This window comes from Neobacillus notoginsengisoli (genome assembly GCF_003515685.1).
Classification (GTDB): Bacteria; Bacillota; Bacilli; order Bacillales; family Cytobacillaceae; genus Bacillus_D; species Bacillus_D notoginsengisoli.
In genome coordinates, this window is sequence record NZ_QWEG01000009.1 from 1 (window position 1) to 57,671 (window position 57,671).

Annotated in this window: 50 protein-coding genes and 1 tRNA gene (1 of these 51 running past the window's edge); 34 read left to right on the forward strand and 17 right to left on the reverse strand. The window is 41.7% G+C overall.

All coding sequences use genetic code 11. The features are described 5' to 3' along the window. Nucleotides 1-270: 270 nt before the first annotated feature. The 6 genes from D1B31_RS14280 (at nucleotide 271) to D1B31_RS14305 (ending at nucleotide 5,993) form a co-directional block, all read left to right on the forward strand. Nucleotides 271-504: a glutaredoxin family protein gene (locus D1B31_RS14280; protein WP_118921531.1), complete on the forward strand. Its 234-nt coding sequence runs from the start codon at nucleotides 271-273 to the stop codon at nucleotides 502-504. Between the two features lie 141 nt (nucleotides 505-645). Then, nucleotides 646-1,905: a GTPase HflX gene (hflX, locus tag D1B31_RS14285; protein ID WP_118921533.1), complete on the forward strand. Its 1,260-nt coding sequence runs from the start codon at nucleotides 646-648 to the stop codon at nucleotides 1,903-1,905. Nucleotides 1,906-1,919: 14 nt separating this feature from the next. Beyond that, complete coding sequence (locus tag D1B31_RS14290; RefSeq protein ID WP_118921535.1) at nucleotides 1,920-3,185, forward strand: methionine gamma-lyase family protein; 1,266 nt, start codon at nucleotides 1,920-1,922, stop codon at nucleotides 3,183-3,185. 189 nt (nucleotides 3,186-3,374) lie between these two features. After that, a complete protein-coding gene (locus D1B31_RS14295; protein WP_118921537.1) occupies nucleotides 3,375-3,776 on the forward strand; it encodes a MerR family transcriptional regulator in 402 nt (133 codons plus the stop codon). A 30-nt stretch (nucleotides 3,777-3,806) separates the two neighbouring features. Then, nucleotides 3,807-5,141, forward strand: a complete 1,335-nt coding sequence (gene glnA, locus D1B31_RS14300) for a type I glutamate--ammonia ligase (RefSeq protein ID WP_118921539.1) — start codon at nucleotides 3,807-3,809, stop codon at nucleotides 5,139-5,141. Nucleotides 5,142-5,774: 633 nt separating this feature from the next. Next, entirely contained in the window at nucleotides 5,775-5,993 is a 219-nt protein-coding gene (locus tag D1B31_RS14305) for a hypothetical protein (RefSeq protein ID WP_240035287.1), read from the forward strand. Between the two features lie 59 nt (nucleotides 5,994-6,052). On the opposite strand, the gene lexA is transcribed toward D1B31_RS14305, so the two are convergent. Continuing rightward, nucleotides 6,053-6,673, reverse strand: coding sequence for a transcriptional repressor LexA (gene lexA, locus D1B31_RS14310; protein ID WP_118921544.1), 621 nt, complete (start codon nucleotides 6,671-6,673; stop codon nucleotides 6,053-6,055). Nucleotides 6,674-6,829: 156 nt separating this feature from the next. On the opposite strand from lexA, the gene yneA reads away from it, so the two are divergent. From yneA to tkt, 4 genes are all read left to right on the forward strand, one after another. Continuing rightward, nucleotides 6,830-7,159 (forward strand): cell division suppressor protein YneA, encoded by a 330-nt coding sequence (yneA, locus tag D1B31_RS14315; protein ID WP_118921546.1) that lies wholly within the window; start codon nucleotides 6,830-6,832, stop codon nucleotides 7,157-7,159. Between the two features lies 1 nt (nucleotide 7,160). Continuing rightward, nucleotides 7,161-7,823, forward strand: a complete 663-nt coding sequence (locus tag D1B31_RS14320) for a YneB family resolvase-like protein (RefSeq protein WP_118921548.1) — start codon at nucleotides 7,161-7,163, stop codon at nucleotides 7,821-7,823. A 70-nt stretch (nucleotides 7,824-7,893) separates the two neighbouring features. After that, nucleotides 7,894-8,124 carry a DUF896 domain-containing protein gene (locus D1B31_RS14325; protein ID WP_118921550.1) on the forward strand — a complete coding sequence of 77 codons (231 nt, stop codon included), beginning with the start codon at nucleotides 7,894-7,896 and terminating at the stop codon, nucleotides 8,122-8,124. Between the two features lie 173 nt (nucleotides 8,125-8,297). Further along, entirely contained in the window at nucleotides 8,298-10,304 is a 2,007-nt protein-coding gene (gene tkt / locus D1B31_RS14330) for a transketolase (RefSeq protein WP_118921552.1), read from the forward strand. A gap of 50 nt (nucleotides 10,305-10,354) precedes the next feature. Here the strand turns inward: tkt and D1B31_RS14335 are convergent, their stop codons facing one another. Both D1B31_RS14335 and D1B31_RS14340 read right to left on the reverse strand, forming a co-directional pair. After that, nucleotides 10,355-10,747 (reverse strand): spore coat protein, encoded by a 393-nt coding sequence (locus D1B31_RS14335; protein ID WP_240035288.1) that lies wholly within the window; start codon nucleotides 10,745-10,747, stop codon nucleotides 10,355-10,357. 150 nt (nucleotides 10,748-10,897) lie between these two features. Next, nucleotides 10,898-11,194, reverse strand: a complete 297-nt coding sequence (locus tag D1B31_RS14340; RefSeq protein WP_118921554.1) for a hypothetical protein — start codon at nucleotides 11,192-11,194, stop codon at nucleotides 10,898-10,900. A gap of 304 nt (nucleotides 11,195-11,498) precedes the next feature. On the opposite strand from D1B31_RS14340, the gene sirA reads away from it, so the two are divergent. The 4 genes from sirA to D1B31_RS14360 all read left to right on the forward strand — a co-directional run bounded on the left by sirA (nucleotide 11,499) and on the right by D1B31_RS14360 (nucleotide 15,993). Further along, a complete protein-coding gene (gene sirA, locus D1B31_RS14345; RefSeq protein WP_118921556.1) occupies nucleotides 11,499-11,939 on the forward strand; it encodes a sporulation inhibitor of replication protein SirA in 441 nt (146 codons plus the stop codon). A gap of 76 nt (nucleotides 11,940-12,015) precedes the next feature. Beyond that, entirely contained in the window at nucleotides 12,016-12,234 is a 219-nt protein-coding gene (locus tag D1B31_RS14350; RefSeq protein ID WP_476738901.1) for a YneF family protein, read from the forward strand. A 211-nt stretch (nucleotides 12,235-12,445) separates the two neighbouring features. Further along, nucleotides 12,446-14,197, forward strand: coding sequence for an ABC transporter transmembrane domain-containing protein (locus D1B31_RS14355; protein WP_118921560.1), 1,752 nt, complete (start codon nucleotides 12,446-12,448; stop codon nucleotides 14,195-14,197). Next, on the forward strand, nucleotides 14,197-15,993 hold the full coding sequence (locus tag D1B31_RS14360) for an ABC transporter ATP-binding protein (protein ID WP_118921562.1): 1,797 nt from the start codon (nucleotides 14,197-14,199) through the stop codon (nucleotides 15,991-15,993). Before D1B31_RS14355 ends, D1B31_RS14360 begins: the two co-directional genes overlap by 1 nt. A 59-nt stretch (nucleotides 15,994-16,052) precedes the next feature. Here D1B31_RS14360 and D1B31_RS14365 read toward each other — a convergent pair whose 3' ends face one another. Further along, nucleotides 16,053-16,223 carry an aspartyl-phosphate phosphatase Spo0E family protein gene (locus D1B31_RS14365; RefSeq protein WP_118921564.1) on the reverse strand — a complete coding sequence of 57 codons (171 nt, stop codon included), beginning with the start codon at nucleotides 16,221-16,223 and terminating at the stop codon, nucleotides 16,053-16,055. Nucleotides 16,224-16,483: 260 nt separating this feature from the next. On the opposite strand from D1B31_RS14365, the gene D1B31_RS14370 reads away from it, so the two are divergent. Then, a complete protein-coding gene (locus D1B31_RS14370) occupies nucleotides 16,484-17,194 on the forward strand; it encodes a cytochrome c biogenesis CcdA family protein (protein WP_118921566.1) in 711 nt (236 codons plus the stop codon). Nucleotides 17,195-17,296: 102 nt separating this feature from the next. After that, nucleotides 17,297-17,779, forward strand: coding sequence for a CcdC family protein (locus tag D1B31_RS14375; protein ID WP_118921568.1), 483 nt, complete (start codon nucleotides 17,297-17,299; stop codon nucleotides 17,777-17,779). Between the two features lie 315 nt (nucleotides 17,780-18,094). Here D1B31_RS14375 and D1B31_RS14380 read toward each other — a convergent pair whose 3' ends face one another. Beyond that, nucleotides 18,095-18,520, reverse strand: a complete 426-nt coding sequence (locus D1B31_RS14380) for a DUF2621 domain-containing protein (protein ID WP_118921570.1) — start codon at nucleotides 18,518-18,520, stop codon at nucleotides 18,095-18,097. A gap of 135 nt (nucleotides 18,521-18,655) precedes the next feature. Between D1B31_RS14380 and D1B31_RS24305 the strand changes: the two genes are divergently transcribed. The 5 genes from D1B31_RS24305 to D1B31_RS14400 all read left to right on the forward strand — a co-directional run bounded on the left by D1B31_RS24305 (nucleotide 18,656) and on the right by D1B31_RS14400 (nucleotide 26,906). Next, nucleotides 18,656-18,752 (forward strand) — tRNA-Sec (locus D1B31_RS24305). 268 nt (nucleotides 18,753-19,020) lie between these two features. Next, entirely contained in the window at nucleotides 19,021-22,821 is a 3,801-nt protein-coding gene (locus tag D1B31_RS14385) for an ATP-binding protein (protein WP_118921572.1), read from the forward strand. Between the two features lie 236 nt (nucleotides 22,822-23,057). Further along, nucleotides 23,058-24,497, forward strand: a complete 1,440-nt coding sequence (locus tag D1B31_RS14390; RefSeq protein WP_118921574.1) for an SEC-C domain-containing protein — start codon at nucleotides 23,058-23,060, stop codon at nucleotides 24,495-24,497. Between the two features lie 1,023 nt (nucleotides 24,498-25,520). Beyond that, nucleotides 25,521-26,543, forward strand: coding sequence for a phospholipase D-like domain-containing protein (locus D1B31_RS14395; protein WP_118921576.1), 1,023 nt, complete (start codon nucleotides 25,521-25,523; stop codon nucleotides 26,541-26,543). A 21-nt stretch (nucleotides 26,544-26,564) separates the two neighbouring features. Continuing rightward, nucleotides 26,565-26,906, forward strand: coding sequence for a phospholipase D-like domain-containing protein (locus D1B31_RS14400; RefSeq protein WP_118921578.1), 342 nt, complete (start codon nucleotides 26,565-26,567; stop codon nucleotides 26,904-26,906). A gap of 116 nt (nucleotides 26,907-27,022) precedes the next feature. Here the strand turns inward: D1B31_RS14400 and D1B31_RS14405 are convergent, their stop codons facing one another. Next, entirely contained in the window at nucleotides 27,023-27,847 is an 825-nt protein-coding gene (locus D1B31_RS14405) for a hypothetical protein (protein WP_118921580.1), read from the reverse strand. 289 nt (nucleotides 27,848-28,136) lie between these two features. Between D1B31_RS14405 and D1B31_RS14410 the strand changes: the two genes are divergently transcribed. The 6 genes from D1B31_RS14410 (at nucleotide 28,137) to D1B31_RS14435 (ending at nucleotide 36,904) form a co-directional block, all read left to right on the forward strand. After that, nucleotides 28,137-28,967 (forward strand): alpha/beta hydrolase, encoded by an 831-nt coding sequence (locus tag D1B31_RS14410; protein ID WP_118921582.1) that lies wholly within the window; start codon nucleotides 28,137-28,139, stop codon nucleotides 28,965-28,967. Between the two features lie 149 nt (nucleotides 28,968-29,116). After that, nucleotides 29,117-30,286 carry an ATP-grasp domain-containing protein gene (locus D1B31_RS14415; RefSeq protein ID WP_118921584.1) on the forward strand — a complete coding sequence of 390 codons (1,170 nt, stop codon included), beginning with the start codon at nucleotides 29,117-29,119 and terminating at the stop codon, nucleotides 30,284-30,286. A gap of 18 nt (nucleotides 30,287-30,304) precedes the next feature. Next, a complete protein-coding gene (locus D1B31_RS14420) occupies nucleotides 30,305-31,042 on the forward strand; it encodes an esterase family protein (protein WP_118921586.1) in 738 nt (245 codons plus the stop codon). Nucleotides 31,043-31,587: 545 nt separating this feature from the next. Beyond that, nucleotides 31,588-34,410, forward strand: a complete 2,823-nt coding sequence (locus tag D1B31_RS14425) for a M14 family metallopeptidase (protein ID WP_118921978.1) — start codon at nucleotides 31,588-31,590, stop codon at nucleotides 34,408-34,410. Nucleotides 34,411-34,780: 370 nt separating this feature from the next. Next, nucleotides 34,781-36,040: a cell division protein FtsZ gene (ftsZ, locus tag D1B31_RS14430; protein ID WP_118921588.1), complete on the forward strand. Its 1,260-nt coding sequence runs from the start codon at nucleotides 34,781-34,783 to the stop codon at nucleotides 36,038-36,040. Between the two features lie 171 nt (nucleotides 36,041-36,211). After that, complete coding sequence (locus D1B31_RS14435; RefSeq protein ID WP_118921590.1) at nucleotides 36,212-36,904, forward strand: aspartate/glutamate racemase family protein; 693 nt, start codon at nucleotides 36,212-36,214, stop codon at nucleotides 36,902-36,904. A gap of 147 nt (nucleotides 36,905-37,051) precedes the next feature. On the opposite strand, the gene D1B31_RS14440 is transcribed toward D1B31_RS14435, so the two are convergent. Continuing rightward, on the reverse strand, nucleotides 37,052-37,888 hold the full coding sequence (locus D1B31_RS14440; protein WP_192894784.1) for a polysaccharide deacetylase family protein: 837 nt from the start codon (nucleotides 37,886-37,888) through the stop codon (nucleotides 37,052-37,054). Between the two features lie 153 nt (nucleotides 37,889-38,041). Here D1B31_RS14440 and D1B31_RS14445 point away from each other — a divergent pair, with 153 nt between their 5' ends. The 3 genes from D1B31_RS14445 to D1B31_RS14455 all read left to right on the forward strand — a co-directional run bounded on the left by D1B31_RS14445 (nucleotide 38,042) and on the right by D1B31_RS14455 (nucleotide 42,376). Then, the gene (locus D1B31_RS14445) at nucleotides 38,042-39,241 is read left to right on the forward strand and encodes a putative glycoside hydrolase (protein WP_118921592.1); all 1,200 of its coding nucleotides are present in this window, start codon (nucleotides 38,042-38,044) and stop codon (nucleotides 39,239-39,241) included. A gap of 188 nt (nucleotides 39,242-39,429) precedes the next feature. Further along, the gene (locus D1B31_RS14450) at nucleotides 39,430-39,630 is read left to right on the forward strand and encodes a YetF domain-containing protein (RefSeq protein WP_118921594.1); all 201 of its coding nucleotides are present in this window, start codon (nucleotides 39,430-39,432) and stop codon (nucleotides 39,628-39,630) included. Between the two features lie 355 nt (nucleotides 39,631-39,985). Next, on the forward strand, nucleotides 39,986-42,376 hold the full coding sequence (locus D1B31_RS14455; RefSeq protein WP_204563025.1) for a M14 family metallopeptidase: 2,391 nt from the start codon (nucleotides 39,986-39,988) through the stop codon (nucleotides 42,374-42,376). Nucleotides 42,377-42,561: 185 nt separating this feature from the next. On the opposite strand, the gene D1B31_RS14460 is transcribed toward D1B31_RS14455, so the two are convergent. From D1B31_RS14460 to pxpB, 5 genes are read right to left on the reverse strand one after another with little or no spacing between them, the layout of a single operon-like run. Continuing rightward, entirely contained in the window at nucleotides 42,562-43,338 is a 777-nt protein-coding gene (locus D1B31_RS14460) for a putative hydro-lyase (protein ID WP_118921984.1), read from the reverse strand. A gap of 38 nt (nucleotides 43,339-43,376) precedes the next feature. Then, entirely contained in the window at nucleotides 43,377-44,567 is a 1,191-nt protein-coding gene (locus D1B31_RS14465) for an NRAMP family divalent metal transporter (RefSeq protein WP_118921596.1), read from the reverse strand. Between the two features lie 44 nt (nucleotides 44,568-44,611). Next, nucleotides 44,612-45,382, reverse strand: a complete 771-nt coding sequence (locus tag D1B31_RS14470) for a LamB/YcsF family protein (RefSeq protein ID WP_118921598.1) — start codon at nucleotides 45,380-45,382, stop codon at nucleotides 44,612-44,614. Nucleotides 45,383-45,395: 13 nt separating this feature from the next. Beyond that, nucleotides 45,396-46,397 (reverse strand): 5-oxoprolinase subunit C family protein, encoded by a 1,002-nt coding sequence (locus D1B31_RS14475; RefSeq protein WP_118921600.1) that lies wholly within the window; start codon nucleotides 46,395-46,397, stop codon nucleotides 45,396-45,398. 2 nt (nucleotides 46,398-46,399) lie between these two features. Next, nucleotides 46,400-47,110 (reverse strand): 5-oxoprolinase subunit PxpB, encoded by a 711-nt coding sequence (gene pxpB, locus D1B31_RS14480; protein ID WP_420846114.1) that lies wholly within the window; start codon nucleotides 47,108-47,110, stop codon nucleotides 46,400-46,402. Between the two features lie 414 nt (nucleotides 47,111-47,524). Here pxpB and D1B31_RS14485 point away from each other — a divergent pair, with 414 nt between their 5' ends. Next, entirely contained in the window at nucleotides 47,525-48,694 is a 1,170-nt protein-coding gene (locus D1B31_RS14485; RefSeq protein ID WP_118921604.1) for a saccharopine dehydrogenase family protein, read from the forward strand. Between the two features lie 174 nt (nucleotides 48,695-48,868). Here D1B31_RS14485 and D1B31_RS14490 read toward each other — a convergent pair whose 3' ends face one another. After that, nucleotides 48,869-49,789 (reverse strand): LCP family protein, encoded by a 921-nt coding sequence (locus D1B31_RS14490; RefSeq protein WP_118921986.1) that lies wholly within the window; start codon nucleotides 49,787-49,789, stop codon nucleotides 48,869-48,871. Between the two features lie 418 nt (nucleotides 49,790-50,207). Here D1B31_RS14490 and D1B31_RS14495 point away from each other — a divergent pair, with 418 nt between their 5' ends. Together D1B31_RS14495 and D1B31_RS14500 are read left to right on the forward strand one after the other, a co-directional pair. Continuing rightward, on the forward strand, nucleotides 50,208-50,984 hold the full coding sequence (locus D1B31_RS14495; RefSeq protein WP_118921606.1) for a DeoR/GlpR family DNA-binding transcription regulator: 777 nt from the start codon (nucleotides 50,208-50,210) through the stop codon (nucleotides 50,982-50,984). A gap of 1 nt (nucleotide 50,985) precedes the next feature. Then, on the forward strand, nucleotides 50,986-51,864 hold the full coding sequence (locus D1B31_RS14500; protein WP_118921608.1) for a Cof-type HAD-IIB family hydrolase: 879 nt from the start codon (nucleotides 50,986-50,988) through the stop codon (nucleotides 51,862-51,864). A gap of 180 nt (nucleotides 51,865-52,044) precedes the next feature. Here the strand turns inward: D1B31_RS14500 and D1B31_RS14505 are convergent, their stop codons facing one another. Beyond that, entirely contained in the window at nucleotides 52,045-53,382 is a 1,338-nt protein-coding gene (locus D1B31_RS14505; protein WP_158587553.1) for a S8 family serine peptidase, read from the reverse strand. Nucleotides 53,383-53,743: 361 nt separating this feature from the next. Between D1B31_RS14505 and D1B31_RS14510 the strand changes: the two genes are divergently transcribed. Beyond that, entirely contained in the window at nucleotides 53,744-54,241 is a 498-nt protein-coding gene (locus D1B31_RS14510; protein ID WP_118921612.1) for a hypothetical protein, read from the forward strand. A gap of 113 nt (nucleotides 54,242-54,354) precedes the next feature. On the opposite strand, the gene D1B31_RS14515 is transcribed toward D1B31_RS14510, so the two are convergent. The 3 genes from D1B31_RS14515 to mnhG all read right to left on the reverse strand — a co-directional run. Continuing rightward, nucleotides 54,355-56,757 (reverse strand): M14 family metallopeptidase, encoded by a 2,403-nt coding sequence (locus D1B31_RS14515; RefSeq protein WP_118921614.1) that lies wholly within the window; start codon nucleotides 56,755-56,757, stop codon nucleotides 54,355-54,357. 250 nt (nucleotides 56,758-57,007) lie between these two features. Further along, a complete protein-coding gene (locus D1B31_RS14520) occupies nucleotides 57,008-57,310 on the reverse strand; it encodes a hypothetical protein (protein WP_118921616.1) in 303 nt (100 codons plus the stop codon). Nucleotides 57,311-57,406: 96 nt separating this feature from the next. Continuing rightward, a protein-coding gene (gene mnhG, locus D1B31_RS14525; RefSeq protein ID WP_338036480.1) for a monovalent cation/H(+) antiporter subunit G crosses the window boundary here: on the reverse strand, nucleotides 57,407-57,671 show its 3' portion. Its footprint extends 83 nt past the window's final position; the window shows 265 of its 348 coding nt (coding positions 84-348); the start codon falls outside the window, past its right edge; the stop codon is at nucleotides 57,407-57,409.

The following is a 57,671-nucleotide window of genomic DNA, read 5'->3' on the forward strand; positions in this document are numbered from 1 at the left end:
ACCTCACGTACGGTTTGATGAGGGGGAACAGGAAAAGGACTTGCCCACTTGTCTGGCTTAGTAAGGTGGAACACCCTGAAACCCGAGGACAAGAAGGGCAAAGTCTAATTCCTGTTTTCTACTCTACAGGAATCTGTCTCTAAGGCCATTGATTAAATCTTTTCAAAAAGGGAAAGACAAGAGTAGACCCATTTTTCAAGACAGTTCTTTGGAAAAGTGATAAAGAATGGGGTATAACAGAGGTAGGAAATCTTTAAGGAGGCATTTCAAATGAATGACATTACCGTATTTACGACAAACACCTGACCATATTGCACAATGATGACAAACTTCCTTGAGGCTCAAGGATTAAACTATAAGACAGTAAACGTGCAAAATGATCCGGAGGCGGCCCGACAGCTCGTTGAAGAAACAGGCCAGATGGGCGTTCCACAAACAAAAGTCAATGGACATTGGGTGCTCGGATTTGATCCAGAAACGCTTATGCAGTATGTAAAACAATAATGATACTTTTTAAAAAAGAGGCTTTGGCCTCTTTTTTATATTTTTTTGTACTGCTTCGAAATACAAAGCACCGGTGTTGTTAGAGAATTGGCCCGAGTTTTGATATGATTGGTAAAAGATGATTTGAAGGAAGTGTTTCTCATGGAAGCAAAGACTTTGAAAGAAAAAGCGATCCTAGTCGGTTGCCAGACAACTGAACACGATGACCTTCGCTTTCAATATTCCATGGAGGAGCTTGTTTCGTTAACTGAAACGGCTCAGGGAGAAGTACTAATTTCCGCTGTTCAGAAGCGGGAGAAAATTCACCCGGCAACATACATAGGAAAAGGAAAAGTGGAAGAGCTTAAAGCGCTAGTTGACGAACTAGAAGCAGATATAGTGATTTTTAATGACGAATTAACCCCAAGCCAGAAAAGGAATCTTGCTTCAGAATTTGACGCGCGGATAATTGACAGAACCCAATTGATTCTCGATATTTTTGCGCAAAGGGCCCGGTCAAGGGAAGGGAAGCTGCAGGTTGAACTTGCTCAGCTGCAATATATCCTTCCACGGCTTGCCGGCCAAGGCGTAGAGTTATCAAGGCTTGGAGGCGGAATCGGGACGAGAGGGCCAGGAGAAACGAAACTGGAGTCGGACCGTCGGCATATTAGAAGAAGAATTGATGAAATTAAGCAGCAACTCGCAGTCATTGTCCAGCACAGGGACCGTTACAGGGAACGCCGCAAAAGAAACAAAACGTTCCAAATTGCGATTGCAGGCTACACGAACGCGGGAAAGTCAACGTTGTTTAACAGGCTTTCCGAAGCAGATTCCTATGAAGAGGATCAGCTGTTTGCGACCCTTGACCCGATGACGAGAAAGGTTATTTTGCCAAGCGGGTTTGTCGCGTTGATTACGGATACTGTCGGCTTCATCCAGGATTTGCCAACCTCGCTAATCGCAGCATTTCGATCAACGCTTGAAGAAGTAAGAGAAGCGGATTTAATTATGCATGTTGTCGATATGGCCAATCCGGATTATTTCCACCATGAAAAAACGGTCCAGCGCCTTCTAGAGGAATTGGATGTAAAGAATATTCCGCAGCTCACTGTTTATAACAAAAGGGACATTAAGCATCCAGATTTCGTGCCGACAGCGGATACCCCAACTGTATTCATTTCGGCTTTTGACAAGGACGATAGGGATGCACTAAAGAAAAAAATTGAAGAACTCGCGATTGGAATGATGGAGCCTTACAAGGTCCTAATCCCGGCAACTGAAGGAAAGCTGCTGTCGCAGTTGAAAAATGAAACGATTCTAAGAGAACTATCCTTCAAGGAACAGGATCAAGTTTACGGCTGTAAAGGGTATGCCTTAAAAGACCATCAAGTGGCGGGGCAATTGCAAAAATTCACAGTATAGATTGGAGCAGCAAGATGTTTGAGCACTTAAAGTATGGAACAAAGATTAAAGAAGTATCGATGGAGGTGGAAGAACAAGTCGCCAAAATACACAGGGCGATTGATCAGACGGTTGAATCCAATCAATTCAGGGTGCTGCAGAGCTTTCAGAAGCACAGAGTCAGTGATTCACACTTTCATCCTTCTACGGGATATGGCTATGATGATGTTGGAAGGGATGTCCTTGCCAGCATTTATGCAGAGGTATTTGGAGCTGAAGCAGGGTTGGTGCGACCGCAAATCATCTCAGGCACACATGCGATATCAATCGCACTTTTCGGGATATTGAGGCCGGGGGACGAATTACTGTACATTACCGGAAAACCGTATGATACCCTCGAGGAAATCGTAGGGATCCGGGGTTCGGGAAACGGTTCTCTTAAAGAATTCGGCATTTCCTACAACACTGTCGAATTAAGGGATGACGGCGGAATCGATTGGGAGAGCGTCAGGAAAGCGATAAAGCCGAATACAAAAATGATTGGTATTCAGCGTTCGAAAGGATATGCGACCCGGCCTTCTTTTACTGTTGCCGAAATTGGGGAAATGGTCAAGTTTGTAAAGGAAATCAAGCCGGATGCTGTTGTCTTTACTGATAATTGCTATGGTGAATTTGTAGAAGAGCTGGAGCCATGCCATGTAGGCGTTGATTTGATGGCTGGTTCTTTAATAAAGAATCCGGGCGGTGGGATTGTAAAAACCGGTGGCTATATTGTTGGAAAACAGGAATATGTGGATGCCTGCTCGTACAGGATGACCTCACCCGGGATTGGGGCGGAAGCGGGATCATCCCTTTACAGTCTTCTTGAAATGTATCAGGGGTTTTTCTTGGCCCCGCATGTTGTCGGCCAGGCTTTAAAGGGTGCGGTCTATACTTCAGCGATGCTGGAAAGATTCGGAATGAAGCCATCCCCAAAATGGGATGATGAAAGAACCGACTTAATTCAATCGGTTGAATTTAATGACAAGGATAAAATGGTTTCATTTTGCCAGGCAATCCAGTATGCATCCCCCGTGGATTCGTATGTTACTCCAACTCCAGCCTACATGCCGGGGTATGAAGATGATGTCATCATGGCCGCTGGTACATTTATTCAGGGGGCAAGTATTGAGCTGACGGCGGACGGCCCATTAAGGGATCCGTATGTTGCCTATGTTCAGGGTGGACTCACCTATTCTCATGTCAAAATCGCCATCTGCCTGGCGTTGGATCGACTGATAGAAAATAAGCTTATGGATTAGAACGAAAGCAGCGGGCATCCGCTGCTTTTTGTTATGAGATGATTCACAGCATGAAAAATGGGTAAAAGGAGTTTGGAAGCATATTAAGAGGGAAAGAAGAATGATGTAAGAAAACCTCACATCGTGTTGACAGGTTAACTAACATTGAAATATAATTCAGTATGTTAGTTCGAAAAAGGGGGAGGAATCATGGAGGGAAGTAAAATCCGCCGCTCCATGCCTTTGTTTCCAATTGGGATTGTCATGCAGCTAACAGATCTCACTGCAAGGCAAATTCGATATTATGAAGAGCATCAATTGATTTCCCCAGCACGATCTGAAGGAAACAGGCGGATGTTTAGTTTGAATGACATCGATAGGCTTCTTGAGATCAAGGAATTATTGGATAAGGGTGTCAATATGGCTGGCATTAAACAGCTGTTTCTTGTTACGCAGCAAGATGAACAGCCTGAAAATGAAAAGGCCAGGATGCCTAGAAAGGATTTAACGGATAGTGAATTGCGGAATTTGCTGCGCAGTGAATTGCTGCACGCCGGCCGGTTAAAACAATCGACGTTCAGGCATGGCGACATGTCCCGCTTTTTCAATTAATCCGTGTTTTAATTAAAAGGAGGAAACAACTTGGCAAGGTTTACAAGAGATGACATCATGAAAATGGCAAAACAGGAAAATGTAAAATTCATTCGTTTACAATTTACAGACATTCTTGGAACGATTAAGAATGTTGAAATTCCAATTTCGCAGCTTGAGAAGGCACTTGACAATAAGATGATGTTTGACGGTTCCTCCATTCAAGGATTTGTACGTATAGAAGAGTCGGACATGTACCTTTATCCTGACTATGATACTTGGGTCGTTTTTCCTTGGACATCGGAAAAAGGGAAAGTTGCCCGCCTGATTTGTGATATTTATAATGCTGATGGGACTCCATTTGGCGGAGATCCGCGAAATAACTTAAAGCGGATTTTGAAAGAAATGGAAGAGATGGGCTTTACTACATTCAACATTGGACCAGAACCAGAATTTTTTCTGTTCAAACTGGACCAGAACGGTGAACCAACATTAGAGCTTAATGACAAAGGCGGCTATTTTGACTTGGCACCAACTGACCTTGGGGAAAACTGCCGCAGAGATATCGTACTGGAATTGGAGGAAATGGGTTTTGAGATTGAAGCCTCTCACCATGAAGTGGCACCAGGCCAGCACGAAATTGATTTCAAATACGCAGATGCAATCAGAGCCTGCGACTACATTCAAACGTTCAAGCTTGTTGTCAAAACAATTGCAAGGAAGCACGGTCTTCATGCAACGTTTATGCCAAAGCCGCTGTTTGGCGTTAGCGGCTCTGGGATGCACTGCAACCTTTCGCTATTTAAGGGAAGCGAGAACGCATTTTATGATAAGAACGGGGAACTTCAGCTCAGCGAAAATGCGTACCATTTCATTGCAGGAGTTTTAAAGCATGCGACGAGCTTTACTGCTGTCACAAACCCAACAGTCAATTCCTATAAGCGGCTCGTTCCTGGATACGAAGCTCCTTGTTATGTTGCCTGGTCAGCCCAGAACAGGTCGCCACTCGTCCGGATTCCGGCTTCCAGAGGGCTTAGCACAAGGATTGAGGTACGCAGTGTAGACCCTTCGGCAAATCCTTATCTCGCAATGGCTGTTTTGCTGAAAGCGGGCCTGGAGGGCATAAAAAACAAGATGACTCCACCGCATGCGATAGATCGTAACATCTATGTGATGAGCAAGGAAGAAAGACTTGAGGAAGGAATTGTCGATTTGCCGTCAACTCTTGCACAAGCTCTTGAGTTATTACAATCTGATGAGGTCATTGTTTCAGCGCTTGGGGAACACATTATTGAACACTTCGTTGAAGCGAAAGAAATTGAGTGGGATATGTTCCGCACCCAGGTTCACCCATGGGAGCGGGAGCAGTATATGAGCATGTATTAAGCTATAAAAAGAAACTTCCAAAAACAAATTTATTGGAGGTTTCTTTTTTTAAAGTGATTTTTACGATGAAAATAGTATGTAATGACTAGGTAAAATAGTAAGTCTTAGTTATAACTTTATGGGGCAGAATGGTATATAATAAATGGAAGCGCAAACACAAACACACAGCCGCCAAGGGGGGGAGGCGGCCGTGTTCATCTATATCCAGCATTTTTCAATGCAGGTTTGCGGGTTCAGCTGGCGTGGATTGCTTTAGCTGCCAGCTGAGGATGGTGCAATTCATTGCTGTTCTGTCACTTAGTTGACTGATCTAGCTGTGCCTTGGTGCAGTGAAGTTAATGAGTATTCTTGCTGTACGAAATATTTAGTTTCTGGTTGAATGCGTCATGATGTTTCTCGCTGCATTATTTCAGTCATGCTGTCATCCATCCAGGTTGCAAAGGATGGATAAAGGTGTCAATCTCAGCAATTCTCATGATGTGTAGTTTTGTGTAATTGCTAGTGATGTCTTTCTGTACTTCTAAAATAACAGATTGCATATTAAAAATGTTGCTATGTTGTTTATGTTCACAATACTGTAATAACATATTGACAAACTTTTGACGAACAGAGGGGGAATTTGGATTGATTAGAATGGCGGTAGCAGGCGCAGTGGGTTTTGTCCTGGTTTTCCTTGAATCTTATCTCGTAATGATCCTCAAGGGTTATAAAACAATAGAGTTTGGCGGAATCAGCCCGTTTGTGGGGGTTTGGGCAATGAACTTTTTCCTTGCCTTTGCGATATTAACCCACATGAAATTATGGTTTGACGAAAGGGCTCAAGCCAGGGAGGACGCACCTGCAGAGCCTTAAGGATGTAGACCGCTAGATAGTTGTAGAAGAAAAACAGGCTGTCAGCGACAGCCTGTTTTTTAATGGATGCTTCTATATACACCAATAACTTTTCCAAGAATGGAAACTTCCCTTAAAATAATCGGCTGCATAGTGGGGTTTTCTGGCTGCAGCCTGAAATAGTCCTTTTCTTTATAGAACCTTTTACAAGTTGCTTCGTCTTCTTCCGTCATGGCGACAACAATGTCCCCGTTATTGGCCGTCTTTTGCTGTTTGACAATGACGTAATCTCCGTCAAGGATACCGGCCTCAATCATACTCTCACCCATGATTTCTAGCATGAAAACCTGCTCATCGGAAGGAACCATTGTTTCTGGAAGCGGGAAATACTCCTCAACATTTTCCACGGCCGTAATAGGCTGTCCGGCAGTAACACGCCCTACGATGGGAACATTGACGACCTTTACTCTCGGAGTGTATGTTTCCTCCATTTCCAAAATTTCAATTGCCCGCGGCTTTGTAGGGTCACGCCTGATCATGCCTTTTGATTCGAGGCGCTCCAAATGACCATGTACAGTGGAACTCGATGCAAGCCCTACCGCTTCCCCAATTTCTCTAACGGATGGGGGATATCCCTTCCTCTTGACCTCATCTTTGATAAATTCCAGAATCTCCTGCTGCCGTTTTGATATTTTAGCCATAAATGGATACACCTCTTCTGGTAATGTTGCCTTATTATAGCATAACCTGACCTTTTATACAAACATAAGTTCGAGTTTCTTGGTTGACAACAAACGTTTGTTCTGGTTATAATAAACTCAATTAACCGAACATACATTCTCGAGGGGGCTTTTTTCATGAAAATACTGTGGAAAAATCATTCATATGCCATTATTCTATTGTTGGTAAGTTGTCTTACTGCCGGCGCTGTTCATTTTTTCGATCAGCCGGTCGATTCCGATACATATATGACTGTAAAAATTAAAGAGGGAGACAGCCTTTGGAAGGTGGCTGGGGAACTTGCTGATGGCCACGACATGGACAGGTCTGAAATTATTTATTGGGTGAGAAAAAAAAATAGCCTGAAGGGTGATACCGTTTATCCTGGTGACGAACTGGTCGTTCCTGTTAAAAAATTCGGATACGGAAGTGAGCAACAGCTCGCCGGTGTTGAAAGGGGCGAGTAAGGTGGATTTCGGCCGTCTAAGGGCAGCTGTTTATTGTAGAGTGAGTACAGACAAAGAAGCCCAAGAAACATCTCTTGCCAGACAGGAGGAAGAATTGACTGCCTTGGCAAGTAGGCACGGAATTGAAACTGCCGCCATTATCCGTGAACAGGCAAGCGGATATGAACTTGAACGGGATGGACTTTTGGAGGTCCTCACACTTATTAAAGAAGGTGAAATAAACACCTTGTTAATACAGGATGAAACTAGGTTGGGCAGGGGAAATGCGAAGATTGCCGTGCTCCACCTTTTGCATAAAAATGGGATCAAGCTGTTTAGTGTGGCCCATGACGGAGAGCTCCAACTGTCTGAATCAGACTCGATGATTTTAACAATTGTCGGGATGGTGGAGGAGTATCAGCGTAAACTGCACAACATAAAGATTAAAAGAGGAATGAGACGGGCTGTGGAGAACGGATATAAACCGCAGCAAAATCTGAAAAACATCCAATCCGCACCGGGCAGGGAAAAGATAGACATTCCGATAAAAGAAATAATCAGGCTCAAAAACAACGGGCTTACCTTCGCTGAAATTGCAGCGACATTAAGAGGTTTTGGGTATGAGGTTTCGAAGGCGACGGTCCATCGGAGATACAGAGAGGCAATGGCAGAGGAAGCGGAATAAGCCAGTATCCTTGTAAAACAGCCTGTTTTTTAGTATGATGCATGATAGTTTAGTCAAGAGAGGGATTGCCATGCTTCCAAAAGAAAAAATTGATCGCATAAACCAACTGGCCCGTAAGGCGAAATCAGGAGGGTTAACCGTAGACGAGGCAAAGGAACAATCTTCATTAAGACAAGAATATTTGAAGGCTTTTCGTTCCTCCATGCTCGATACATTAACGAATACAACCATTATCGATCCTGAAGGCAATGATGTCACACCTGAAAAAATTAAGGCCAGGAAGAAAAAAAGGCTTCATTAAATAGGATTTAGCAAAAAACCTGTTTTCCTCTTTGGGGAATCAGGTTTTTTTATGACTTTTTTGGGGATTTTAAGAAAGATAAGGCCACATTTGAGTGGGGATTTGTTGAATTAAAGATTTTTGAGATATAATATATAGGATGTAGTAAACTGATTAACGAAAGGATGTAATATATGTTTGAAAAAATTGATGCTCTATCCGTAACATCAATCAGGACATTATCAATTGATGCAATCCAAAAGGCGAACTCCGGCCATCCAGGAATGCCAATGGGGGCTGCTCCAATGGCATATACTCTTTGGACCCGGTTTATGAACCATAACCCCAAAAATCCGAACTGGTACAACCGTGACAGGTTTGTCCTATCCGCAGGACATGGTTCGATGCTTTTATATAGCCTTCTTCACCTATCAGGCTATAATGTTACAATGGATGACATTAAACAGTTCCGTCAGTGGGGATCAAATACCCCGGGCCATCCTGAATACGGATATACCGAAGGCGTGGAAGCAACAACAGGTCCACTTGGCCAGGGAATTGCCATGGCGGTTGGGATGGCAATGGCAGAGCGCCATGTTGCGGCAGTTTACAACAAGGACAATTTTGAGCTGATCAATCATTTTACATATAGTATTTGTGGTGACGGCGATTTAATGGAAGGCGTTTCAGCTGAGGCTGCTTCACTTGCGGGGCATCTTAAGCTTGGCCGTCTGATTGTTCTTTATGATTCAAACGATATTTCTCTTGACGGAGATTTGGACCAATCGTTTTCTGAAAGTGTGAAAGACCGTTTCCTTTCATACGGGTGGCAATATATCCGTGTCGAAGACGGCAACGATCTGCAGGAAATCGCACGTGCCTTAGAAGAAGCACAAAGTGATCTTGACCGCCCAACGATGATTGAAGTTAAAACAGTTATCGGATACGGCTCGCCAAACCTGTCAGGAAAATCCGACGTCCATGGTGCTCCTCTGGGTGAGGAAGAGATGAAACTCACAAAAGAATACTATAAATGGACATTTGAGTCAGACTTCCATGTACCGGAAGAAGTGTATGGCCATTTCCGAAAAACAGTTGAAGAAAATGGCGAGAAAAAAGAAAAAGAATGGAACGACTTGTTCGACCAATATAAAAAGGAATATCCGGAACTAGGCGCGCAGCTTGAGCAGGCACTAAATGGCGAGCTTCCAGAAGGCTGGGACAAGGATCTTCCTGTTTATAGCGAAGGCAAGAGCCTGGCAAGCCGTGCTTCATCAGGTGAAGCATTGAATGCTATTGCAAAAAACATGCCAACATTTATTGGCGGTTCTGCTGACCTGGCGGGTTCCAATAAAACGATGATAAATAATTCAGAAGATTTCCTTCCAAATTCCTACGCAGGACGCAACATTTGGTTTGGAGTCAGGGAATTTGCGATGGGTGCAGCGTTGAATGGAATGGCGCTTCATGGCGGATTAAAGGTTTATGGAGGAACATTCTTTGTCTTCTCTGATTACCTCCGTCCGGCAATCAGGCTTGCCGCATTGATGGGCCTTCCAGTTACTTACGTCTTCACACACGACAGCATTGCGGTTGGTGAAGATGGCCCGACTCATGAGCCGGTTGAGCAGTTGGCAGCTCTTAGAGCAATGCCTAACCTTTCCATCATCCGTCCTGCTGATGGCAACGAAACAGCAGCGGCGTGGAAATTGGCTATTGAATCAAAGGACAAGCCAACCGCACTTGTTCTTACAAGGCAAAACCTGCCGACAATTAAAGAAACAGACAAAAATGCTTATGAAGGAGTTTCAAAGGGAGCGTATGTCATTTCAGCTTCCGCCAAAGAGACTCCAGATGCATTGCTGCTGGCGACTGGATCAGAAGTTGGTCTGGCCGTACAGGCGCAGGCAGAACTTGCGAAAGAAGGCATTGAAGTATCCGTTGTGAGCATGCCTTCATGGGATCGTTTCGAGCAGCAATCCAAAGAATACAAAGAGACTGTCCTTCCAAAGTCAATTAAAAAGAGGCTTGGAATTGAAATGGCTACTTCTCTTGGCTGGCACCGCTATGTCGGAGACGAGGGTGAAGTCCTTGCGATTGATACGTTCGGCGCGTCAGCACCTGGAGAAAAGGTTATCGAAGAATACGGCTTTACTGTCAGTAATGTAGTAGCCAAGGTGAAAAACCTTCTTAACAGTTAAACAAATAAGAGAGGCTGGGCCGTTCATGGCCCAGCCTCTCATTGTTTTGGTTAAAAAATATCCAGTTCAACAATCAACGCTAGAAGCAACTGAATCAATACTTGAATATTGACTGCAATTTGTGTATCCGTTGTGGTAACTTTAACGCCTCGGGAGTTTTCGACAATCGTGCGTTGTCTCGTGATTTGATTAATGCGCGCTGAGTTCAGCAATTCCTGAGTGATTTTTTCGGCTTTATCGCTATCGGCAATGGAAAGTCGGATGACAACCTGAATAGCGGCCTGGAGGGCTGCCTGCAAAGAAAGTGCTGCTTTCGTATCAGTTGAATGTACAGTTACGTCGGCCGAGTTGCGGATGACGATGATTTCATCGGAAACCTGGGAAGTCTCACTGCGCTGGCGGGCCTCCTGGTCCTGTTTGCCTTTGCCGGTTCCAAGAGCCAGGGGATGGTCCTCATCGCTTAGCGCTGACCATGTCGTGCTTCTATCATATATTCTTCTACTCAACGTAATTCCTCCTATCTTTCATTATTCCCTATTAAATTATTCATTAATGGATGATCGCGAAATGGACAAATTATCGAGGGTAAAAGACTATTTATTGTGATATCTGCGCCTGAATTGAATTGGTGAACTGCTATTCTTTTTAATCGGCTTCTCAATTCCTTCCTCGTCTCCGGAAACGAAATCGCTTTCCGTATGTGCTTTAGAGGTATTTTCAAGGAAACTCTCGGTATCTTCCTGCAGCTTGGAAACCAATTGGCGCAACCTTTGTTTCTCGTTGGCTGATACCGATTTTTTTTTCACGCCATATTTTTGGAGTGTTTTTGAGACTAGCAGCCTAATTAGGTCTGATTGTACATTGCTGCTTTCAAATTTCTCGAATTCCAATCTTATCCCTCCTAATCGTCAAAGAATAATACATCTTATGGGTAAAGGAGTGTACGTGCCCTGAGCAAAGGGTGGATTTATTAAAAAATCCGCCTTCGACCCTATTAACCCGTGACAGGAAAAGGCTGGAATAGTATAATCAAGTCAAGAGAAAATTTTCGAATAGTTAGAATTAATTACTTGACATTACATATTGCTAATACATATATGATTTCAGGCAAAATGAACGTCGTTCCTTTTGCCTAACGTTATTCATTCTTCTATACAGCCAAAGGAGCAGAATTAGAGGCAGGGAGAGAGTCCAATGAGAAAATACCAGCTCTATTTAATTGAAGATGAATTTGCATCCCATTACTTCGGAAGAGAGCGCATATTTTTTCATTTGTTTAAAGAGAATAGGAAGGCTGCCGGGGAACTAAAAAAGATTACCGACTTGCAGATCAGTTATATTACGAAGCCCATGCCAGTGCTGCGCGTCCATCAGCTTTTGCATAAACAGCTAGAGAAAACGAGCTGTTTTGTTGCGAAAAATGGCTGTTATGTAGTTGAAGCCGCCAATAAAACGAGCCGGGCCTCACTGTCTGTACGGGAAACATATATATTGATTGAATCAGAGGGCGGTTATGAAGCCGAAACGACTTTTTTTGAGGTGTTGAGGAAATCCGAAGCCTATTTCCTGGCGATCGATTTAGACAATAATAAAGTCGGGTGGTTAAGACCAATTAAAGAAAGAAAATTTGTCTAATCAGCACGAACTATTGTATAATTACGATTGGTCATTTACACTGTAAAAAGGACAACATGAAGGAGGAAATACTATGGTGAGTACTGGCTGGGTAATTCTAATTGCTGTTCTGGCTCTTGTGATCGGAGTAGCAGTTGGATTTTTTATAACGCGCAAGTACATGATGGATTATTTGAAAAAAAATCCGCCAATCAACGAACAAATGCTTAAAGTCATGATGATGCAAATGGGCATGAAACCGTCCCAGAAGAAAATCAACCAAATGATGGCTGCAATGAACAAGCAAACAAAATAAAAAGGACAAGCACCTATGCATGTAGGTGCTTTTTTCTATATTCAGGAACTTCTTTTTTGGGCGTTTTCACTACAATGGAAGATAATTAAAAATCTTCCTTATTTTTTAAAAATTTGTTAAAATAATAATTCGTTAGTGATTGTGAAAGAGAAACAAAACCGCATACCGAATTTAAACTAAAGAAAAAGTGCGGCTGGAAATGGGGGCAGAAATGAAAATATTTGCGGAACTGAAATGGTTTTTTTTGCAGGAAAGAAAAGCGTACATAAGCGGAGTCCTAATGCTGCTGCTTGTTGCATTCCTACAACTAATCCCGCCAAAAGTAATCGGTCTCGTGGCAGATCAGATTAAGGAAGGCACCATTACATCCTCCGAGATGCTGAAATGGGTGCTTTTATTGTTTGCGGCCGGTCTGGCGATGTATGTTCTCCGGTATTTTTGGAGAATCATGATTTTCGGCTCAGCGGTCAAATTGACGAGAAATTTAAGAAATGACTTATACAGCCATTTTACGAATATGTCTCCATCCTTTTACCAGAGGAGAAGAATCGGGGATTTGATGGCGCATGCGACAAATGACCTGCAGGCCATTCAGCAGACGGCCGGCGCAGGCGTTTTGACACTTGTGGATTCATTGGCAACCGGCGGCTTCGTCATCTTGGCGATGGCCTTTACGATAAGCTGGAAACTGACGCTGATTGCACTTATCCCGATGCCCTTTATGGCGATGCTGACAAGCTGGTTCGGGACCATGCTGCACCGGACGTTCCACAAGGCACAAGAGGCTTTTTCATCCTTGAACGACAAGACACAGGAAAGCATATCAGGCATTAAAGTCATTAAAACATTTGGCCAGGAACAGGAAGATGTCGAGGATTTCCGGAAACAATCCGAAGATGTTGTAAAGAAAAACCTTGTTGTTGCCAAAATCGATGCCTTATATGACCCAACGATTTCCATCATCGTAGGAATATCCTTTTTCCTGTCGATTGGCTTTGGTGCAAGGGACGTCCTAAATGGCGACCTGACCATTGGACAGTTAATTTCTTTCACGACTTACTTAGGTCTGCTCATTTGGCCGATGCTCGCATTTGGCTGGCTCTTCAACATTGTTGAACGAGGCCGGGCATCCTACGACCGTGTTTCTTTGTTGTTGAAGCAAAAAGTGGATATCCAGGACAGGCCGGATGCGATTGATTCCGTGCCAGCGGGGAATATCGTGTATGCCATTGATGAATATGCTTTTTCAGAAGAAAGCGAACCGCTTTTGAAAGATATCTATTTTTCAGTCGGAAAAGGGGAAACGCTTGGAGTAGTCGGAAAAACAGGTGCCGGGAAAACGACCCTGCTTAAGCTGTTAATCCGTGAAGATGACGTAAAAAACGGCGATATCCGGATTGGCGGGAAAAGTATTGAGGAGTACCGGCTTGACAGACTGAGGGAAGCAATTGGATACGTACCGCAGGACCATTTCCTTTTCTCAGCCACTGTAAAGGAAAATATCGCTTTTGCAAAAATAGACGCAACAGATAAAGAAATAATGGAAGCCGCAAAGCTGGCCAATATTCATGACGATATCCTTGGCTTTACTGATGGCTATGAAACCGTGGTCGGCGAACGGGGCGTCTCGCTTTCAGGTGGACAGAAGCAGCGGATTTCCATTGCCCGCGCCCTGTTACTGAACCCAGAAATCCTGATTCTGGATGACTCTCTGTCAGCTGTCGATGCGAAAACAGAGGAAGCAATCCTTTCTGCACTCAGAAAGGAACGGGAAGGGAAAACAACAGTTATTACATCGCACCGTCTGAGCGCCATCCAACATGCTGGTCTCATCCTCGTCATTGAGGAAGGCATGATCAAGGAACGGGGTTCACATGAAGAGCTCATGGCCAATGGCGGCTGGTACAGGGAAATGTATTTGCGCCAGCAGCTGGAAGAGCTTGTTGAGCATGGGGGGCATTAATGGTGGAAACAAACCTGACAGACAAGGAGCAGCGGAAAATTCTGTTCCGGCTCCTGACTTATTCGAAACCGCATAAAAAGGCAATCACAGTGGCATTTACACTTCTCCTCCTGACAACACTCGGGGATATTGCCGGACCTTATCTTGTCAAAATATTCATTGATGACTATTTGACACCTGGGAGAATAGAATTTGAACCGCTGATGACACTTGGGCTCGTCTATATGGGCATCCAGGTCATGAAAGTTTTCTTATTATATTTCCAGCTGGTGAAGTTCCAAGAAATTGCGCTGAAAATCATCCAGCAATTAAGAATTGATGTTTTTTCGAAGGTTCAGGCTTTAGGGATGAGGTATTTTGATAAAACCCCTGCCGGAAGCATAGTTTCAAGGGTAACAAATGATACTGAGGCAATTAAGGATATGTTTGTAACAGTGCTCGCGACGTTTATCCAGAGCGGTGTTTTCCTGTTTGGCATCTTTGTCGCGATGTTCTTCCTTGATGTAAAGCTGGCCTTGTTTTGTACATTGCTCGTACCGGTTATTTTGGCTGTGATCCGGATGTACAGAAAATTCAGTTCCCGCTTTTACCTCGATATGCGCGAAAGGCTTAGCCAACTGAATGCAAAGCTGAGTGAATCGCTTCAGGGGATGCCGATTATCCAGGTTTTCAGACAGGAAAAAAGGCTAAGGCAGGAATTTGCCGATATTAACGAACGCCATTATCAGGCGGGAATGAAAAATATTAAGCTGGATGGGTTGTTGCTCAGGCCAGCGATTGACATGATTTACATTTTTGCACTAATTCTCGTGTTGAGTTATTTCGGCATCACATCCATGAAGCTCGCTGTAGAAATCGGAGTTTTGTATGCGTTCATCAACTACCTCGACCGATTCTTTGAGCCGGTGAACCAGATGATGATGAGGCTTTCTTTATATCAGCAGGCAATTGTTGCGGGTTCAAGGGTCTTCAAGTTATTGGACGAGGAGGAATATGCGCCGGCACAGAACAGGGAAACGGACCTTGAAATTCGGGCGGGAAAAATTGAAATCCGGGATCTTAGCTTTTCGTATGATGGGAAGAAGGATGTATTGAAAAATATCTCTTTCACCGCCAACCCAGGCGAAACAGTCGCGCTAGTAGGGCATACGGGAAGCGGTAAAAGTTCAATCATCAACCTGCTCATGAGGTTTTATGAATTCAACCGCGGGGATATTCTCATTGATGGAGTATCTTCCCGTGATTATTCGAAAGAAGAACTTCGCAAAAAAATGGGGCTTGTCCTTCAGGATCCATTCCTGTTCTACGGGACTGTGAAAGATAATATCAAGCTTCATGACAAGGAAATGCCTGATGAAACGGTAGCTGAGGCTGCCAGGTTCGTTCAGGCGCATACATTCATTGAAAAGCTTAATGGCCATTACGACCATAAAGTCGTCGAGCGGGGGGCTGCATTCTCGAGTGGGCAGCGGCAATTGATTGCTTTTGCAAGGACGATCGCCACAGATCCTAAAATTCTCGTTCTGGATGAAGCGACGGCAAATATTGATACGGAAACTGAGGAAGCGATTCAGACCGCGCTTGAAAAGATGAGGAAAGGAAGGACGACGATAGCGATTGCGCACCGCTTGTCCACGATTCAGGATGCGGATCAGATTTTAGTTCTGCATCAGGGTGAAATCGTCGAACGCGGAACTCATCAGGAGCTGTTGTCATTGAGAGGGCTCTACCATAAGATGTACCTTTTGCAAAATGGGCTGGTTGAGAGGATGGAAGACGCCGTTAACCACGGGTGAAAGATTATATGTTAAAATGGAACGTGACAGCCTGGCTGCTTTCAGCCAGGCTGTCATGTTTAGTGGATATGTACTTTTTGCACAAAGTTCTGGTTGTATTGGTTCAGTAACTGATCCAATTCTTGGCTGTATTTAATTGCAATAGAGGAACTCAAGCCGTTATCGGAAGCGACTTGAATTAATTCCGCTCTCTTTTTTTCTATGAGGGAGAGCAAGTCCTGTTTCAACACGGCTGCAATTCCTTTCTGGAGTGTCTCCGTTTTTGTAAGTAAAATAAGACAAAATCTAACAATTGATATTCTCGACTAAGTATACCTCATTATGGTAATAAATTCAAAGAGTATTTGTCAATAAATATCCAGTATATTGGCATTGTTAATAAGTTATTAAATTGGCGGAGGTGACACAAAACGTTCATCCGGAATGGTATCCTTTACTGTCGGGAGTTTGTTAGAATAAAAGAAGCATACTAGTTTGGGAGTTGGGTTACATGGCTACAGATGTCAATTTATTTCTCGCTTTAGGCGCGGGATTCTTGAGCTTCATTTCGCCTTGCTGCTTGCCTTTATATCCTGCATTCCTTTCGTATATTACCGGGATGTCAGTCAGCGAACTAAAGGGCGAAAATGGCATGATGCAAAGGCGGAGCATCATTCACACGATCTTTTTCCTGATCGGTTTCTCATCGATCTTTATCATGCTTGGCTTTACGACCTCATTCCTCGGCCAATTCCTGTTTCAAAATCAGGAAATGATCCGTAGGATAGGAGCCATTTTCATGATTTTGTTTGGGTTGATGGTCATAGGAGTTTTCAAGCCGGAATTTCTAATGAAGGACCGCAAATTTGAGTTTAAGAACCGGCCTTCAGGGTATGCGGGAAGCATCTTGATTGGTATGGCATTCGCTGCAGGATGGACTCCATGTACAGGGCCGATTCTTGGGGCAGTATTGTCAATGGCCGCAACAAATCCTGAATCAAGCATGCTATTGATGATTGCGTACGTTCTTGGTTTTGCAATTCCGTTTTTCATTTTATCCTTCTTTATCGGCCGGATGGGCTGGATCCGCAGGAATTCAATAAAAATTATGAAGATTGGCGGCTATGTCATGATTGTAATGGGGATTATGTTATTCTTTGACTTGCTGACCAAAATCATTATCTTACTCATGCCATTATTCGGTGGATTTACAGGGTTTTAATTACTGTAATGGAACAATATTCCTAGATTGTTTGACTGTGATTTTTCATGCTGTTTATAGTATTATTATTATGTTAACCTTATCAAGATTGGGATGAGACTGATGAATTTAGTAATTGCTTCCTCCATCGGTGCGGTTGGCATGGCAACACTGGCGATGTTCGTCCGGATGAAAGCGGCAAAAAAGCCCGCTTCCATCAAAAAGATTATTCTTCCTCCCGTCTTTATGAGCAGCGGGGCGCTTATGTATATTGTTCCTCAATTCCGTCTTACGTCAATGGAAATGGTTGAGGCAGTTGTTGTAGGGATGCTGTTTTCGATTCTGCTGATTAAGACGTCGGCTTTTGAAATCAAAGGTGACCAAATTTACTTAAAACGGTCAAAAGCATTTTTCTTCATCTTAATTGGCTTGCTTATTGTCCGGATCATCATGAAGACAATATTAAGCGCAACAATCGATTTTGGGGAAGTATCAGGCATGTTCTTCCTGTTGGCATTTTCAATGATTGTGCCATGGCGGATTGCGATGTATAGGGATTTTAAAAAGCTACAGAAACAATTGGATAACAAGGAACAGCTGGCGTAGAAAAAGTTCGCCGGCTGTTTTTTTGTTTGGGACAGTCGGTGGGGAAATTGGGTCTGTTCTCTTCGAACATGGCTGAACTTGGGACAGCTGTCGTGGGAAAGAGCTTTGTACTGTCCCAAGCTGGGTGAACTTGTGACTGTTGGTGGTGAAAAGAGCTGTGTGGTGTCCCAACATGGTCGAACTTGGGACAGGTGGCGTGGAAAAGAGCTGCGTATTGTCCCTAAAGAATAGATGTTTGTAATTCTAGATCAGCCGCACGTTAAAGAGTTTAATAAACTTTCTTCTGCAAAAAATAAAAACCGCCTAAATAGGCGGCTAGAACAAATGATCAAATGGCGTTATATCGATTTGTTTTTCGTTCAAATGCTTCTTCAAAAACTTATGGTCGCGTTTTGGGGTAGCAAGGATATAACCGCGAATGACAAGATCCTGGTCAATCTTTTTAACTTTTTCATTCAGCGCCAGCTCGCCAATTTTGCCGGCAATCTTGTGCCTTGCGACATCACGGAAGAGCTCTGGTACAGGCGAGACGAGTTCTTCGAGGAAATCTTTCAGGTCGTCCGGCCATAAGTGGCGTGATTCATTCACATAATGCTCTTCCCAGTCCATGATCGATTTCCCATCTTCCTTCGGGAGCTTTTTCAGGAATTTCCGGAACATGAAATAGCCGCCAATTGCAAACAATCCTATTAATGTAATTCCCCAAAAGAAAATGAACCATTGAGCCCAAACGTTTTGCATACTGTTCACCTACAACTTATATTCTCACTTTCTATTATAGTGTGTTTCAGCAAAATATGACAAGACTAAGACATTATTGGCAAAGTGGTGGCTTCTCGATGAAATAATTGATATAATGATAACTGTCTTTGATACGGGGCTGAATGGGGTACTGGTGTCCCCCACGGTCTTCAAAACCGCTTGTGACCTGCGTGCCAGGTCAGGTGGGTTCGATTCCCACACAGTCCCGCCAAATATACATAGGTAACCGCACAGTCAATTTTGATTCGTGCGGTTTTTTCTTTTTATTGATAAAGAATGCGAGAACGATATTACAATGGTGTATATGATGCAAAAGCCTAAAAGGAGAGGGACCTTGACTCTTAAGGGCTCATCGGAATCCCGCTGTCTTTTGGTAATAAATAGGGTTTTTTCGACAAATAACAATTCCCGGTGGAGGTTTTCACAAACCTATATAGAATAAGTTTAGGAAGGAATATATGTGTAAAGGAGGGTATAAAATGCTAGAAATAACGGGGGATGATATAAAAGATTTGAGTGATACAGATAATAGGACTCTTATAGGGCTTTTATGTGAAGCTGAACTACGAGCTTCAGGTATTCCCACTGCAGGAGTTACATATGGAGGACATCAAAATGCCGCCGATGGTGGCCTGGATGTCCGGGTCGATATGTTAACTGAACTGATGCCTGATGGCTTCATACCTAGGTCGAAAACTGGTTTTCAAGTTAAAAAGCCTGACATGCCTCGTTCTAGGATTCTTGATGAAATGAGACCTGATGGTGTATTAAGGCCGGTAATAAAAGATTTACTTGATTCAGGAGGTGCCTATATCATTGTAAGCAGTCAGGGTTCTACTGCAGATGGCACACTTTCTAATCGAAAAGAAGCAATGGTTGAGGCATTATCTGATAGCATAAATTCCTCTGATTATAAGGTTGATTTCTATGATCGTGAACGAGTAGCAGGGTGGGTACGTAGTCATCCCTCACTAGTATTATGGGTACGGGATAAAATAGGCCGATCAGTCCAAGGATGGAGAGCATATGGAAATTGGGCTCGATCTCATTCAAACACTAACGAGCAATACATATTTGATGAGCATATTCGTTTACACAATAGTACTAGTCCTAGCTTAGAAGGCGAATCTGCATTGAATGGATTAAATGAAATTCGTTCCATTTTAAAAAATCCAGGTTCATCTGTTCGTTTAGTTGGGCTTTCTGGTGTGGGAAAGACCAGATTTGTTCAAGCATTATTCGATGAACGTATTGGTGAAAATTCGCTAAATCAAACACAAGTCTTCTATGCTGATATGAGTGATAGTCCTAGTCCTGAGCCCCGGAACTTTGCAGAACGTATTATTGCTCAAAAAGTCCCAGCTGTCCTTGTTATCGATAACTGCCAGCCCGAATTACATAAGCGGTTGACTTCCGTTTGCACAACCCTTGGCAGCTTAGTCAGTCTTATAACCGTGGAGTATGATGTGAGGGAAGACATTCCTGAGGAAACAGATGTATACCATTTAGAACCCGCTTCCGATAATGTAATCCGGGAGCTGATAGTGTCTCGCTTTCCATACGTAAGTAGGGTTGATAGCCGAACTATTGCGTCCTTCTCGGGAGGAAATGCTCGCGTAGCGATTGCTTTGGCTAATACTATTAGAAGCGGGGAAAACCTTGGCAACCTAAGGGATTATGATTTATTTACCAGGTTGTTTATGCAAAGAAATAATGACAATCCAGACCTGCTTAGGGTTGCGGAAGTATGTTCTCTTGTCTACTCATTTGATTTTACTTTTGATGACACTAATGATGAACTAAGGCTTCTCGGCTCATTAATTGGGATGAGCGTAAGAGATGTATATGAAAACATTAGAGAACTGGAACGGAGAGAACTTGTTCAAAAAAGGAGTAAGTGGAGAGCACTGTTACCTCATGCGTTAGCCAATAAACTCGCAGTTCTAGCTCTTGAAGATATTCCACTCGAAAATATTTTAAATGTATTTGAAAAGGGTGGCAATGCTCGACTTTTGAAATCCTTTTCTAGGCGGCTTAGTTATTTGCATGAATCTGCTGAAGCTATAGAAATATCGAAATACTGGCTTTCTGATAATGGTTTACTGGGAGACGTCAGCAACTTAGATGAACTTGGAATTACTTTGTTAAAAAACATAGCACCTGTAAATCCTGAATTAACATTGTCTGCGATTGAACGGGTAACAGGTAAAGAAATCGAAGGTACATTCTTTTCTCGGGACAATGAGCACTTTAATGTCTTAACAATACTTCTATGCTCCCTGGCATATGATAAGGAACTATTTAGCCGTTCGGTAAAGTTATTATGCCTTTTTGCTTTGTCTGAACGCCCTAATGAAAACTATAATTCTATAAGGGCTAGACTTAAACCACTGTTTTACATAAAACTTTCTGGCACACATGCCACACCATCAGACAGGCTTTGTATTATTTCCAATTTAATAGATTCTGGTGTTGAGGAGGAAATTAAACTTGGTCTTTCATTATTAAATTCAGCTTTGGAATCTTGGCATTTTAATACACTTAATGATTTTGAATTCGGTGCTCGTTCTAGGAATAATGGTTATGTTCCTAGAAAAAGAACTGAAATTGAGGAATGGTTTGAGCTGTTTATAGATTATATTGTTTCCTTATCTTTATCCGAGGCACCGTATAATTCAAAAGCGAAAGTCCTGTTAGCAGATAAATTTCGGGAATTATGGGTACAGGCAAAAATGCATAATCAACTTGAAGAAGCTTCAATTTCACTAGTAAAAAACAGTGAATGGAAGGAGGGGTGGGCGGCTGTTAAGTCCACCATAAAATTTAATGGCGCTGAGATGGTACCTGAGGTTTTAGAGCAACTGAATAGAATTGAAAAAATACTTAGACCAATGACTCTACTTGAACAAGCCAGACTTTATGCTCTTACTCAACATAGGCATTCCTTTGACTTAATAGATACAATTGATCTTGACGATGAAGAAGATATAGATGAATATACAAAGGTCGAGCAATATACTCGATTTCTTGGTAGTGAAGTTGCAACGGATGAACAGATTTCACGGCAATTATTACCTGAACTTCTTAGTAATGACGGACCTGGAATTTTTGACTTCGGAGAAGGTCTTGCTCATGGTTGTGATAACCTAGAGGAATTGTGGCAGGATATGCTTTTACAACTTTCTTTGATTGATGAGAAGAGTCGGAAATACCAGATACTTCGTGGTTTTCTAAGGGGCACAGCGCAAAAAAACAGAGATATTGCTGAACAGTTTCTGGATACTGCTGTATCGCATGATTTGCTTTCTCAAGTATATCCTTGGCTACAAATGAGTGTCGATATTTGTGAGAGAGGTGTAAAAAGGCTAAAGCTTTCATTAAATAATGATGTCGCCCCTATTTGGCAATACGGAAAATTGGCATATGGAAGGGCCCATGAACCAATAAGCGATGATTCTTTTTGTGAATTACTAAGAAAAATCGATTTAAAGCCGGAAGGAAACACGGTAGCTATAAAAATTATGCAAATGAGACTTCACGGAAACAATGGTCCATTTAGCGAACAAATTATATCCACTGCACAAAACTTGTTGTTGAATTTTCAATTTGAAAGAAAATTCAATGGAACTGATCGAATGGATTATGAAATGGCAGCCATCATAAAGGTTTGCTTCAAGGATAAAGTAGCAGAGGGGGAGGCTAGAATTTATTGTTCAAACCTTCTTAATTCCTATAAAAATTATAATAATCATTCCCTTAATTATCAAAGTGTTCTAAAGGCTATTGCTAAAGTGCAACCTATAGCATTCCTTGATGCATTTTTATCTGCGGATGAACTGAGCTTTAGAATAAGAAGAGTGTTTTCAGGAGATTTCAAACCTCTTAATAATGTTGAAAATAATATTATTATTAATTGGTGCGAAGTAAATCCTAAAATAAGATACCCATTTGCTGCTTCAATCATTTTGCCATTTCGACAACATGAGGATACCGGCATATTGGAATGGACACAAATGGCCCATGAAATGATTACTCGTTCTTATGATCCAGTTGAAGTACTCAAAGTGTTTTCTTCTTCTTTAAAACCTACTTCATGGTCAGGCTCAAGAGCCGATATAATGCGAGAACGCTTACCGTTAATTTCTGGCTTAAAAACACATACTAACTCTTCAGTAGTTAATTGGGCAGCTAAAGAAGAACATTCGTTTGAACAAAAAATATGTTCAGTGCGGGAAGGGGAGTTAAAATGGGCAAAAGAGCGGGATGAACGATTTGAATAGGAATGTCAGTAAGCAGAAACCAAATTGGTTCTCTACTTATTTTTAGTTACAGAAAACACTGTACTTTTTTTGTTCTAAAGTTTCATAACTTGAAAGTTTTGACACCGTTATTCCGTTCCGCTAAAGTCAAGGTATAAGGTGGTGTCATAACTCAGCGCCATAAATTAGGAAAAAAATGAGGCGGTATTATGTACTTTTATCCCTTAATTCCCTTTCTTTAAGGTGGAGAAGAAGAAATGAAAAAAGCAGAAATCATTAATTTATTTATTGAAAATATATCCGAGAAACATATACTAAAAGATCATGTTCATTTTTTTAGGAAGCACTCATTATCCAAAACGGTACACCCATTTATTAGTATGATTGCTGAGGTTCTTGAGTACTTAGATAGCTTAATGCCTAATTATGCTGAACGTATTGTCCATTGGATATCTACATTAGAAAATAAAAATGAATTTGAACAAAATTTCGCAGTGTTTGGTGAAATATTAGTCCTTTATAAAGCTGCTAAAATAGCAGATGTTATAAATGATAAACACTACATTGTGCCAGAACCTTCTAGCGAAAAAAATTCTAAAAACCCAGAATTTCGTTCTAAAATAAATGGAATTCACTATGCGGGCGAGGTTAAAACCCCTAGTTTAGCCGAATATATTATTAACCGTCAATCCGGCATTCAAATTACCACTCATTTGCCAGATAGGGACTTATTTATTGATGATAAAATAATAAGCCCAAATATCTTAAGAATAAAAGATAATTTGGTTAATACCGAAAATAAATATAAAGAATATATACAGAAAGAAGAATTCAGAGACGATTATAGATTTTCATTTATAATTTGGGATGATTTTATTAATGAGCCTATTTCAGCATTAATTAATCCTTATTGTGGACTTTTTACTAACAACACTTTTTATCCTAAATCAAATTTTAATTTGATTGATGGAGTTTTTATTGTTCGCCATTTACATCAGTTTCGTAGGATATTAAGAAATGAGGAATTTATGTATGACCTTGAACATGCTTTTGATTGGCCTACAGAAAAATATCCAGTGGCCTTTGTACAGAATCCAAATGGTCGAGAAGTTCCCGAAAGTTTTATTGAGAAATTTAGTGCAGTAAATCCTAATAATATGATGTTTGCTGAATATAGACCTACAGATTGGGTTGATTGGCGTACAGGAATTGCATTAAGTGGATTAAACAGCATTCCAAATGAATTCCATGAACGAATTGTTGGAATTGTTCGTGAATCGAATGATACACCCCTAGATTTATCTTTACCTGAGAGTGCTAATTTCGGAGTGCTTAATTTAGATAAATTTGTGGAACAGTATAGGGAATTAAATGGTAGTGTAAATTACGAAAAAGTAATATCGGAATTCTCTGAAGCAGTTATAATCGCGAAACAAGCACAAGTGCGATATGAACAAATCGAAAGAGAATATCAGTTAAAACAGGGAGAAGAGATTTATAAATCACAGCTTCAAACTCTTAAACGTGCACTAGGGGTTATTGATCATTCAGATATTAGAATATTAGGTGACTCTAAAAATGATTTCAATAATTTAACGAAAGAGAAGATAAATAAAAAACTTAAAGTTACCAGGAATGAGAAGTGTCCATGCGGAAGTGGACTAAAATATAAAAGGAGTTGTCTCTTAAAAAAATAATTTATAATCACCAAGATATATAACGTTTTTTACTGAACATGTTTATCGGTATTCATCAAATAATTAAAAATTAAAACGTATATATAAATTTAAAATGAATGCCAGTATTTTATTGAAGTTGAGCTAAGTTATCTATGGATAAGAAGTCACACTTTTTTGTTACATGAAGGAGGATTTTGGTGCCATGCTTGGTGTCCAAATTTATAAAATTAGAGATCACAAGGAAACATCAGTAAGCAAGAAACCCTGATTTATCATTATTTCTGGGTACATAAAGGTACTAGAAAAACAGGTCTAGCAAACTTCAAAACCGCATGAAGCCAGCGTGCCTGGCTTGGTGGGTTCGATTCCCACGCAGTCCCGCCAATCCAGTTATTTCAAGGCTTTTCGCTGTTATATATAGACCAGGAGACCGAGTGTACTCGGTCTTTTTTTTGTTGGGTGGTGGTGCCCAAATACATTCAATTTATACTTTGGCGTGGAGGTTGTATAGTGTTTATCGAATGCAGCTTCGCCAGCAAATTAATATTGTTTAATCCAATTTTGGAGAAAACTACTATTAACGCCAATGGATTTAGCCAATATTTCATGTCCTTCATTACCATTTAGATATCTAAAACTGCTTTGAAAGTAGAATTTCGCCATTAAAAACCGCACCCAATTGCTGTTCCTACGCTACATGCTGAAATAAATAACCCATTAGTAGATTTTAGTTCTTTGGGAGCTGAAGACATAATCCAATATTGATTTATATATCCTCCTATTCCGAAAAACTCCTCAAACTAAGGTAATAATTTCCATTACAAAAGAAAATGACCAAATAAGAATAATTTATTTTGGAGGGAGGTGACTTTTTCTATATCTAACTTAACTTATATTGTTATTTATTGCTCTGATATTTGTAATGTAAATAAATTTGGACAAACTATTAGCAATTAGTGGGGTTTTAGAGGTGTTAGAAAGGAGGTAAATCCGATAAAAAAGGTTAGGAAAACGGTTATTGTTATTCTCATTTTTTATTTAATGTATATTACCATATTTGGTATCGTTATTTTTAAAGATAAGCATCCGCAGGTTAGTAGCACTTATAAGGAACAGCATAAAGTGGAAAGATTCTATGGAAATGAGACGTCACAGGATCGTGTGATCCTACTGGAAGAAAAAATGTTTTCAGGTCTAGCACGTGTTAACTTAATGGAAAATGCACAGGAATCTATTGATGTCTCCTATTATGCGATTCATAAAGGATATATTACTGATTTATTGTTAGGAATGATATTGGATGCGGCCGATCGTGGAGTAAAGGTAAGGATCCTTTTGGATGGAATTTTCCATGGTCTTAGATTTAGTCAGAAAGATGTTCAATACGCCTTAATCAATCATCCGAATATCGAAGTTAAATTTTATGAACCATTAAATCATTTACGGCCTTGGACATGGAATAATCGACTCCATGATAAATTACTTATTATCGATCATAAGTATGCAATTATCGGGGGCAGAAATATCGGGGATCGTTTTTTTATTCAAAAAGGTGAAAAATCACCGACAAATGACCGTGATGTTCTAATCATTAATACGGATCCCAAGTCAAAGGAAGGCAGTGTTTTGTCTCAAATGGAAGGCTACATTAATCAAGTCTGGGACCATCCCATTACAAAAGTTCCTTTTAAAAAGCTATCCACACACCAGCAAAAGAAAGCAAAAGAGGCCAATCAACAATTAAAACAGAAACTAGAAAATTTTAAAAAAACAGATAAAAAATTATTTGCTAGTTATTATGATTGGGTGAAAATGTTCCTTCCTACTAAAAATATCACCTTTATTCATAATCCTATACAAAGATTTAATAAAGAACCTTGGGCTTGGTATGATTTAACGAATCTCATGAAGAATTCGAAAAAGTCCATAGTCATTCAAAGCCCGTATGTTATTCCAACGAAACCTATGCTTCCTTATATGGATACGTTACAAGTACCTCCCGAAAAGCTAACGATATTAACGAACTCTTTAGCATCGACAGCAAATGTTATGGCCTATTCATGACATATTAAACATATTAACGGGATGGCAAAAAAGGGTGTGAATGTATTGGAATATCAAGGGCGTGACTCCATACATGCCAAAACATTTATCTTTGATAATCGATTGAGTTCCATTGGGGAATTTAATATGGATTCCAGGTCGACGTTTTTAAATACTGAGTCTATGGTCGTTATTGATAGCGTAGAATTTACCGAGTGTCTCGAAAAAGAAATGAACCAGTATTTTAAAAAGAGCTTAAAGGTAGCAAAGGATGGGTCGTATATAGAGGACCCAAACTTAAAACCAGGTAAAGTAAGTTGGTTTAAATCATTCAGTATAACAGGACTATCTTATATAACGGGTTTATTCCAGTATTTATTATAAGGCTCAACTCATAACTTGGACACATTATCTTTTAGCTGAGCTTTTTTCATTTCACTAATAAAAATGGCCACCCTATATGGGTGGCCTTATTTGCGCACTGTGGTTTTCTTGCCAGTCTAAGCTGACCGCCGCTGGTTCCTTCTTATCCTGCTATCCTTTTTAGTGGATTGAACATTCCTTTTGGTTTTGGAAACTCTGAAAAACATCACCAGTCCAGCAGTGCCTATCAGCACCCATTCAAGTGCATATTGATTGCTGCTGAAATAGATTCCAGCTGCTGATAAGACCACCAATAGGATGCTTTTCAGGTAATAATTGGACCTGGAATTGACCAACATCAGAACAGAAAGGATAATAAGCACCGAAGGGATCAGGTTGCTTCTCTCCAATAAAGTTTGATTGGTATAATGACCATAAAAGTAATACAGAAACGATGCTAACACTGCAAACAGTGAAAGAAAATACTTAATCCGGGACTGTTTAGCAAACAGAATCAAGACTGCTGCAAAGTTGATACCAACTGATATTGCCAACTTAATCCCCAATTCATTGAATGTAAAGGTGCCGACCGGGTCCTTCATTAGACCCATAATGTATCTAACGTTGATGAGTACCGCTAAGACGGCTGCGATTTTTAATGCAAGATTGACGTTCACTCTGGGGAGTTTCACTTTTACATTCTTAAGGGAAGGTCTAAATTTGGAGATGCGCTTGGAGCTTGTCCTGCTTTGCGGAGTAACTCCAGCTTTGTCCTCAGAAACAGCCGGTTTGTTTCTCCTCTCCATCCTTGAGCGGCTGAACCTGCTTTCCCTTGTTTCCTGTGTATCACGTCCCCTTTGGTCCATCTCCCATTCTGGCTGCGGTTCCTCAGTCCGTGTTTGATCTCTATATTGGTCGCCATCGACTTTTTTTGGATGCTCGGAATCTGAATAAAAGTCCAATGCATATTCACCTCTAACGTTTTTTGTTGAACACTACCATGAGATTATACAACTTCACGCGTAGAGTATCTACCTACACAAGCCCTTATTTGGCTTGTGGAAAATAATAACAGTTCATTGTTTTTTTAAAATGAATAACTCTCATCCTTGTTTTATATAACCTTTTTGTCTAATGGTGAGATTAGTATCTTAGAAATATTCTTAAACAAATTTATTGTGTTGAAATAAGGGTTTAACTGAAAAAGATTAGTATATTTAATGTAATATCAAGGGAGTGAGGAGTGGAAAGATGAATGAATCCTATTTTTATTTAAAACTAGAAACACATAGATTATATATGGCTTATAAAAATGAAGAACGTCGCGTGCGTGTTTTATTGCCGAAAAACTATGATAAAGATAAGTCTGAACGTTATCCAATCGTTTATATGCATGATGGACAAAACGTTTTCTACAGCAGTGAATCTTATAGCGGGTTTTCATGGAAAGTGATTTCGGCCATTAAACAAAATCCCGATTTGCCGAGAATGATTGTTGTTGGGATTGATCATGGTGGACAAGAGCGAATTAATGAATATACGCCTTGGAAAATTACTGAAAGCCCCCTTCCTGAAGATTTTGAGTTAGGAGGAAAAGGCGCGGAATTTGCTGAGTTTGTCATGACAGTCGTGAAACCGTTTATTGATAGGCATTACAGAACGAAATCAGATAAGGTTCATACAGCGATGATTGGCAGTTCACTTGGAGGCAATATTTCGGCTTTTATGGGTATTGAATATAAAGATCAAATTGGTGGATTAGGTATTTTTTCTTTAGCCAATTGGATTACAAGTAAAGCCTTTGATAACTATATTGCTAGAAAAGAGTTGAATCCTGAACAACGCGTGTACATTCAAGTTGGGACCCAGGAAGGCGATGATGCAGACCGGCAATTAATGTATGGCAATATGAAGCAGGCATATATCGATTGCTCGCTTAAGTATTATAAACAACTAATAAAAGGCTCTGTTCCAATTGATAGCATTCGTTTTAATATTTTTGCGGATGAGGAACATAATGAAAAAGCGTGGGCAAAACACTTATCAGAATGTTTACGTTTCTTAAGTGAGAAGTGGTCATGAACGAACTGAATAGTAATATTTAATTGATAGTGGGAGGAAACTCTCACTATTTTTCTGAATATTTTTGAATTTGAATTGATTTAAAATGTAATTGATTGTATCATTTGTAAAAACTATGATTCTTTGATTCTAAGAAAGGAGCCTTTTTAATGAATTATATTTTGATTTCGCCATATTATCCGGCTAATTTCCAACCGTTTGCTCATCGTTTAAAAGAAGCAGGTGTCAATGTTTTGGGAATTGGCGAAGAGCCATATAACCAATTAGGTTCCGAATTACAAAACTCTTTAACTGAATATTATCGTGTGAATAATTTAGAAGATGTAGATGAAGTGAAACGTGCTGTTGCATTTTTATTTTATAAACATGGTCCAATTGACCGCATCGAATCCAATAATGAGCACTGGCTGGAGCTTGATGCGCAGTTGCGTGAGCAATTTAACGTGTACGGCAATAAAAGCGATGACTTGAAAAAAGTTAAGTATAAATCTGAAATGAAGAAGTTATTTAAAAAAGCAGGAGTGCCTGTCGTAGAAGGAAGGGTCGTAAAAACTAAAGAGGAGTTATCCAAAGCCATTGATGAATTAGGACTGCCGGTTATTGCTAAACCTGATAACGGAGTAGGGTCGGCTGCCACCTTTAAATTAGATTCAGAAGAGGCTGTACATCTTTTTGAAGAAGAATGGGGAGAAGCACAAGTGTACTTCCTGGAACCTTTTGTCGAAGGAGGCGTGCTTTGTACGTTTGATGGTTTAGTGGATCAGAAAGGGAACATTGTTTTCCAAACAAGCTTTACATATAATGTGCCAACTTTGGAGCTGGTTAATGGTCAACTTGATATGGCTTATGTGATTCAAAAAGAAATTGATCCAAAGCTCGAAACGTATGGTAAGGCAATCGTAAAAGCATTTGGCATGAAAGAACGCTTTTTCCATATTGAGTTTTTTCAATTGGAAAATGGGGACTATGTTGCACTTGAATACAATAATCGCTTGGCTGGCGGCTACACGGTGGATATGTACAATTTCGCCTACTCCATTGATTTATTTGAACAGTATGCTTCTTTAGTGGCAGGCGAAGAATTTAAGGAATCCGATGCTGAAAACAAGTTCTGTGTAGGTGTAACACAACGTGATGCGTATGAGTATAAACATGATACGGATGCTATTTATGAACGATTTGGTGATTGTGTGAAGTTTGCGCAGCGCATTCCAGAAGCGTTTGCGAAACTCCAAGGCAATCAATTTTATGCGATAGTCGCTGATTCGCAGGAAGAAGTCGATGACATTATCCGTTTTGTACATGAACGAAAACATTAGGGATAGGAGCATTCATCTATGCATATAGAACATCTAAGCCATTGGAGTGGCAAATTAGGGCGTGAAATGGTGTTGAACAGATATGGACACAGTGGCATGCCAATTGTCGTTTTTCCTTCATCTGGAGGGACGCACACTGAATATCATGATTTTGGAATGATTGATGTGTGTCATGATTTTATTGAATCGGGAAAAGTTCAGTTTTTTACATTGGCTAGCATTGATAGCGAAAGTTGGCTGCACGACTCCAAACCAGCGCATGACCGTGCATTAGCTCATGAAGCATATGACCGTTATGTGATATCGGAAGCTATTCCATTTATTAAACATAAAACGGGTTGGTTTGATCCAATGATGACAACGGGGTGTAGTATGGGGGCATATCATGCCTTGAACTTTTTCTTAAGACATCCGGATGTTTTCCAAACAACCATTGCACTTAGTGGTATTTACGATGCGCGTTACTTTTTTGGGGATTACGGAAATGATCCGCTTGTATACCAAAATTCACCGAGTGATTACATATGGAATCAAAATGACGGCTGGTTTATTGATCGATATCGGTCAGCAAATATCATTATTTGTACCGGACTGGGTGATTGGGAACAGGATGGGCTGCCTTCATATTTTACCTTAAAAGAAGCCTTTGAAGAAAAACAAATTCCAGCAAGGTTTGATGAGTGGGGCGAAGATGTTTCGCATGATTGGATTTGGTGGAGACGCCAAATGCCGTATTATTTAGGGAAATTATTTTAATACTGGTGGGTGGGTTCAATTCCAACACAGTCCCGCCAAAAACCGTTATTTATCGTTTAAGCCGTACAGTGTGTATTCACACGTGCGGTTTTTTTGCGTTTTTATGGTAGACCAAAGGAGGCCGATGCCCGAGACCGCTGGTGGACACCTTGGACCGAAGAGAAAAAAAGTGAAACAGTAAAATAATGTCTTCTGGTGGGACTTTAACTGCGGGACTATTAACGATTAAAAAAAGACAATTCGCCATCCTTAGAACCTCACTGGTTGCTGCAAAATGCACCATAGAAGTTGGGAAGTCCATGAATCTCTTTAGAGCAATTCGTTCAAATGCAATTTTTGAAGAAAAGAGTTGATCGAAATAATTAGTTTCTATTCAATTTATATAAACTTCACCTAAAAAAATAGTTGTTTCCTCTGTTTATAGAATCTCGAAATATGTCGAGAAAGACTCTATGTTTTCCATAAAATTCGGCAGTTATTTTCCGAATCTTCTGTTATATTATTTCTGGTTGTCTATAAAAAATTACATAGAAAGGGATGATTCAATGAAAAAACATTTTGCAGGTTTGCTAGCATTGATTATGATGCTGTCCATTTTTGCCCAGACAGCATTCCCTGTTTCGGCAATTGAAGCAGCAGAAGACTTCAATGTAGTAAATTTGGAGGCAAGCAGAGATTTATTTTCCATGACTGAGGTTCGAACTGTCGAAGTACAGGCTGATTTTGGCGAGAAGGTGGATTTAACTAAATTACAATGGACATTTGGCGGCAAGAGCATCTCTGAATGGAAAAAATGGACAAGCGGCAATAATTATAATGGGGCACCGTTTATTACCGTTAAGGAAGCACCACACTATGTCGATGGAACCACGACAGTTAAGGCAACGTTGGAGTTTGGACTACTGTTTAATAGGGAGAATTTATCAGGAGTTAGGACTCTATATCAACAGTTTATCGGAGACTATGAATTGGCACTGGTTAATTCCGAAAATAAGACCAAGGCTGCAAAAACTGTCACTCTTAATGTTTACGATCAATTCCTTTTTTACGATCAGTTAAAACCAGAAATCGATCAAATTTTTGCCAAGGCAAAGGCAGACCTGGACAATATTCGCTATCTAGAATATCAAAGCCTTGGTAAGACAGTGCAGGGGCGCGATCTTCACTTCGTTATATTAGCTAAAGATAAAAAGGCTGTCGATAAGTATTTAAATGAAACACTGCCAACCGCATTAGAAAATCCGGAAAGTTTAATCAAGAAATTAGAAACCGGTACGATGGGCGACTACCAGGTGCCTGTTTGGATGAACAATATCCACCCAGATGAAGCAGAAGGTGTCGATGTTTCCGCGGAGTTGCTAAAGAAATTCGCACTTGAGGACGAGGTCACTTTTAAAACTGGCAAGGGAGCAAATGAAAAAACCGTGACAATGGATGTTGACAAGGTTTTGGATGATGTTATCTTCCTTTATATGTTTACGAACAATCCTGATGGAAGAGTGGCAAATACAAGGGCAAACGCCAACGGTTTTGACTTGAACCGGGATAACCATTATCAAACTCAGGTGGAAACACAGCAGGTTACTCAGGTTATCGCCAAGTGGACGCCATTGTCCTTCATTGATCAGCATGGGTATGTTTCCGGGTTTTTAATCGAGCCAACAACACCTCCGCATAATCCTAACTATGAATATGACCTGCTTTACCACACGATGATTAATCAAGCCAATGCGATGGGACAAGCGGGGATTGGCAATTCAAAACTAACATCTTATTTTATTCCTGCGGAAACATGGGCTGATGGCTGGGATGATGCGACTCCCGCTTATACCCCTATGTATGCGATGCTTCATGGTTCATTGGGGCATACAATTGAGGTTCCAGAGCTTAGCCAGAACGGCTATCACGCCATGGAGGGTGCAGGACTGGGTGCTGCCAATTATATTTATGAAAACAAAGGTGAATTATTTAAAAATCAACTGGAGATCTTTGCCCGCGGTGTCAAGGGTGAGGATAATCGTGCAGTGGATCCATATTTCATTAATGCGAAGGGCGAATCAATCGGCCGGGTAAGGGGAGAACATGCCAGCTACTTCCCGGATTATTATGTACTCCCGGTTGATGAGAAAGAACAAAAAAACAAACATGAAGCCTATAAGATGGTCCAATATTTACTCCGGAATGGGGTGAAGGTGGAGCAAACCACAAAAAATGTCAAGGTAAATGGGACTATGTATCCGAAAGGAACATTTGTTGTTCCAATGAAACAAGCGAAACGCGGTGTGGCGAATGCGATGCTCAGCAAAGGAGAAAACTCCTCAGACTGGGCTGCCATGTATGATCCGATTGTAACCAATTTCCCGGATCTGCGCGGCTTTGATGTTCATGCCATCCGCATCCCTAATGCCTTTGCAAAAGACACTTCAAGAGTTGAAGAAGTACCACTTCCCTCTGGTCAAATAGTTGGTAACACACCGAAGCAAGTATTGGCCAATACAAATAATGACACTATTAAACTAGTTAATGAATTGTTAAAGCATGGGGCAATGGTCGAAAAAGCAACTGAAACAAAAGCAGGCATCAATAGAGGAGACTTTATCGTTAACACGAAAGATCTTCAGGCTTATGGGAAAAACTATTACTTTGAAGCTGCACCTGCAGGCACTACAAACCAAGTAAAAACAGAACAATTGCGCCAGCCAAAGGTTACAGCAACTGGATCCAACCAACTGAATTTTTCGTTAAGAGAGCTTGGATTCAACTTGGTGCCACAAGAGGAAGCTGACGTGATTATTAGTATGGGAGGCAGTTTTAATCCAAACAGCATATCCGGTAAATCATTTGTCGCGATTGGCTATTCCGCTGTCAACGCTGTTAGGAGCAGCGGAGCACTGCCGGGACTTGGTGTAAGTAGAACAGCAGGCGGACATGAAGGGCTGTTTAAAGCTGTCGTTAATGACCATATCCTGACTTCCGGCTACGAGAAAAATGAATTACTCTATACGACGCAGGGAGCCTGGATAACCTCCGTTCCTGAAGGTGCAGAAGTATTGGCATCCTTTAGTGACGCCGATGATTTCTATGTTTCCGGATGGTGGCCAAGACACGAAAGAGCGCAGGGGCAAACCCTCGCCATTACGAAAAACTTTGAAGACGCAACGATTACCTTATTCGCTAATGACCTTGCCTTTAGAGCGCATACACAATACAGCTATCGATTAATTGCAAACAGTATTTATGCTTCCGTCGGCACCGAGGTTGTGAAGAAAGGAAAAGGCAAAGGAAAAGTAACGGGTAAAGAAGTCAAGGCTCAGAATAATATGATAGAAAAATCCTTCTTTGAAAGGGGCCGCGACCGAGATAATTAACAGTTAAAAATAAATCAAGGGTCGGTTCAAATACCTGTAAAGGAAAAGGACAATTATTATTAAAAACACCGCTGGATCCAAACGATAACTAGATTGTTAGAAAGAAAGTTTGGAGAGAATATGCTATTCATTTGACCTCAGTTTACTCGTGAATTGGGGTCTTTTATTTTACCTCGCCAGATTCCCGTCATATTTGTAAACTACTGCCGAGTCGCCTATGCTTTAACCCCTCGAAAATGACACTTTATTACTGTAAAATTACATTTCTTTAACAAATCGCAGGAAAAGACCAAATTTCCAAGCCGATGACGAATAATATATATAGAAAAAAATAAGGGGCAATTTCTGAAGTTAACTGGAGGGACTACATATGCTAGAATTTGAAACCAATATTGATCAACTTGCCAATATAAAAGTAGTTGGTGTTGGAGGTGGCGGAAATAATGCCGTGAACCGGATGATTGAGGACGGCGTACAGGGAGTGGAGTTCATTGCTGTGAATACAGATGCTCAGGCTCTCGACATGTCAAAGGCGGAAGTCACGATGCAAATCGGCGGTTCGCTGACCAGAGGACTGGGGGCAGGTGCCAATCCTGAAATCGGCAGAAAGGCTGTCGAGGAAAGCAGGCAGCAGATCAGGGATGCCCTGCAAGGTGCGGACATGGTGTTCGTAACTGCCGGTATGGGCGGTGGAACAGGGACCGGAGCTGCGCCGGAGATAGCCCATATCGCGCGCGAACTTGGCGCACTTACAATTGGAGTGGTGACTCGTCCGTTCGCTTTCGAAGGGCGCAAGCGTGCACAAAATGCGGCAGCCGGAATTGAAGAGATGAAGGAAGCCGTTAATACCTTGATCATCATTCCAAACGAGCGATTGCTGGATATCGTCGACAAGAGAACGCCGATGATTGAAGCCTTTCGTGAGGCGGACAATGTCCTCAGGCAGGGTGTCCAAGGCATTTCCGACTTGATCGCCGTACCAGGCATGATTAACCTGGATTTTGCTGACGTGAAAACAATCATGTCCAATAAAGGAACGGCGCTTATGGGCATCGGAGTAGCTTCAGGCGAAGACCGTGCTGCTCAAGCTGCCAAAATGGCCATTTCTTCGCCGCTGCTTGAAACAAGCATCAATGGCGCGAAAGGAGTGCTGATGAACATAACAGGCGGTATGAACCTGAGTTTATTTGAAGTCCAGGAAGCGGCCGATATTGTGTCGGCTGCAACGGATGACCAGCTTAACATGATTTTTGGATCGGTCATCAATGAAAACCTGGATAAAGAAATAATGGTTACCGTGATTGCGACCGGTTTTGATCATGATAGGAACGAAGCTCCACCGTTGAACACATCTGGCCGTTCTGGTGACATGTTTGCCAATTCCAGTGAGCAATACCAGGCTCAGTCGAAGCAGCAAGAGCCTGTCTATGGAGAAGCGGAAAATTACGGACAAACACAAAACTACAGCCAGTTCGGAAGGTACGGCCAATCTGGAAACTTCGGCTTTTCCGATAATCACAGCCAGCCGCCTACCTATGAAGAGACCGCGAATTATGAACGGGGTCCCCAGCAGCAAGACGACTCGCTTGAAATTCCATCGTTCTTCCGCAAGCGAAGCAGAAGGCGGTAAACTAACGAACAAAAAGGCCAAATCAATTGCGATTTGGCCTTTTAAATTAAAAGCTCAGGGAGCGCACATTGAAAGACCATATCACCAATTACGGCTATTTCACCTTTTCCAATACATTAATAGGTATTGTATAATTAGGTATATATTACAATTTGGGAATGGGGAGCTTTTATGAAAACAATAGGACTAATTGGTGGAATGAGTTGGGAGTCTTCGGTTGAATATTATCGAATCATAAATGAAGAGGTAAAAAACAGATTGGGTGGATTGCATTCAGCAAAATGTCTTTTATATAGTGTTGATTTTGCCGAGATTGAACGCTATCAAGCGGAAGGTGATTGGAAAAGTGCAGGAAGAATATTAGGGGAAGTTGCATCATCTTTAGAAAATGCAGGTGCTGAATTTATAGTTATTTGTACAAATACAATGCACAAAGTAATTGATTATATAGAAGCAAAGGTAACAATTCCTGTTTTACACAATGCAGATGCAACCGCCAATCAAATAAAAAGATCAAATATTGTGACAGTGGGATTATTAGGTACAAAGTACACTATGGAACAAGAATTTTATAAATATCGAATAGAATCTAACGGAATTAAAGTTTTAGTTCCAAATGGTGCTGAAAGAGAACTGATTAACAAGGTTATATATGAAGAGTTATGTTTAGGTAACATTAAACAATCATCAAGGGACTTTTACAAGGAAGTTATCAAAAACTTAGTTGCAAATGGTGCTGAAAGCATTATATTAGGGTGTACAGAGATTAGATTATTGGTCAAACAGGAGGATTCAGAAGTCCCTTTATTTGATACAACAGAAATCCATGCAATTGAATCAGTTAATAAAGCGTTAGACTATTAAACGGCTTTTTTACATTTTGTGATGCAAAAAGGGAACGACTTATCCTAAACAGTGGAGCCTTCAGTAATGGAGGCAAGGTGCATCAGAATTAGGAATAAAAAAACTCAACAGGCCCATCAAGGCCTGTTGAGTTTTTTAAACTTTTTTTTAATTTCCTCTTTTAGGGACTTCAATCAAATCGGGATCGGCAATGGAATATCCTTTAGACTGCAGCCCTTTGACAATATCCTCAAGTGCGTCTTTTGTCCACTCGCGGTCATGCATCAATAGGTTGGCCCCATTGGTGAGGTATGGGCTGCCAATCATGATTTCAACCAAAGAATCGGGGTTCTGGTATTGCTTCTCCCAGTCATAGCCATACGTCCAGTTCATCAGCAACATGCCTTCCTGTGAGGCAATCTCTTTGGAATAATCTGTATTCATGCCGAAAGGCGCCCTAAAAAACGCAGGAGAAACACCGATGATTTCTTTTACCCTGTCATTCAGGCTAACGATTTCCTCCTTCTGTTCCTCTTCTGGAATTTTCGTCAAGGTTGGATGCGAATATGTATGGTTACCAATGGCAAAGCCCATATCATGAATCTTTTTCAATCTCTCCTCTTCTTCGGGAGTGTCAAGAAAATGCCCATTCACGAAAAAGATCGCTTTTACGCCAAGCCTGTTAAGAATCTCCGCCATTTCTAGCGAATGCTTGTCCGGTGCATCATCGATTGTGATCAGGACATTTTTTTCATCTGACCCATCCAGCCGTTCGATGACCCAATTGGCCTCATTCAGCTTATAGACGGGCTTGGTTTCTTCAACAACTCCCTCCGTTTTTTCTTCTGCAGACTCTTCTTTTTCCTTCGGTTTTTCTACATTTTCAGTTTCCGACGCTTCCGGTGAGGGTATAGATTCTGTGACTCGGGATTCATTGCTTTGCTTAGTGCCAACGCATGCGGCAAGCATTGCAGCGGCAAACAAAATGGGAATAAATAACTTCATGCTGATTCCTCCATTATGCTTATTGTAATATCTTCATACCCACTGGGAAAGGGGGGGGACACAAATTTCTGTAACTTTCGACCAAATTCGAACAAAACTTCGAGTTTCGACTATATAATAGAATAAAAGACTTACCAGAGGAGGGAAATCGAAATGAACTACAAAACTATTATCGTCTTATTGGTTTCTTTCCTGCTAATAGGATGCAGCATTCAGGGAAAAAGTGCTGGTCAGCCAGAGCCAACTACGGGAAGCATGCCCGAAAAACCAAAAAGTGGATTGGCTGAAAAGTCTGTTCCTAAAGGCTTTAATTCCCCGTTTTCTTTCAAATACCCGGAAGATGGTGTAAAAGGAATCTATGTGACCGGACCAACTGTGAGCGTTTCAAGGTTCAATGAACTTTTGGAGCTGGTCGAAAAGACTGAATTGAACAGCATGGTCATCGATATCAAGGATGATTTTGGTTTACTGCAATATCAGCCTGAAAAAGGTTCCCCTTTTGAAGAAATTGGCGGCCCATACATAAAAGATCCTGGGAAACTATTGAAAACCTTGGAAGAAAAAGAGATTTACCCGATCGCCCGCGTGGTGGTCTTTAAGGACAACCACCTGGCATCACAGAGGCCGGACCTTAGCTTTACGGAGAACGGAAAAGTGTGGAAAAATGGACGAGGCGAAAGCTTTGTCAATCCGTTTATGAAGGAAGTATGGGAATATAACGTGGCAATTGCCAAGGAAGCAGCCAAAATGGGCTTCAAGGACATCCAGTTTGATTATGTCCGTTTCCCGGAAGGTTTTGAAACGAGGGATAGTTCGCTTAAGTATTCCCAGGGACATTACAGTAAAGTGGAGAAAGATAATGTCCAAAAAAGAGTTGATGCTGTAACCGATTTTGTCGCCTATGCGAAGAAAGAACTTGAGCCATACAATGTAGATGTCTCGGTTGATATTTTCGGCTACGCTGCCACTCTTCCGGAAGCTCCGGGAATCGGGCAGAACTTTTCCAAAATCTCTGCTAATGTAGATGCCATCTCAAGCATGATTTACCCGAGCCACTGGACAAGCTATTGGGGCATTAAAAAGCCTGATCTGCAGCCGTACGAAATTATTAAAGAGTACGCCAAACATGAAAATAAGGTACTGGATGCATTGGAAAACCGTCCCGTCTCAAGGCCTTGGATCCAGGATTTCACCGCAAGCTATCTTGGAGCAGGGAACTATAAAAAATACGGGAAAGCCGAAGTGGAAGCCCAAATCCGTGCCTTGAATGAAAATGGAATCGACGAATTCCTACTTTGGAATGCAGCCAACCGTTATACAAAAGGGGTAGACTATACACCCCTTACACCGTAGATAAGCGCAAGCGCATAAGGAGAAATTTTTAAGCCATGGTTCCTGTGAAGCATGTTCTAAGAAGCTTTTTTAGTGTTCATTCCAGACCAACACAAGACGCTACAGAATAGAAGGACCTCTTTGCCTCCTATTTTGGGTATAGCTTATGACCCCGAGGGCTTGGCGTTGGAGCTGGACAGTTATCTAGTGTGGAAAATTATGGTTCATTATCTTGTGAAACTGACCGCAAAATTTTTTGCGGTCTTTTCTCATTTAGTTCATCCAATATAAAGAAAGTAAAGTTCACCATTGACGATTTGAAATATCAATTGAGGGAGCATGGCGTATTCCATATTCAGGAGGTGGAATATGCATTTTCTGGGAGGATACCAGGAAGTGGTTTGTATTGAAATAGCCCTTTCCAAGGCATTACAAAACATAATTCGAACCTTTCTCCAGATACGGAGACTATGCCGGTTAATGTAAATTACAAAAAAGGACAAAAAATGTAATAATACGAAATGATGAATTTTCTAGATACTATTTTAATATACTTTTTGAAAGATTATCTACTAGCAATTCCCTATTCCTACAGTGCAAATAGGAATTTAACATTAGTGAAAAATAATAAATGAGTACTTTAATTTGTAATAATGTGTAACTTCTTTTAATAATTCTCTCTCCTAAAAGTGACAAAATATTATGAATATTACATATATAATAGATTTGTCCAAAGTAATGGACTACTTTAGGAGGTGTTGGGATTTGAAGAAACGGAAAAAAGTGATTCAGGGGTTGATGATGGCCACTGCGCTGACCGCGTTGGGCATTTCAACGTTTGCCCCAGGTTTTGCAGGGGCTGAACGAGACAAGGGGGACCCGATTCCTGAAGAGGAGTCAATCGCTATAGTCGAGCTTGAGGTGCCAAATAGGAAGGCACTAGACAAGCTTGCAGAACTAGGGATCACCCTTGATCACGGAATTCATCAGCATGGGGATGGATTTGAAGTTGAAGTGGTAGCAACACCATCACAAATTGCATTGTTAAAGAAAAATGGAATCCAAGTAAAGGATACGCTCTTAACTGAGGGACAGTTTAATCAGAATGTTGCAGAAAGATCTGAAGCATTGCAGATTCAAGCAAGTGCTGCTGCTGCAGAGGACACGATTAAAGTCCTTAGGGCGAATCATTACACAAACCAATCGGGTACTTTCCTTTATGTTGAGGCAAAATCCAGTGCGGGTACATCTGCCAGCACGGCCCTAACTGCAAAATGGGTTGAAGGTGGCGAGGAAAAGACTATAACAATGTCCAGGTTTGTGGATTATGGTGAATATATGTACCACTGGTTTGAGGTTCCAGTTGCAGCTGTACCTAAATCCGTTACTATCACTAGTAACCAGGGTGGAACAGCAGAAAGTGCTGTCACAGAATGGCTGGGAGATAGGAAAGCAGGAAATCCGAAGAAACATTATGTAACGAACTTTGTTGACCACTACATGGACCCAACAGAATTGTATGAAAGAGCTGAGCAGCTTGCCAAGGAATTTCCTGATTTAGTTGAGATTATTGATATGCCTAATAAAACAAACGGATATCGTCGTTTAGCTCAAGCAACAATGGGTGCTCTAACAACAAACGCAGTTGTCGTTTCTTCGAAAGCGTGGGGACATGAAGGCGGGAATGACATTTCTGTTGAATTTGTAAATCCAGGAGTGGCAAGTGCACCTCTTACCGTAAAGGTTGACGGAAAGAAAATTACTGTCGAGTTAGCAACCAATGCGAGCGGAGCAGCAGTGAGTACTGCAAGGCAGGTTGTTGATGCATTGAATAACCAAGCAAGTAGTTTAGTGACAGCTACTACATACCGAGGTAATGCTGGTACTGGCGTAGTCACACCTGTTTCTGCAAAGTTGACCGATAATCTTAAAGCACCAGACGATATTTCCCGTGAACCGCAAACGGTCAAAGCAATCCGTATCGGAAAGCACCGTGATGGATCTAAACCAGGGGTACTTGGATATGCACAAGAACATGCTCGCGAGTGGGTTACGCCGCTAGTTACAATTGAAACGGCTGAACGTTTGCTAAGAAACTATGCGCATGATGGCGAAACGAAGCAGCTTGTCAACAATCTAGATATTTTCTTAGTACCTTCAGTGAACCCGGATGGGGCTCATTACAGCTTTTATGATTTCAATATGCAACGGAGAAATATGACCAATCATTGCGGTCCGAATGAATCAGATCCTGCCTATAGAAATGCCTGGGGAGTTGACTTAAACCGCAACCATTCGGCCGGTTCAGCCTATCATGGATTCGTTGGAGCTTCAATATCTAATTGTCGAAGTGATACTTATGCAGGACCTGCTATTAATTCAGAGCCAGAAGCCAAAAACTTGGTTTGGTTAGCAGATAAAAATCCAAATATCAAGTTTGCAATGAATATCCATAGCCATGGCGGATACTTTATGTGGTCACCTGGTGCTTACGACCCTAACCGTGTAACATTACCTCGTCCTACTGCTGGCCAGGAAGCATTCTACTGGGCGGCGTCAAATGAAATATTGACTGATATTAAAGAACACCGTGGAACGGTTATTAAACCAAGCCGTACAGGTCCAATTCCTGATGTATTATATTCGGCCGCTGGTAATTCTGCTGACTACCTCTGGTATGAAAAAGGAATTTACGCATGGAATTTTGAAGTGGGTGCACAACTTTGGAATAAGAACCTGAAAAGATGGGAGTCTGTTGGCTTCCAGCCGCCATATGAAGAGGGGCATGAGGAAGCAATGGAATTTGCCAACGGCTTAATCGGTTTAATCAAAGTTGCTTACAACCAATCAAAGGATAAGCAGCCACCTTCAACAAAAGCTGTGCCAGGAAACGGCAAGTACTCCGGCCCTGTTAAGGTTGCATTTGAAACAAGTGAAGCTGCGACCATCTATTATACTATTGATGGAAGCAAGCCAACATTTGAATCAGCTCATATCCGCCTAGCCGGAACTCGCGAGCCTGCCGAAGTCTTGACAATTGATAAGACGGCAACAATCAACTGGTTTGCGGTGGATGCAGCAGGCAATATAGAGAAAAACTATAATCCATTAACAAATGGCAAAAACTTCAATTCTGTAACTATTACAATCAAGTAAAATAAAAAAGGATCCTGGCGCAATCTACAAACTGGATTGCGCCAGGATCCTTACTTTTTATTGAAAACTAACTTAGTTGTTCTATTGGATTTTGCCCTGGTGTCCGTTGGGAGGTCTTTGACGAATGATTCTTTATTCAACTGAAAGTATTCGTTTTAAGGTTTCGAATTAATATAATTCTAAAATTAAAGTATACTAAACTGTTCATTTTTTAAATCCGTTACAAACATATGGCCAGGAGCATGTGTAATCATAATTTCTGGTTTCATATGCATGGCAACAGCCTGAGGGGTTACGCCGCATGCCCAGAAGACAGGAATTTCTCGAGCCTTTATCTTTACGCTGTCACCGAAATCAGGAGTATTGATATCCTCAATACCAATAGCAGCCGGATTGCCTATATTTATAGGGGCTCCATGTACAGAAGGGAACCGGCTTGTGACCTGGATAGCTCGAATGGCATCTTTTTCAGTCATGGGGCGCATGCTGACAACGGTAGGGCCTTCAAATCTGCCCGCTTTAACTGTTGGAATGTTCGTCTTGTACATCGGAACATTCCGTCCTTCTTCTATATGGCGGATTGGGATTCCGTTTTTCAAAAGAGCTTCTTCAAATGTAAAGCTGCAGCCGATTAGAAAGCCGACCATGGAATCATCCCATAGGGCTGATACATCTGTTAATTCTTCGGTGAAGACGCCATTTCGGTAAATGCGATATTTCGGGATATCAGTCCTTAAGTCAGCATCAGGCGCTGAAAGGGCAGGGACCCCGGACCCCGGCATAGTAACATCGATGATGGGACAAGGCTTTGGATTCCTCTGGCAAAACAAAAGAAATTCAAACGCCAAATCTTTTGGAAGCACGGCTAAGTTCGCCTGGATATACCCTGGAGCTAAACCAGAAGTAGGTTTAACCCACTGGTTTGCACGGATTTTTTCGCGTATAACTTGTGGAGTCATCATTCCTATTGTGCTTTGCATAAAAGAACCTCGTTTCCTTCTTATTTGAATAACTGGGGAATTCCATTAACTAGTGAATAACCGCCCATGATTGCCATTGCGATGACGATTAGAATTCCAAAGATTGTCATCCAGAGAGGTTGTTTATAATCCCCAACGATTTTTGGCCTGTAGGCAGCAACAAGCATGACTCCTAAAGCGATAGGTAAAATAAGTCCGTTAAGAGATCCGACCAGTACAAGAATTTTGACAGGTCGGCCTATTAGCACGAAAACCAGGGTGGAAATCGCAATAAAGGCGACGATTGTCCATTTATTATACTTATCGACTGTCTTGCTTAACGTCTGGATGAACGATACGGACGTATAGGCAGCTCCTACAACAGAGGTAACGGCAGCAGCCCACATGACGACTCCGAAGATTTTGTATCCGACATTTCCTGCGGCCAGTTTAAATACAGAGGCTGGGGGATTGGCAGGATCAATTGCAAGCCCTTGTGCAACTATTCCTAAGGCGGCAAGGAATAGGAAAATCCTCATAATTGAAGCGATACCAATCGCACTAACAGCACTTTTGGTGACTTCTGGTAATGATTCTTTTCCTTTAACTCCTGCATCTAATAAGCGGTGCCCGCCCGCAAACGTTATATAGCCTCCTACGGTTCCGCCGACAAGGGTGACAATGGCGAGAAGGTCAATTTTATCAGGAACAAAGGTCTTTACGACGGCTTCTCCAACTGGTGGCTGGGCTGTAAACATTACATATACAGTAAGGGCAATCATGACAAATCCCATAATCTGTGCAAAACGGTCCATGGCTTTCCCGGCTTCTCGAACCAGGAAAATTCCAATTGCGATAATTCCACTAAGAAGAGCTCCCATTTCTGTCGACCAGCCAAATAGAACATTGACACCAAGTCCCGCTCCGGCAATATTTCCAATGTTAAAAGCAAGTCCCCCTGCAACGATAAGGGCCGCTAGGAAATAACCAAGGCCGGGAAGTACATCATTTGCAATGTCCTGGGCCCGTTTTTCTGAAATAGCTATAATTCTCCATATATTCATTTGGGCCCCAATATCAATAATAATAGAAATTAAAATGACAAATCCGAAGCTTGCAAGAAGGGATTGTGTAAAAACAGTTGTCTGAGTAAGGAACCCCGGGCCTATTGCTGAGGTTGCCATCAAAAACGCGGCACCCATTAGAATACTGGCAGTTGATTTTTTCTCCATATGAACCCCCTAAAACTTATAGGCCTGCTTATAGACCTAATTTTTTATTTTAAAAAGCTGCCTATTGAAGCTATTGTGATACCATTTTCCTTTAGTGCCGAGGTGATATACCTTGCAAAATCAAGGGCGCTTTCGCCATCGCCGTGAATACAGACTGTATCAGCCTTTATTGATATATCGGTACCCTGCTGGGAAGTCACCGTCCCCTCTTTTACCATTCGGATCACCTGTCCAACCGCAGTTTCATGCTCCTTGATTAGAGCATCTGGTTCACGCCTTGATGTTAAAGAACCATCTTCCTGATAGGTACGATCGGAAAAGACTTCACTTGCAGTCCGAAGGCCCAGTCTATGACCGGCTTTTACCAGTTCACTACCTGCCAGGCCGAAAAATACCAGCTCGGGGTCGACCTTGTACACCGCCTCGGCAATGGCCTCCGCAAGTCCAGCATTTTTTGCAGCCATGTTAAACAGAGCGCCATGAGGTTTAACATGCTGGATTTTGCCGCCTTCCGCTTTTACAAAGGCACTCAGAGCTCCGATTTGGTAGACCACCAGGTCGTATGCTTCCTGAGGGGAGATGTTCATTTCTCTTCTTCCGAATCCAGCAAGGTCCGGAAGGCCAGGGTGAACGCCGATTCCGATATTTTTCTGGATTGCCAGTTTTACAGTTTTCCTCATCGTTGCAGGGTCGCCGGCATGGAATCCGCAGGCAATGTTGGCGGACGTTACATAATCGAGGATTTCCGTATCCCTTCCAAGTGTGTATGTACCAAAGCTTTCTCCCATGTCACAGTTAATATCGACAATTGGCATTTGCTTGTTCCTCCTATATGAATTTTAATCTTATCCCCTTTTTGAGTTGCTTTAGGTTTTCCTCTCTTTCCAGGAAAAGAAGCTGGGCCTCTTCGTGTGTCACATATTTAAAGGTGATGTAATCCCCGGGCTTTGCTTGGGCAATCAGGGGTAAATCAACAGAAGCAATCTGTCCGATTTTCGGATAGCCACCTGTAGTCTGCCGGTCGGCAAGCAGGATAATCGGGTTTCCTTCCCCAGGAACCTGGATGGACCCGAAACTTACAGCCTCGGAAATCAGTTCCTCAGGAACCTCAAGTCGTAAAAGGGGTCCTTTAAGCCGGTATCCCATTCGATCTGATTGAGGGGAAACCTCAAACCTATCACTGAAAATTCTTCGTTTGCTTTCCTCATCAAAGAGATGATATTGCTTGCCTTTCATGACGCGAATCGGCATATCCTTTCGGTGAATCGGAATTAATTTCGATGTTATTGACCAATCCATTTCGGCATAAGGCTTATCCCCGGGTTGGCCCTCCAGGTTTTCCATCATGACTGTTGAAAGGTCTCCTGGCTTGTCCAATCGTATGACGTCCCCTGGTTTTAAAGCGCGACCTTCATAACCTCCAATTTCCGCCCTTAAGTAAGTGGATTTACTATTCATGACTTCCTGGACCGTTATACCTCCAGCCACGGCCAGATACGCTCTGGAACCAGCTACCGCTGGCCCAAATCGGAGCTCACTGCCTTTTCTTACAAAAATAGTTCGCCATGATCTCACGGGAAGAAGATTAATAGATGGGGAAAGGTTTCCACCACAAATGGAAATCAAGCAATCCTTCTCAAATCGTAACACTGGTCCGAGCAGAGTTATTTCAAGAGTAGGTTCGTTCTCCCCGTTGCCTACCAGTATATTAGCAACCCGGTGAGCTATCTGATCCATCACTCCGCTGGCTATCACTCCGTATTTTTGGTATCTATAGCGGCCCATATCCTGAACACTTGTAAGGAGGCCTGGTTTTAATACGGTAATCATGTTCAATCTCCTCCAAGCCTCTTGTATTCTTCAATGCTAATCGGAATAAATTTAATCTTATCGCCGGCCCTCAAGAGGGTTGGCGGCTCGTCTTCAGGACGAAACAGCTCTACCGGTGTCCGGCCGATCAACTGCCAGCCGCCTGGCGTTTCAATCGGATACACCCCTGTTTGTTTGCCAGCAATTCCGACGGTTCTTGGAGGGATTTTTAATCTGGGACTATCCCTTCGCGGCGTGGCTATTTTTTCCGACATGCCTCCGATAAAAGGAAACCCTGGAGCAAACCCAATCATAAAAACCGTGTAGTCACCAGCGGAATGTATGCGGATCATTTCTTCTTCAGAAAGACCGTTATGCTTTGCTACAAACGGGAGATCCGGGCCCATTTCCCCTCCATAGCAAACCGGGATTTCCACTGTCCGCTGTAAGGTTACTTCTGATGAAGACATTTTCTCCAATAATTTTTTTAGCTGGATACAGACAATATCATATGGCAATTTGGATATCCCTCTGAACTTAGAGATGACCTCAACCGGGTCGTAAAACACCGTGACAGTAGTGAAGGCTGGTATGTATTCAATTATCCAGGATTCCATGTTTCTATCTAGAAACGAGGTAACAAGCTGGACCTTTCGCTGTGTTTCTTCGTTGATATCTTTTCCTAGCTCTATAACCACTGCCTGGTCTCCGAGAGGATGGAAAATGAACGTCAGTTTTTTCTGCATTAGGCTTTTGTCTCCCGAAATATTATTATATTTTTTTACTTCTCGAATTTTATGAATATTATAACATTAAAAAAATTCACTTCAATATTTTTAATTTTGTTATATAAAAACGTTTCCAAAAAAACTTCCTTCCGTCATAGCATGAGAAGGTTTGGGATAGCTTTTGGGTTAATTATTTTGTAGTACAGTCCACGAAAGCTTGGAGGTACCGGGGGCTTAACTCCATTTTTCAGATTTGGAAAAAAGCAAAGAAATCGGATGTTCATTACATCTATTTTCAAGTGAATTACAATAATTATTAACAGTTTTCGGAATTTATTATCAAACTTGCTATTAAACTATATATAAGGGCATTTCGCAACGGGGGATTTTAATCGAATGTTTTGAAAGGTAGGTGTGAATATGAAAGTAGCTGTATTAGGATCTGGATTAATGGGGAAAGAAGCAGCCCGTGATTTGGTACAAAGTGATGGAGTAGAGGCAGTTGGATTGGCAGATATTGATTTAGAGCGTGCAAAACAAGTATGCAATCAACTTCAATCAACGAAGTTAAAAGCATTTTCCGTTGATGCCGGGAACTACGAGGAAATGACAAATTTTATTCAGCAATATGATGTCGTTGTGAATGCACTTTTTTATACTTTTAATGAAATGGTTGCGAAAGCGGCTATTGCAACAGGGGTTAGTTCTGTTGACCTTGGTGGACATATCGGTCAGATTACGGACCGTGTGTTGGAGCTGAAAGAAGAGGCGATGAAAGCTCATTCGACGATTATTCCTGATTTGGGTGTTGCCCCAGGTATGATAAATATATTGGCCGGCTACGGAGCAAGCAAGCTCGATCATGTCAAGTCTATTAAGATGTATGTTGGCGGGATTCCCGCAAGACCTGAACCCCCGCTTGAATATAATCATGTTTTTTCAATGGAAGGGTTACTCGATCATTATACCGATCCTTCATTGATCATTCGCAATGGGGCTAAGCTAGATGTACCATCTCTTTCAGAGGTAGAAAAAATCTATTTTGAGAAATTTGGTCCACTCGAAGCATTTCATACTTCGGGCGGAACCTCCACAATACCATATTCATACCCGAATATAGGTGAATTGGAGTATAAAACGATCCGCTACCCAGGTCATGCGGAAAAATTCAAATTGCTTGTTGACCTTAACCTTACCCGTAATGATTATGAAGTGGAGATTAAAGGGCAGCATGTGAAGCCCAGAGACGTCATGTTAAAGGTTCTTGCTCCGATTGTGGACTTAAAGGACAAAGATGATGTGGTCTTGCTTCGCGTTATTGTCTCTGGAGAGAAAAATGGTGTGAAAACGACGTACGAATATGAAATGACGACATTTAAAGACCGTGCAAATAACGTGACAGCGATGGCACGCGCAACTGCAAACACCATTTCCGTCGTAGCTCAAATGATCGGCAATGGAACGATAACCAAAAAAGGGGTCCACCCACCAGAGCAAATTGTTCCCGGAAAAGAATATATCGAAGAAATGGCAAAAAGAAATATTATGATCACGGAAACAGAGAAACAGGATAAGCTAATCAACAATTAATCATTCTCGCACGACCGCTTGTAACCTGCGTGGCATGTGAGGTTACTTCGATTCAAACACAGTCCCGCCACCTATACAAAGTTAACCGCACGGTGAAATTATCACTCGTGCGGTTTTTTCTTTATGTTCATAAAAATGTTGGAGAATATTTTATTAAAAAGGCTATGTTAAGGTTCATTGTTGATTTATGGCACCAGTTTTTCCTCTCTCCAAAAACCTATCAAGAGCTGCTTTATTTTGTTCCAAGTCCACTTCTAAGACCTCTCCAACTCCATCATACCGATCATTTGTATAACTGCCATCTTCGGGGATTCGGATTGTTTCTATATCCCCACTTTTATTCGCCAAAATGTCTTTTCCAATCGTCAAGAGTGTAGCGGTGTCAATGTCTGTATCGATGTAAGTATTTAAAACTCCTAATAGATCAGGAAGCTTTGCGAGACTATGTAGACTTACGGCTTCATCCTTTAATTTTGAGACGACTTCTTGCTGTCTTTGCACCCGGCCGAAGTCACTTAAACGATCTTGACGGAAACGAACATATCCTAAAAGTTCTTTCCCATGAAGCTGTTGAATCCCTTGTTCTAGCGTCATTCCAATCCCATCAGACATCTCATATGGTATGTCTACTTCAATTCCATCGGGAACGAGGAGGTCGACTGCTTTTTCAAAACCTTTAAAGTCGACAATAGCATAATGATGAATATCCAGGCCGTAATTTAATTGAAGGGTCTTCCGTAATAATTCAGGCCCTCCGTATGTATAAGCAGCATTTAATTTATGCTCTCCGTGTTCAGGTATGGATACATACATATCACGCATAAGCGAAATAAGTTTCACCTGCTGAGTTTCGGGATTATAGTGAGCGACCATTATGGTATCTGTTCTAGCTTGTTTTTCTCCTCTGGAGTCACTTCCGAGTAAAAGAACGTTTACTGCGTCTTTTTTTATTTTTTCCCCTTGAAACGAATGCGATGCTTCTGCTTTTTTAAATGGTTGATTCACTTTTTGTATTGTTCCTTCTATAAACTGAAATATAGTAAAAAGACCAACCAAAAAGATACTTAATAGAAGAAGGGCGTTAAATATTCTCATCCACCTAATTCTTCTTTTCTTTCTTGTTCTTTCCAATCGTGCACCCCCTAGGCTGAAAAAAATATTTATATTAAATTGGCGAACATTCAGTTTTTGATAGGGGAATCAGAAACTGATGAAGTTGCCATCTTTTTAACTTGAAATAGTTATTATCCCATACATACATTTCATTCATAGATATATTAGATTACATTTGTTTAAAATTCTGTTTACAATCCTTTTCATTTCTACCGAGGAAGATGTGAGAAGAGGAGAATAGGGATGTGTTTTAATTTGTTGACAAAGCGTTGTTTAAGGAGTCGATTACAATTCGCTATATTTTAGCAAAAGAAAAAACGTTTAAATACTTATAAAAACTTGCACTTTTACTTAATGTGCGTATAATTACTTATAAACACTTATCGAGCAGGTGGATTTCTTGTATCAGGAAGAAAGATTAGAATTCATTATAGATTTTTTAAAAAAGCATAATAGGATTTCCGTTGAACAAATCTGTTCCCTTTTAGATGTATCCAGAGATACAGCCAGGAGGGATCTTGTCCGGTTGGAAAAAGAAAAAAAGATTGTGAGAACGAGAGGGGGAGCGATCCTGCCATCTGTTCACAATGAAGTTAAAAACTATACCAATCGCTTACATACCGTTACGGCAGAAAAAAAGATGATTGGAAATAAGGCTGCATCGTTAATTTATCCTGGTGATCGAGTGATCTTGGATACCTCGACAACCGTTCAAGCATGTGCGGAACAGATCGAAAACATGGAATGTACGATTATTACCAATTCAATCAATCAGGCCGAGGTTTTATCTTCTAAGCCGGAAATTGATATCCAACTCCTGGGAGGCAAACTTCAAAAAGAGCATCGGTTTCTTTACGGCTCAACTGTTATAGAAAAACTATCGGAATACTATGTTGATAAAGTGTTTATCGGAGTGGTAGGAATATCAGAAAATGGCTTAACAATTGCTCATGAAGAGGATGGTCTCGTCAAACGAAAAATGATTCAGCAAGCAAAACAAGTGATTGTATTAGCCGATCATACGAAATTAGGAAATACAGATTTTTTCCGTTTTGCTGATTTACGCGACATTGATCTCCTAATTACAGACACCACGCCTCAAAAGGAGTTTAGAGAGTTATTGCGAAAAAATAATGTCGAACTTTTAACAGCTGACTTTGAAGAGGGGGAAGAATAGGGTGGTAAAATTAATCGCCATCGATTTGGACGGTACGTTACTAAATGAAGAAAGCCAAATTAGCAAGGGGAATTTAGAAGCGATCAAACATGCTCAAGCCAATGGGATTGAGGTTGTTATTGCTACAGGGCGCGCCCAATTTGACGTCCAAACTATTTTTAATAAAACTGGATTGAACACGTGGATTATCGGGACCAATGGGGCAACCATTCATCAGCCAAACGGAGAACTATTCCATTCGGTTTTGATCAATCGGCAGGATGCTATCCACATTTTGAACTGGTTAGAGGAAGAGGAATACTATTATGAGATCTTCACTAATCATGCGATATTCACCCCACAGAACGGGCGGGAACTTATAACCATTGAAATGGACAGAGCCATAAGCGCGAATCCAGACGTAAGCACTGAACAGCTTATAAAGGCTGCTGAAAAGCAATATAGCCAAAGCGGATTTTCTTTTATATCATCTTATAAAGAAATAATCGACACCGACATTGATGTTTATAATATCCTTGCTTTTTCTTTTGATAAAGATAAGCTCCAAAAAGGGAAGGAGAAATTTAAGGGCATGAAAGATGTCACAATGGTCACGTCTGCTATGCATAACTTTGAATTGGAACACAAAAACGCATCAAAAGGAATTGCTTTAGAAATACTGGCTAAAAAGCTTAAGATCAACATAGCGGACACAGCTGCGGTTGGCGACAGCTTTAATGATTTATCTATGCTGCGAATCGCGGGGAGAAGCGCTGCCATGGGAAACGCACCCGAAGAAATCAAAAATGTCTGCCAGGAAGTAACACTGTCGAATACTGATGACGGAGTAGCTCATTTTATACACTCATTACTACGGAGCCCTTTGTCATCTCTTTCTTAAAGAACATATCGTAAACCCCAATTGGCGTAACACACATTGTGGCGTGACAATGGGGGTTTTGTTAATCTGGGTGTTCAATCAATCGGCAGGATAACGCATTTGGGCTTCAGTTTAATCATCCGGCAGCCTCTGAAAACAGAAAAAGACGTGTGCCGAAACACACGCCCTTACATCCTTATCTCATTGCAATGCGGAATACACATTGACCAACCCATGGCCAAAATATTCATCATGGCCTGGCTTACCTAAATCTTCTGCAGTCTGTTGGAGGCGAGTCGCAATTTGTTGTGCCTTCAATTCAGGGAATTGCGCTTTCACGAGAGCGGCAGCTGCTGCGACTTTTGGAGCTGCCATACTCGTTCCGATCTTCCAGCCATATGAGCCTTGGGCAACCGGAATTGTGGAAAGTGTTCTCGCTTCGAGATCACGTTTTGATGAATCATTCTCCGGGTTTGGCCAGTTAGGACCGTAGTCTCCGCCTGGAGAAGCAAGATGAACATTGGATGACCCATAATTTGAGTAGTACGCCAAAGTGTCACGGTTCGTGGACGAAGAAACACTGATAACGCCTGGAATGCTTGTGAATGTGTCAAATAGTGGGCCATCGTATACCTTGCCTTTGCCTGGTTCTGTTTTCATCCGCTTGCCAAGGTCCATTCCGTCATTTCCGTTAGCTCCGACAATTAGCATCCCTTTTTGAAGGGCATACTGGACAGCCCTTTTAGAGGACAAGTGGAGTGCACGATCCTGTTTGTCATTCATAATGCTGTACGTACCAAGGCTTAAGTTCGCGGATACTGCCCCATCGTCAGCCGCCGTAGTGATAGCTGATAAGATGCCGGTCCAGTTCATCCTGCCCTGGTTGTTTGATACACGGTAGGAAGCAATGGCCAGTTCCGGACCTACTCCCTTGACTCTGCCATTTGCCGCAATCGTTCCAGCAACATGGGTTCCGTGTGAGCCGGAATCTTTTAATTCCTCGCCTGGTCTTGCTCCCGGGAAAAATGCTTTACCGAACACAAGATTATCTTTTAGATCCGGATGGCTAAAATCGACTCCTGTGTCAATAACGGCCACAAGTGTCTCCTTATTTCCCGGATTGATGTTCCAGGATTCCCCGTTTTGAGTCACTCGTTTGATATCCCATTGATATTGTTCGTATAAATCGGGCTGAACACTTGCCGCTTTTCCAACTTCCTGGAGGTTTAAAGCCTCGGCTTCGCCATCAAAAATACGAATGTCCACATCTTCTGCTACAGCTAGGATCTTGGAGTTTTCTTCAAGCTTTTGCAAAATGGAAGGGTCCTCCGAACTGATAGTGACAACTCCAATTTGAGGGGCCTCGAAAATGATTTCAGCGCCTAATTCCTTTAGTGTATGTATTGATGCACTGTCTGTTTGGGCTGATTTTAATACCACAATATAATCCTTCTCTGCAGTTTCCTGCGCTGTTGCCGAGAATTGAACGGTTCCGAAGGCAACAAGGAATACGGTAACAAGCAATAAGATTCTTTTCATAATATCCTCCTTTTTTATCAAAAGATTCTGACATAGGATAATTATAGTTCTACTAGTAAAATTATGTAATTGGCCAAAAGGCATGTTTTATTATTTTGAAAGAATATATTAAGGCCTTTCGTAATGGAGATTTAGACCTTTTTTGTTATTCTCATCAGACTTAGCTTAGAAATCATTCCAAATTATCAATGTTTCGAAGGACATTAATATACAGGCACAAAGTGACTATACTTTTTTATGAACCAACCGATGAAGCTTTTCAGTAAATATTTTGCATACAAGCAACTGCATTTTCACCTCTTCATATGATTAAAACAGGGGGAGTTTCAGCGCAAGAAAAGATACTCTGAGGAGGGAATTCATGCACAGGGAATTTTCAGTAAACACTGCAACTAGGGGATCAATTATTTTTGGGTCTGTATTGGCAGTGATTGGTTTGGTCGTGATGGTTTATAGCCTTTTATTTGGTGCTCTTGTTGTTGGCGCAGCCGTCTTAATCTTTTTCCTCATGCGCAATTTTGCCAATGATACAACCATTAGTTGCCATGACCAAGGTTTTAGCGTAAAGGTGGAAAATAAGAGAAGGGGGACTACCTTATCAGACTATAAGTGGGAAGATGTTGTAAGTACCCAATATTATGAAAAAGAATTAAGTGATTCCGATGGGAATTCCACTACGACTAGTTACTTTACCGTTAAAACAGGAGAAGGCGTCGCATTTGATTTGCAGGAAATGAGAGGTTTTGCGGACTTAATCGACATTTTTAATCAAAACACTCTCCACATTCCATATTATTGGGAAAAATCACGAGGGATTTTATCATCGGGTTATAGCAAAAAGCAGCGCAGTATAAATTAAACATGCAAAGTTGACGGGAGGCTCCAATGAGAACTTCTTTTGCAAATATGGATTTTGGCAAAAAACGATGCCGGCGCTGATTATTTTCTAATTAGCGCCGGCATCTACTTATATTACTTAATTGTTATTGTCACGGAATTGAAGTTTGAAGCTTTGCTAAGCGGGTTGTAGTTTTTCTCGATATTACCCGCGGCGTCTACTGCAAACCAATTGATGACAGTTGTTTTATCGATTTTTAATGTTTCTGCGGGTTCACGTGTTCCGGAAAGCCTGATATGCTTTGACTCAAATGTTGGCCGGCTTCCATCCAGCGTATAGTAGATAGTCGCTGCTTCACTCGTTTCAAATGATACATCAACCGGGCCGGAGAAACTGCCGTTTCCAGGCACTGCTTTCGTTGATGGAGGCTGCTTATCCTTCGATTGGCTATACGCTACTTTGATAAGGCCGATCAGGCCATTTGCAAATTCCATTGCTTCCTCATGGCCTTCCGCATACGCAGGCTGGAATCCAACGGCTTGCCACCTGTTTGTTGTAGAATTCCAAAGGTCTGCGCCAACCTCAAAGTTCCAGGCATAAATCCCTTTTTCATACCAGAGATAATCGGCAGAGTTTCCGGCTGCGGAGTATAGCACATCCGGAATCGGACCTGTCCGCTTTGGCAAAATAACCGTTCCGCGGTGGTCCTGAATATCGTTCAGGATTTCATTGGATGCAGCCCAGTAGAATGCCTCCTGGCCGGCAGTCGGTCGTGGCAGTGTAACCCGCTGAGGATTATAGGCGCCTGGAGACCACATGAAGTAGCCGCCATAGCTGTGAATATTCATCGCAAATTTAATATTTGAATATTGATCTGCGAGCCAGACAAGATTTCTTGCCTCAGGCTCTGAATTTTCAGATGGGCCTGCATATGTGTCACTTGTACAGCTTGTGGATGCGCCGACAAAACCATCAAATACAGAACCTACGGAGTGGTTACGGTTTAGGTCAACTCCCCAGCTGTTCCGGTAGCCTGGGTCAGAAGTGTTAGGACCGCAATGGTTTGTCATATTTCTCCGCTGCATATTGAAGTCATAGAAACTGTAGTTCGCACCATCAGGATTCACGGAAGGAATCAGGAAAATGTCTAGGTTGTTCACTAGCTGCTTTGTTTCCCCGTCATGGGCATAGTTTCTTAACAGACGCTCCGCTGTTTCAATTGTAACGAGCGGCGTGACCCACTCACGCGCATGCTCTTGGGCATAGCCAAGGACGCCCGGCTTGGAACCGTCACGATGTTTACCGATGCGGATCGCTTTCACTGTTTGTGGCTCACGGGAAATACGCTCCGGAGCTTTTAGGTTATCTGTTAACTTTGTTGTTGTTGCAGTTACTACTCCGGCACCAGCGTTGCCGCGGTAAGTATTGGCCGAAACTAGAGTACTAGCATTTGCATTGAGAGCATCAACGACCTGTTTAGCAGTACTTGTCACATTTCTAGAACTATTTGTTGCCAAATCTACTATGATTTTTTTGCCATCAACCGTCACTTTTAAAGGTTGGCTAGCTTGTCCTGGATTTTTAAACTCAACGGAAATATCATTTCCGCCTTCATGCCCCCAAGCCTTTGAGGATACGACAACAGCTGAATTGGTTAACGAACCGATTGTCGCTTGGGCAAGGCGGCGGTACCCGTTTGTTTTATTTGGCATGTCAATGATTTCGACTAAATCCGGGAATTCTTTCGCAAGCTGTTCTGCTCTTTCATACAGCTCATTGGGGTCCATATAATGGTCAACAAAATCCTTGACGTAATGCTTTTTCGGACTGCCTTTTTTCACTTCACCAAGCCACTCCGTTACCGCAGTTGTAGCTGATCCGCCGAGATTACTCGTAATGGTAACGCTTTCAGGAATGGCTTTCACAGGAACCTCGAATTGGTGATAGATATATTCCCCGTAGTCAACAAATCGGCTTAAGGTGGCCTTTTTTTCGACTCCATTCTCAACCCATGTAGCAGTCAGTGCGGTACTCGCAGTCGCTCCGGCGCTTGTCTTTGCCTCTACATAAAGGAAGGTGGCTGATTGATTCGTATAATGCTTTGCTTGCAATACTTTAATCGTATCTTCAGCTGCAGTGATTGTAGCTTCTTGCTGTGCGGCGGCCATTCTTTCTGTTGTCCTTTGGTTCCACTCGGCTTCCGTGATTAGCGTCTCCTCTACTTTGATTCCAAGCTTTTTAAATTCTTCGATTTCTGAGGGAGTAGCAACTACATCAACTTCCAACTTATCCCCATGCTGATGGACCCTGTGCGTCAAGTCGAATCCCATTTCAACGAGCTTATCCAGGGCCTTGTTGTCGGGCACTTCAAGCTGGACGATGGAAGGGGACTCATTTGACGTTATTCGCTCACCTTCAAGCTGCTGGGCGCGTGTAACACCGGGAGCGCCAAACCCAGGATACAGGGTGGTGAAGCTCAATGCACTGATAGCACTTGCCAAGACGAGGCCATGCATGACTTTTTTGCTTTTTCTCAAATTTTTCCACACCTCCTATGTATTTCCACTATTGTGGACAAGTCTATTATAGGCTAAATATTCAGAATACTATGTAGGTAAAAAGAACAAATTTTTTATTTTTATTCAGAGTAATATATGACTATGCAATAAAGCGTAAACAACAAATGAGCCTAACGAACCGGGACTTTAGGCATGTTTACTATGGTTTTTCTTCAATTAAAAAAACCGCACAGGGCAATGTGCGGTTTTGAGCGAATGCTTCAACCGTTCAATTCTTATATCTACGTCTTTTTAGGAAAAACAGGCTTCCTCCCAATGTCAGGATAGATAAAAACTTACTGGCGAGAATGAGGTAACTCGTTTTTTGAACATCCAGTTGGATAGGGGGAAGCAGGAATAGGATAAAAACGATTAATATGCAGATGAAAAGGACTGAAAAGGCGTGATTGTAGGAGGTATTAATAATTAGCTTTCGGTTCTTTTCCGCCTCGCTTGTAAAAATCACGACAACATAAGACATGGCCAGGATAATGGCGTACGTCAGTAACGCGATTGCCAAGCCAATCGCCATTTTTTGTTCCCTCCCATCCTTTTGTATTCGGAGTCTTCGTCTGCCGGTTTCCAATTGAAATCAAAATCCTCATCACTAAGAGGACTGAATTTAATATCAACCATCAACGGCTTTTGATTTGTTATCAGCCGTTGATTCGAACATTTTCACATTCGTACTATAAGAGGCTCTGGCGATCATATGGGCGGATACCGGGGCTGTCAGAAACACGAAAAATATTCCAAGAATCAGCCTGATGCTAAAATAGCCTTCACTAAAGAGGAAGAAGACAAATGTACCTACTAGAGTGAACAAAACCCCTAATGTAGAGCTTTTTGACGCGGCGTGTATTCGTGTGTACACGTCTGGCAGCCGAAGTAAT

What these genes read in the sequence shown, in the direction of transcription:
- hflX (WP_118921533.1), top strand. Translation starts at nt 646, where the DNA reads ATGGAAGCAAAGACTTTGAAAGAAAAAGCGATCCTAGTCGGTTGCCAG.
- D1B31_RS14290 (WP_118921535.1), top strand. Translation starts at nt 1,920, where the DNA reads ATGTTTGAGCACTTAAAGTATGGAACAAAGATTAAAGAAGTATCGATG.
- D1B31_RS14295 (WP_118921537.1), top strand. Translation starts at nt 3,375, where the DNA reads ATGGAGGGAAGTAAAATCCGCCGCTCCATGCCTTTGTTTCCAATTGGG.
- D1B31_RS14305 (WP_240035287.1), top strand. Translation starts at nt 5,775, where the DNA reads ATGGCGGTAGCAGGCGCAGTGGGTTTTGTCCTGGTTTTCCTTGAATCT.
- lexA (WP_118921544.1), bottom strand. Translation starts at nt 6,673, where the DNA reads ATGGCTAAAATATCAAAACGGCAGCAGGAGATTCTGGAATTTATCAAA.
- yneA (WP_118921546.1), top strand. Translation starts at nt 6,830, where the DNA reads ATGAAAATACTGTGGAAAAATCATTCATATGCCATTATTCTATTGTTG.
- D1B31_RS14325 (WP_118921550.1), top strand. Translation starts at nt 7,894, where the DNA reads ATGCTTCCAAAAGAAAAAATTGATCGCATAAACCAACTGGCCCGTAAG.
- tkt (WP_118921552.1), top strand. Translation starts at nt 8,298, where the DNA reads ATGTTTGAAAAAATTGATGCTCTATCCGTAACATCAATCAGGACATTA.
- sirA (WP_118921556.1), top strand. Translation starts at nt 11,499, where the DNA reads ATGAGAAAATACCAGCTCTATTTAATTGAAGATGAATTTGCATCCCAT.
- D1B31_RS14355 (WP_118921560.1), top strand. Translation starts at nt 12,446, where the DNA reads ATGAAAATATTTGCGGAACTGAAATGGTTTTTTTTGCAGGAAAGAAAA.
- D1B31_RS14360 (WP_118921562.1), top strand. Translation starts at nt 14,197, where the DNA reads ATGGTGGAAACAAACCTGACAGACAAGGAGCAGCGGAAAATTCTGTTC.
- D1B31_RS14370 (WP_118921566.1), top strand. Translation starts at nt 16,484, where the DNA reads ATGGCTACAGATGTCAATTTATTTCTCGCTTTAGGCGCGGGATTCTTG.
- D1B31_RS14375 (WP_118921568.1), top strand. Translation starts at nt 17,297, where the DNA reads ATGAATTTAGTAATTGCTTCCTCCATCGGTGCGGTTGGCATGGCAACA.
- D1B31_RS14380 (WP_118921570.1), bottom strand. Translation starts at nt 18,520, where the DNA reads ATGCAAAACGTTTGGGCTCAATGGTTCATTTTCTTTTGGGGAATTACA.
- D1B31_RS14385 (WP_118921572.1), top strand. Translation starts at nt 19,021, where the DNA reads ATGCTAGAAATAACGGGGGATGATATAAAAGATTTGAGTGATACAGAT.
- D1B31_RS14390 (WP_118921574.1), top strand. Translation starts at nt 23,058, where the DNA reads ATGAAAAAAGCAGAAATCATTAATTTATTTATTGAAAATATATCCGAG.
- D1B31_RS14395 (WP_118921576.1), top strand. Translation starts at nt 25,521, where the DNA reads ATGTATATTACCATATTTGGTATCGTTATTTTTAAAGATAAGCATCCG.
- D1B31_RS14400 (WP_118921578.1), top strand. Translation starts at nt 26,565, where the DNA reads ATGGCAAAAAAGGGTGTGAATGTATTGGAATATCAAGGGCGTGACTCC.
- D1B31_RS14410 (WP_118921582.1), top strand. Translation starts at nt 28,137, where the DNA reads ATGAATGAATCCTATTTTTATTTAAAACTAGAAACACATAGATTATAT.
- D1B31_RS14415 (WP_118921584.1), top strand. Translation starts at nt 29,117, where the DNA reads ATGAATTATATTTTGATTTCGCCATATTATCCGGCTAATTTCCAACCG.
- D1B31_RS14420 (WP_118921586.1), top strand. Translation starts at nt 30,305, where the DNA reads ATGCATATAGAACATCTAAGCCATTGGAGTGGCAAATTAGGGCGTGAA.
- D1B31_RS14425 (WP_118921978.1), top strand. Translation starts at nt 31,588, where the DNA reads ATGAAAAAACATTTTGCAGGTTTGCTAGCATTGATTATGATGCTGTCC.
- ftsZ (WP_118921588.1), top strand. Translation starts at nt 34,781, where the DNA reads ATGCTAGAATTTGAAACCAATATTGATCAACTTGCCAATATAAAAGTA.
- D1B31_RS14435 (WP_118921590.1), top strand. Translation starts at nt 36,212, where the DNA reads ATGAAAACAATAGGACTAATTGGTGGAATGAGTTGGGAGTCTTCGGTT.
- D1B31_RS14440 (WP_192894784.1), bottom strand. Translation starts at nt 37,888, where the DNA reads ATGAAGTTATTTATTCCCATTTTGTTTGCCGCTGCAATGCTTGCCGCA.
- D1B31_RS14445 (WP_118921592.1), top strand. Translation starts at nt 38,042, where the DNA reads ATGAACTACAAAACTATTATCGTCTTATTGGTTTCTTTCCTGCTAATA.
- D1B31_RS14460 (WP_118921984.1), bottom strand. Translation starts at nt 43,338, where the DNA reads ATGATGACTCCACAAGTTATACGCGAAAAAATCCGTGCAAACCAGTGG.
- D1B31_RS14465 (WP_118921596.1), bottom strand. Translation starts at nt 44,567, where the DNA reads ATGGAGAAAAAATCAACTGCCAGTATTCTAATGGGTGCCGCGTTTTTG.
- D1B31_RS14470 (WP_118921598.1), bottom strand. Translation starts at nt 45,382, where the DNA reads ATGCCAATTGTCGATATTAACTGTGACATGGGAGAAAGCTTTGGTACA.
- D1B31_RS14475 (WP_118921600.1), bottom strand. Translation starts at nt 46,397, where the DNA reads ATGATTACCGTATTAAAACCAGGCCTCCTTACAAGTGTTCAGGATATG.
- D1B31_RS14485 (WP_118921604.1), top strand. Translation starts at nt 47,525, where the DNA reads ATGAAAGTAGCTGTATTAGGATCTGGATTAATGGGGAAAGAAGCAGCC.
- D1B31_RS14490 (WP_118921986.1), bottom strand. Translation starts at nt 49,789, where the DNA reads ATGAGAATATTTAACGCCCTTCTTCTATTAAGTATCTTTTTGGTTGGT.
- D1B31_RS14505 (WP_158587553.1), bottom strand. Translation starts at nt 53,382, where the DNA reads ATGAAAAGAATCTTATTGCTTGTTACCGTATTCCTTGTTGCCTTCGGA.
- D1B31_RS14510 (WP_118921612.1), top strand. Translation starts at nt 53,744, where the DNA reads ATGCACAGGGAATTTTCAGTAAACACTGCAACTAGGGGATCAATTATT.
- D1B31_RS14520 (WP_118921616.1), bottom strand. Translation starts at nt 57,310, where the DNA reads ATGGCGATTGGCTTGGCAATCGCGTTACTGACGTACGCCATTATCCTG.